The following is a 55954-nucleotide window of genomic DNA, read 5'->3' as shown; positions in this document are numbered from 1 at the left end:
GATATTCGTCAAACGACAAACCACGACGGCTCAATGCTTCAAGGGCCAACTGCTTGGTTTCTTCTGCGGTGTAAGGACGCAATTCAGGCGAAGGATGAGTCGCACATCCGGCAAGGACTGAGCTGACAATCAATAAGGAAACAGCGAGGAATCGGTTCATGGTGGTGGCCCTGCGAAGGAGGTTTCGAGTCAATGAACACAGGCTACTCCGGCCCCTTGATGGTGAAAAATCACCTGCCTTGATAGTTGCTATCAACCGCCAACGCACCTTCGATAGCAGAGCCTTTATATTTCCTTATGATCTATAAATATGGAAATACGTTAATTTACGGAATAAATACAACCCTCTATAAAGGGACTACACCGCCCTGGCACTGTTGCCCACGCAACTGTTGCCCTGGCAACAGCCAATCAACAAATCACCAGGCAGCCAACACCGGCATTTTCATCAGTGAGCCTGCAACCCACGTCGATCAAGGCTTGCACCCGTTGGTACAGCTCTTGCTCAAGCGGTTGCACTCCACCTGCTATGAATCACTGTTGAAAAAGGAACTGTTCATGACCCGTCCCCTGAATGTCGTTGCCCTCTCCGGCGGAACCTGGCGCCCGTCCCGTACCCTGGTGTTGACCCAGGCGGTGCTGGCTGAGCTGGCTACCTTGCTGCCGATCCAGGCCACCCTGATCGAGCTGGGCGATATCGCCCGGCCGCTGGGCGGTGCGCTGTCCCGTGATGAACTGCCCGCAGAAGTCGAAGCGCAACTGTTGGCCATCGAACAGGCCGACTTGCTGATCGTCGCCGCGCCGGTCTATCGCGGTTCCTACCCGGGCCTGCTCAAGCACCTGTTCGACCTGGTCGGCCTCAATGCGCTGATCAACACCCCCGTGCTCCTGGCGGCAACCGGCGGCAGCGAACGCCACGCGCTGGTCCTCGACCACCAACTGCGTCCGCTGTTCAGCTTTTTCCAGGCGCTGACCCTGCCGATCGGTGTGTACGCCACCGAGGCCGACTTCACCGACTACCAAATAACCAGCGAATTACTGAAAGCCCGTATTCAACTGGCGGCAGAACGCGCAGCGCCTTTGTTCGCCGCGCACTCCCCCTCTCTGCTGAAAATCGCTTAAGGATTGGTCATGGATGTTTTCTGGTTTCTGCCAACGCACGGCGACGGTCATTACCTGGGCACCACCCAGGGTGCACGGCCGGTCACCCTCAATTATCTGAAACAAGTCGCCCAGGCAGCTGACAGCCTGGGCTACCACGGCGTGCTGATTCCTACCGGGCGCTCGTGCGAAGACTCCTGGGTCATCGCCTCGGCCTTGGTGCCGCTGACCGAACGCCTGCGTTACCTGGTGGCGATTCGTCCGGGCATCATTTCGCCGACTGTCTCGGCGCGCATGGCGGCGACCCTCGATCGCCTGTCCAATGGCCGCCTGCTGATCAACGTGGTGACCGGCGGCGACCCCGACGAAAACCGTGGCGACGGCAGTTTCCTCGACCACGCCGAACGCTACGAAGTCTCCGACGAATTCCTACGTATCTGGCGCCGTGTGTTGCAGGGCGAATCGGTGGATTTCGAAGGCAAGCACCTGCGCGTGCAAAACGCCAAGGCCCTTTACCCGCCGGTGCAGAAGCCTTACCCGCCGCTGTACTTCGGTGGATCCTCCGACGCCGCCCACGACCTCGCCGCCGAGCAGGTGGACGTGTACCTGACCTGGGGCGAACCACCCGCCGCCGTTGCGGAAAAACTCGCGGATGTGCGTGAGCGCGCCGCACGCCACGGGCGCACCGTGAAGTTCGGCATCCGCCTGCATGTGATCGTGCGCGAGACCGAAGAAGACGCCTGGAAAGCCGCCGACAAGCTGATCGAGCACATCAGCGACGAAACCATCGCCGCCGCGCAAAAATCCTTTTCGCGCTTTGATTCCGAAGGCCAACGCCGCATGGCCGCCCTGCACGACGGGCGCCGTGACAACCTGGAAATCGCCCCCAACCTGTGGGCCGGCGTCGGCCTGGTGCGCGGCGGGGCCGGCACCGCGCTGGTGGGCAACCCGCAACAAGTGGCCGAACGCATCAAGGAATACGCGGACCTGGGGATCGAGAGCTTCATTTTCTCCGGCTACCCGCACCTGGAAGAAGCCTATCGCTTCGCCGAGCTGGTGTTCCCGTTGCTACCGGAACCCTATGCCAGCCTTGCCGGCCACGGCATCACCAACCTCACGGGCCCCTTTGGCGAAATGATTGCCAACGATGTGTTGCCGACCAAAGCTTGAGATCAATGAGGAACACCGTGTGACCGCCAAACCCCACAGCGTCCTGCCGTCCCCCTTGCAGACCGCCAGACTGCTGGCCGCCGACTTCGCCCTCACCGCCGTCGAACGTGACGAACGCGGCGGCACGCCCAAGGCTGAACGCGACGCCCTGCGCCAGAGCGGCCTGCTGGCCCTGAGCATTCCCACCCAGTACGGTGGCCTCGGCGCACGCTGGAGCGACACCCTGGGTATCGTGCGTGAATTCGCCAAGGTCGACAGCTCCATCGCCCATGTCTTCGGTTTTCACCACCTGATGCTCGCCACCGTGCGCCTGTTTTCACGCCCGGACCAATGGCAACCCTGGTTCGAACAGACCGCGCGCAAAAACTGGTTCTGGGGCAACGCCCTCAACCCGCTGGACACGCGCACCGTGGTCAAGGATTTCGGCGGCTGGCGCGAGTTCTCCGGCAAAAAGAGCTTCTGCTCCGGCGCCAGCGACTCGGAAATGCTGATCGCTTCGGCGGTGGACGAATCCGCCGGTGGCAAACTGCTGATCGCAGCGATCCCCAGCGGGCGCAGCGGCATCACCTTGCACAATGATTGGAACAATATCGGCCAGCGCCAGACCGACAGCGGCAGCGCCAGCTTCGAACGGGTGCGCGTCGAAGAATCCGAGCTGCTGCTCGATCCGGGACCGCTGAGCACACCCTTCGCCTGCCTGCGCCCGTTGATCGCCCAACTGACGTTCACCCACATGTTTCTCGGCATTGCCGAAGGCGCCTTCGAGGAAGCGCGCAATTACACCCTCACCGAAACCCGCGCCTGGCATAAATCCTCGGCCGAAGATGTGCGCAGGGACCCTTACGTACTGCATCACTACGGCGAATTCTGGGTCGCACTGGAAGGCGTGCGCCTGCTGGTGGAGCGCGCTGCCGACCTGCTCGACCAGGCCTGGGCCAAAGGCCCGAACCTCAGCGAAACCGAACGCGGCCAGTTGGCCATTGCCATCGCCACCGCCAAGGTCGCCGCCACCCAGCAGGGCCTGGAGCTGTGCAGCCGCCTGTTCGAAGTCACCGGTGCGCGCTCCACCCACGCGTCGCTGCGCCTGGACCGTCACTGGCGCAACCTGCGCACCCAGACCCTGCACGACCCGGTGGACTACAAACTCCACGAACTGGGGGACTGGGCGCTGAACCACTCCCTGCCGATTCCAACGTTCTATTCCTAAGAGAGGTGCCCATGCAGCTGTTGACCCTACCGCGCTCGCCCGCCCTCGCGACCTCGATCCGCGCCACGGCCCAGGTCTTCGAAGACCCCAAATCCCAGGCGTTGCTCGACCACATCCAGCAAGTGGCGCCCAGCGAAGCCAGCGTGCTGATCATCGGCGAGACCGGCACCGGTAAAGAGCTGGTGGCACGCCACATCCACAACCTCAGCGCACGGCGCAACCGGCCATTCGTGGCGGTCAACTGCGGGGCGTTCTCCGAGTCCCTGGTGGAGGCCGAACTGTTCGGCCATGAAAAAGGCGCCTTCACCGGCGCCCTCAGCGCCAAGGCCGGCTGGTTCGAGGAGGCCGACGGCGGCACGTTGTTTCTCGATGAGATCGGCGATTTGCCGATGGCGATCCAGGTCAAACTGCTGCGGGTCCTGCAGGAACGAGAAGTCGTACGCCTGGGTTCGCGCAAGAGCATTCCGATTGATGTGCGCGTCTTGGCCGCAACCAACGTACAGTTGGAAAAAGCCATCAACGCCGGGCATTTCCGCGAAGACCTCTATTACCGCCTCGACGTGGTCAGCCTGGAGCTCAGCCCGCTGCGCGAGCGCCCCGGCGATATCCTGCCGCTGACCCGACACTTTATCGAAGCCTACAGCCAGCGCCTGGGATATGGCCCCATCACCATCAGCCGCGAGGCCGAGCACAAGCTTAAAAGCTACAGTTGGCCGGGCAACATCCGCGAGTTGGAAAACGTGATCCACCACACCCTGCTGATCTGCCGGAACGGCGTGATCGAGCGCGACGACCTGCGCCTGTCTAACATGCGCATCGAGCGCCAGGACGACAGCCAGCACGGCAGCGACAACAGCGCTGAAGCATTGCTGGCGCGGGCCTTCCAGAAACTGTTCGAGGAACAGGCCGGCGCCCTGCATGAAAAGGTCGAAGATGCCCTGCTACGGGCCGCCTACCGTTTCAGCCATTACAACCAGGTCCACACCGCCAACCTGCTCGGCCTGAGCCGCAACGTCACACGTACGCGCCTGATCAAGATCGGCGAGCTGGCGGTGAACAAGCGCCGGCCCGGAGAAAACGTGCAAGGCGAGCGCATGCTGCACCTATCCATTTAGGCGGCAGTGCAACGCGTTGTCGTGGCTGCGCTCGAAACTGCGCAGCACCTGGAACGAACCAAAGGTCACGGCCGTGGCCTGGTGGGCGCGAATCAATGTCCAGAAATCTTCCTCGCCATGCTCAAAACACTGGAAGGCCGCCTCGCCGTCTTCACGCGAGTGCCATTGCAGGTAATTGAGCACCCGCCGTCCGTCATCGCTGACCAGCACACTCGCATTGATAAAGCCGCCATGGCCCTGGGCCAGGCGTTCGCTCTGAAGGGTCAAGGCGGCCACCAGGGCAGATTGTTGCCGGGGTTCGATCTGAAACTCGATCAATTGAGTGAAGCTGCGATTCTTCTCTGATACCTGCATGAACACTCCCCTTCCTCTGTAGGCAGAATCTTGCGATTCGATGCCATGCAGGGTAAAACCTCTAGTTAAGTCAAGGTCAAGCGCTTATCTGGAGTTTTTCATGCTCAACAAGGAACTCACTGTCGGCCAACTGGCCGCCCGCAGTGGTGTGGCGGTCACGGCGCTGCACTTCTACGAAACCAAGGGGCTGATCAAGAGCAATCGCAACGCCGGTAATCAACGGCGTTACCCCCGGGATGTACTGCGGCGCGTGGTGGTGATCAAGATCGCCCAGCGCCTGGGCATTCCGCTGGCAACGATTGGCGAAGCCTTGCAGACATTGCCGGAGGGGCGCACGCCCAACGCCCAGGATTGGGAGCGTTTGTCGGCGCTGTGGCGGCAAGACCTGGATGAGCGCATCAACAAGCTGACGCTGCTGCGCGACAAGCTCAATGGCTGTATTGGCTGCGGATGTTTGTCGATGGAGGCGTGTCCATTGCGCAATCAGGATGACCAGCTTGGTGAGCGCGGGCCGGGGGCACAGTTGCTGGAACCGACACCCCCTGCATGACCTGCGGCCCCAACACTTCGTCGACTGCCCACAGGCCACACGGAACGTGGCCTATAGTGAAGAGGCCGTTTCTCTACAACCACAATCAAGGAGAGCGATATGAGCGTTGAACCTATTCCGGAGGGCTACGCCAGCATCACGCCTTATATGGGCATCGACAAAGCCAGTGAAGCCATCGAGTTCTACAAAAAAGCCTTCGGCGCCACCCAGGTCATGCGTCTGGACATGCCGGATGGCAAAGTCGGCCATGCCGAGCTGCGCATCGGCGATTCGGCCATCATGCTGGGCACGCCCTGCGACGAAATGGCCCTGCGCAACCCGGCCGAACACACCAGTGTCGGCTTGCATCTGTATGTGAGCGATGTCGACGCGCAGTTCAAGCAAGCCGTTGCGGCTGGCGCCAGCGTCGTGTCCGAGCCCAAGGACCAGTTCTATGGCGACCGCTCCGCCAGTGTGAAGGATCCGTTCGGTCATCTGTGGTTCCTGGCGACCCACAAGGAGGACCTGACCGAAGCACAGATCCGCGAACGTGCCGAGGCCCTGTTCAAACAAGGCTGACCCTTTGCAGGAGCGAGCAAGCCCGCTCCTGCATCACACTTCATGAACACCCCCTCCACGTTTTTGCCCTTGCCCCGAATGCCGCGTGATTCCACGATGCAAGCATTCATCACAAGGAGTCATTCCATGTTCGCCGGATTCCAGAAAGACCAGTGCCACGTCAACGGCGTGGACATCAGCTACCGCAAAGGTGGTACAGGTCCCGGTCTGCTCCTGTTGCACGGGCATCCGCAAACCCACGTCATCTGGCACAAAGTCGCCGAGCAACTGGCTGAACACTTCACCGTGGTGGCCGCCGACCTGCGCGGCTATGGCGACAGCAGCAAGCCACCGGCCAATGACCATCACACCCATTATTCGAAACGGGAAATGGCCCGGGACAACGTCGAACTGATGCAGGCGCTGGGCTTCGACAGGTTCTCGGTGCTGGCCCACGACCGTGGTGCCCGCGTGGCCCACCGCCTGGCCCTGGACCACCCGGCGGCCGTGCAACGCATGGTGCTGCTGGACATTGCCCCGACCCTGTCGATGTACGCGCAGACCAACGAAGCCTTCGCCCGCGCCTACTGGCACTGGTTCTTCCTGATCCGTCCGGCGCCCTTGCCGGAAGCCTTGATCGAGGGCAACCCGGAGCTGTACCTGCGTAGCGTGATGGGCAGTCGCAGCGCCGGGCTCAAGCCGTTCACTCAGGAAGCCTTCGCCGAATACTTGCGTTGCCTGAAATTGCCGGGCGCCGCCACGGGCATCTGCGAGGACTACCGGGCTGCCGCCGGCATCGACCTTGAGCACGACCAGGCGGACATCGACGCCGGCCATCACCTGAGCCTGCCGTTACTGGTGATGTGGGGTGCCGAAGGCACTGTCGGGCGCTGCTTCGAGCCGCTCAAGGAATGGCAGAAAGTCGCCACCGACGTGCGTGGCAAGGCCCTGCCGGCCGGCCATTACATCGCCGAAGAAGCCCCTGAGTTGCTGCTGGGCGAAGTCCTGACCTTCCTTCGCTGAGCAGCGCTGTAACCCCGGTTCTTCCGCATCCTCGGCATTATCTGCCGGGAGGGCACCGATCGGCGCCTTCGCTGCTATCGCGTTCACCGCCGGCAAGCAACCGGGCCTGCCGAAAGGTCTGCCCAACCGGTGCTATTCTGGCGGCTCATGCCGCCAGCCCCGTTTGTGATGACTAACAAGAAAGATACCGTGCCCCTACCCGAAGACCTGCGGGTGTTCCTGACCGTGATCCGCAAGGCCGGTTTCGCTGCGGCGGCCGATGAGCTGGGCTTGTCGCCAGCGTATGTCAGCAAGCGCATCCAGATTCTCGAAACCACCTTGGCCACCCGCCTGTTGCACCGCACCAGCCGGCGCATTGCGCTGACCGAAGACGGTGAACGGGTGCAGCGCTGGGCGGTGCGCATCCTCGAAGATTTCCAGCAACTGTCCGATGAACTCTCCGACGCCCATGACCGCCCGCGTGGCCACCTGCATCTGTGCAGCAGCTTCGGTTTCGGTCGCAACCATGTGGCCCCCGCCGTGTCGTTGCTGGCTGAGCAGTACCCGGACCTGGAAATCCGCCTGGACCTGTTCGACCGCGTGGTGGATATCGTCAGCGAAGGCTTCGACCTGGAGATCCGCGTGGGCGACGACATCCCCGGCCAGCACATCGGCCGTCGGCTGGTGAGCAACCGGCGCGTGCTGTGCGCCGCCCCGGCTTACCTGGAGCGGCGCGGCACACCGCAACAGTTGAGTGACCTGGAGCAGCACGACTGCCTGATACTCAAGGAGCGCGATAACGCGTTCGGCATCTGGAACCTGGAGCGCGACGGCACCCAGGAAAGCGTGCGCGTACGCGGGCCGCTGTCGTCGAACAATGGCGAAATTGTGCTGCAGTGGGCATTGGATGGGCGCGGTGTGCTGCTGCGCTCGATGTGGGATGTGAAGCCGCTGTTGGAGCAAGGCAAGCTCGTGCAGCTACTGCACGGTTATACCCAGAGTGCCAACGTGTGGGCGGTATACCCGACACGGTTGGCGTATTCCGGGAAGTTGCGGGCCTGCGTGGAGTTTTTGCAGGAGCATTTCAAGGGATTGTCGATCTAGCTCAGCCAGGGGTTGGCTTGCAGGTGCCGGCGTTCGAAGGCCTTGATCTCCGCACTGCGCTGCAAGGTGCTGCCGATGGCATCCAGGCCCCGCAACAACGCAGTCTTGCGCAGGGTATCGATCTGGAACGGGATCACCTGGCCATCCGCCAAATGGATCTGCTGGGCTTCAAGGTCGACACTGATCTGCGCCTGGTCCGCCTGGCTGACGGTCTTGCCCAGCTGCTGCAACACCGCCTCATCCAAGGTGATCAACAACACCCCGTTGCGCTGGCAATTGTCATAGAAAATCCCCGCGAAGCTGCTGCCGATCAGCGCGCGGATGCCCATCTGCTTCAAGCCCCATACCGCGTGTTCCCGGCTGGAACCGCAGCCGAAGTTCGGCCCGACCACCATGAAACATGCGCCCTGCCAGGCCGGCAGGTTCAGCACGAACTCGGGGTTGGGCTCGCCGGACGGCAAGAAGCGCAGGTCGAAGAACAGCCCGCGGTCCAGGCCGCTGCGGTCAATACCCTTGAGAAACTGTTTGGGCATGATCACATCGGTATCGATGTTGGCCGCCAGCATCGGCGCGGCCTTGCCGGTGACCAGGGTGAAGGGTTGCAGGCTCATGGGTGCGCTCCAAAGTGGCGGATATCAGTGAGGCGGCCGGTAATGGCAGCGGCGGCGACCATCGCCGGGCTCATCAGGTGGGTGCGTGCGCCCGCGCCCTGGCGGCCTTCGAAGTTGCGGTTGGTGCTGGACGCACAGCGGTCGCCGGGGGCGAGCACATCGTCGTTCATCGCCAGGCACATCGAGCAACCCGACTGACGCCATTCAAAGCCGGCGTCGATAAAAATCGCTGCAAGGCCTTCGGCTTCGGCCTGGTCGCGCACTTCGGTGGAGCCCGGCACGATCATCGCCCGCACGTGTTCAGCGACGCGCTTGCCACGCACCACGCTGGCGGCGTCGCGCAGGTCTTCGATGCGGGCGTTGGTGCAGGAGCCGATGAACGCATGGCTGATGACGATCTCGCTCAACGGCATACCGGCTTCCAGGCCCATGTAGTTGAGGGCGCGGCGCATGTCCTGGCGCAGGATCAGGTCGCTGACGTCCTGCGGGTCGGGCACGCGGGCGCCGATGGGGGCGGCCTGGTCGGGGCTGGTGCCCCAGGTGACCATGGGTTCCAGGGTGCTGGCATCGAGGTGCACTTCCTGGTCGAACACCGCATCGGCATCCGAGTGCAGTTGGCGCCAGCCCACCAGCGCCTGGTCCCACAGCTCGCCTTTCGGCGCACGCGGCTTGCCCTTGAGGTAGGCGAAGACTTTTTCGTCCGGCGCCATGAACGCGCCGCGCGCGCCCGCTTCCACCGCCATGTTGCAGATGGTCATGCGCGCCTCGACGCTCAGCGCATCGATGGTGGAACCACGAAACTCAATGGCATAGCCCGTGGCACCGGAAGCGCCGATCTTGCCGATCAACGCCATGATCACATCCTTGGACGTCAGGCCGGGTGCCAGGTCGCCCTCAACCGTGACCCGCAGGGTCTTCAGACGCTTGTAGACCAGCGTCTGAGAGGCCAGCAGGTGTTCGATCTCCGAGGTGCCGATGCCGAAACCGAAGGCACCGAGGGCGCCGTAGGTGGTGGTGTGGCTGTCACCGGCGGCGATCACCATGCCTGGCAGGATAAAGCCCTGCTCCGGGGCGATTACGTGTTCGATGCCCTGGCGCTTGTCGAGGATGTCCAGCAGCTCGATGCCGAAGTCCCGGCAGTTCTCCGCCAGGTAGGACACCTGCCGCGCCCCGCCTGCATCGGGCATCGCCGCGACGCGCTTGGGCGTGGTGGGGTTCACATGGTCGACCACGGCCAGCGCCGTGCCTGGGCGCCACACGTTGCGCCCGGCCTCGCGCAAGCCGCTGAAGGCCTGGGGGCTGGTGTATTCGTTGATCACCTGGCGGTCGATATAAAGCAGCACATGGCCCTGGTCATCCAGGGGGCACACCGTGTGGGAATCGATGTGTTTGTCGTAGAGGGTTCGGGCAGTCATTTTTCTGGGCTCACTTTTGTCGGCGCTCAACGGTATGCGCCCATCCTACGCAGCCGCCTCGCCCCATCAATGGCGCCTGGGTGATGGCTTGGAACATGTTTCGTGTTCGATCAAGGCAATAAAACGCCCCGAATGTGAACCTGAAACATTTTCTTTCATATCCGCCTTAGGGATTTCTCATTCTCATCCGTCTTAACTTAGATACAGCCCGTCGCGTCAGCAAAAGCTACGACTGGCCTTTTCCGGGCCTCCATTGCCCTCCTCCGATCAAGACCCTCATTCACATGTCGAAGAAGTCACGCTCCAAACTCTGGTTTCTCGTACATAGCTGGCTGGCATTGCCTATCTGGTTCTTTGTACTGATCGTCTGCGTCACCGGCACCCTGGCGGTGGTCAGCCAGGAGATCGTCTGGCTGGCCAACCCGGATATCCGTGCGAGCAAGCCCTCGGACGATGCCGAACCGCTGAGCTATGACCAGGTGATCGCCGCCATCAAGCGCGATGAACCCCAGGTATATGTGCAGTCGATCAGCCGGCCCGACGAATCGCATTTTGCATTGAGCGTCGACCTCAGCTACCCCGACGGACGCTCGGTGGAGGTCTACGTCAACCCGTACACCGGGGCGATCCAGGGCATCAGCCCCTCCTTCAACTTCCAGCAGTTCACCCGCGCCCTGCATGGCTGGTGGCTGGTGCCGTTCACCAATGGCTACAGCTGGGGCTGGTACCTGGTGTCGGCACTCGGCATCCCGCTGCTGGCGTCGCTGGTCACCGGGCTGGTGGTGTACAAGCGGTTCTGGAAAGGCTTCCTGCGCCCGACTCTGCGGATCCGCCACGGCGCGCGGATTTTCTGGGGGGACTTCCACCGCTTGAGCGGTATCTGGTCGATCTGGTTCATAGCAGTCATCTCCGTTACCGGCATCTGGTTCCTGATCCGGGCGATTTTGGGCGACAACCAGATTTCGATTTCCACCGAACCGGTCATCCCGGTGATTGCCCGGGAGAAGGTGCCGATGTCGGCGCCCGGCGTGCCGGCCCCCATGATTCCGGTGGACGAGGCGATCAAGATCGCCACCCAGCGCATCCCTGGCCTGGAGGCAAGCTTCATCAGCCTGCCGCTCAATGCCTACAGTCACCTGCAGATCGGCGGGCGGGGCTGGTACCCGTTGATGTTCCAGACCGCGCAGATCAACCCCTATGACGGTGAAGTGGCTGCGGCGCACCTGCTGTCCGACCGTTCGAAGCTGGAGTTCGTCACCGAATCCATGCGCCCCCTGCACACCGGCGACTTCGGCGGCATCTGGATCAAGCTGATCTGGGCCTTCTTCGGCCTGATCATGAGCATGATGGTGTTGAGCGGCCTGCTGATCTGGACCAAGCGCACCGCCCTGGCCACCCTCAATGCCTTCAAGCGTGAAGTCAAGGCACAGCACAAACCGGTTTCCCTCCCCGCCCGGCAGGCGCAAACCTCGGAGGCCAACTCATGAGCAAGGTCGCTGCGGTAAAACCATCGCCTCTGCGGGCGCTCTGGCTGAAATGGCGTTTCCATCTCAATGTGCTGCTGTTGCTGGTGCCGCTGGGCTTCATGCCCAAGTACTTCGCCGATGCAGCGCTGTTTCGCGGCGACACCGGCATCGGCGAACGGGTGGCCGGCGACGTACAGGTCGGACCCTGGAGCCTGAAGCTTGCCGAGTTTCGCAATGAAGGCCCGCGCCCCGACCCGGCCGGCCCGATGAAATTCTTCAACGCCGCCCTGTGCGACAGCTGTGCCAACCAGGTCAAGGCCACCTACCTGCGCATCGGCAAGCCGCGCAGCCTGCGCGCTGCCGGGGTGATCTTCTTCGGTACGCCCTACCGCATGGGCGCCGGCCTGCCGATCCCGGAACGCACGCCCGTCGACGCCGAACTGTGGGTGACCATGGAAGGCTGGGACGGCAGCATGCATCAGGGTTCCATCCCGTTGAGCCAGGCTTCGCCTGCCACGATTGCCTGGCTGAACAAGCAAGGAGTTAAACCATGACTTTGATGCGACTGACCCGCGCCTGCGGCGTCCTGTTGATGGGTGCGGGGTTCAGTACCGTCGCCCTCGCCCACAACCCGATGTGCGAGTGCAAGGAAATCCCCGGTGAGCAGATCCAGTGCAAGGGCGGCTTCTCCGACGGCAGCGGTGCACCCGGCGTGACCCTGGACGTGATCGGCTACGACGAAACCATCCTGGTGCCCGGCAAGCTCGGCCAGGACTCGACCCTGACCTTCAAGAAACCGTCCGCCGAGTTCTACGTGCTGTTTGATGCCGGTCCCGGCCACGTGGTGGAAATCGACCAAGCGGATATCCAGCCGCAATGAGTACCACACAGGTTGTACGCCCGGCCGGTGCCGGTCACGAAACCCTCTACGTGCTGCTGTTGTGCCTGATCATCCTCGCGGTGGCCGGCTCGGTAATAGCACTGCACGGTGAATCCCAGGAAGTCGCGGCGGTGCCCAGCCACCAATTGGACGCGCGCCGCGACTTGAGCGCCGCCGAGCAAGGCGTCTATGCAGACCTGCGGGTGACCCTGGATGAAATCCAGCTGTTGCAGCAGGAACAAAGCGCGCTGCCCAGCCCGGCGCAACTGGCCGAAGAAGGCTTTGCGCCGTTTGCCCAGGACGCCAGTTCGGTCAGCCGTGGCGATCACCGCTGGCAACTGTTGGAACCCTCGGCCTACCTGGGCTTGAGCCAGGCGCCAGCGACCAGCGGTTCATTACTGATGCGCGTGCACGGTGCCGAGCCGGACATCTGGCTCAATCGCCAGGCCAACCTCGCCGCTCCCTCCGACCTCTCCGACCAGGCGCTGATCGCAGCCGGCTGGCGGCAGGTGGTCGCGCAATTCGATGCCGGCGTCACCCGCCAGCACCGTCACTGAACGAGAAGACCGATTGCCCATGTCTATTTCATCGCCCCTGTTGCGCCTGTTGCTGGTTGGCCTGTTCAGCCTGATGCTCGCTCCCCTGGCCAATGCCGAGGCAACCAAGCGCCTGCGTATCGGCATCACCCTGCACCCTTATTACAGCTACGTGGCCAATGTCGTCGGCGACAAGGCCGAGGTGGTGCCGCTGATTCCGGCCGGTTTCAACCCGCATGCCTACGAGCCACGCGCCGAAGACATCAAGCGCATCGGCACCCTGGACGTGATCGTGCTCAACGGCGTCGGCCACGATGATTTCGCCGACCGCATGATCGCTACCAGCGAGCGCCCGGACATCCCGGTGATCGAAGCCAACGCCAATGTGCCATTGCTGGCCGCCACCGGTAACGCCGCACGCGGTGCGGGCAAGGTGGTCAACCCGCATACCTTCCTGTCGATCAGCGCATCGATTGCCCAGGTCAACAACATTGCCCGCGAACTGGGCAAGCTCGACCCGGACAACGCCAAGACCTACACCCAGAACGCCCGCGCCTACGGCAAGCGCCTGCGCCAGATGCGTGCCGATGCCCTGGCCAAATTGACCAGCGCACCCAACCCGGACCTGCGCGTGGCCACCGTGCATGCGGCCTACGACTATCTGCTGCGCGAGTTCGGCCTGGAAGTCACCGCCGTGGTCGAACCGGCCCACGGCATCGAGCCAAGCCCCAGCCAGTTGAAGAAAACCATCGACGAACTGCGCGCCCTGGACGTGAAGGTGATCTTCTCGGAGATGGACTTCCCGTCCACCTACGTCGACACCATCCAGCGTGAATCCGGGGTCAAGCTGTACCCGCTGTCGCATATTTCCTACGGCGAATACAGCGCCGAGAAGTACGAAGTGGAAATGACCGGTAACCTCAACACGGTGGTCCGGGCAATTCAGGAGTCCGGAGCATGACGGCGGCGGAACAGCTGAAGGCGGTCAGCGTCGGCCCGACGCTCGAGTTCGACAAGGTGTCGTTGACCCTGGGTCGCACCGCGATCCTCGATGCGGTGAGTTTCCAGGTACAGCCGGGCAGCATCCATGCGCTGGTCGGCCCCAACGGCGGCGGTAAAAGCTCGCTGATCAAGACCCTGCTCGGGCAAACACCCCATCAGGGTCGGCTGAGCCTGCATTGGCCGGCCGCACCCGGCACCATCGGTTATGTACCCCAGGCCCTGGAGTTTGACCGGGGCTTGCCGATGACCGTGGATGATTTCATGGCTGCCATGTGCCAACGGCGCCCGGCGTTCCTGGGCCTGTCCAGGCACTACGCCGGCGCGATCGGGGATGCACTGGAGCGCGTCGGCATGCAGGACAAACGCAAGCGGCGCATGGGCGCGCTGTCCGGCGGTGAACGCCAGCGTGTGCTGCTGGCCCAGGGGCTGATCCCGGCGCCGCACCTGCTGGTGCTGGATGAGCCGATGTCGGCCCTCGACGAAGCCGGTATCCAGGTGTTCGAGCGCCTGCTCAATGACTGGCGCCTGGCCGGGATCACCGTGCTGTGGATCGAGCATGACCTGGAAGCCGTGGGCCGCCTGGCCGACCGCGTCACCGGCCTGAACCGCCGCGTGCTGTTCGATGCCACGCCCAAGGAGGCGCTGACCCCGGACCGCCTGCTGACCCTGTTCTCCACCCACCCTCGGAGCCCGGCGCAATGAGTTATGAAGCCTTTCGCTTGATGGTCCAGGGCTGGGCCTCTTCCGGCTACCTGCCGGAGGCGCTGGCCTACGGTTTTGTGGTCAACGCCCTGCTCGCCGGTCTGCTGATCGGCCCGGTGCTGGGCGGCCTGGGCACGCTGGTGGTGGTCAAGCGCTTCGCATTTTTCTCCGAAGCGGTTGGCCATGCCGCGTTGACCGGCGTGGCAGTCGGGATCCTGCTGGGTGAACCCTACACCGGGCCGTATGGCGCACTGTTCGGCTACTGCCTGCTGTTCGGCATCCTGCTCAACTACCTGCGCAACCGCACGGGCCTGGCGCCGGACACCTTGATCGGGGTGTTCCTGTCGGTGTCCCTGGCGCTGGGGGCGAGCCTGTTGCTGATCCTGGCCGGCAAGATCAACGTGCATATCCTCGAGAACGTGCTGTTTGGCTCGGTGTTGACGGTCAACGGCAACGATCTGCTGGTGCTGGCGGTTGTCGGTGCGCTGGTAATGGCCCTGGCGCTGCCGCTGTACAACCGCATCATGCTGGCCAGCTTCAATCCGCAGTTGGCCGCTGTGCGCGGCGTCGCCGTGAAAACCCTGGACTACCTGTTCGTGATCCTGGTGACGCTGATCACCGTCGCGGCGGTCAAGGTCATCGGGGCGATCCTGGTGGGGGCGCTGCTGGTGATTCCGGCGGCTGCGGCGCGCCTGCTGAGCCAGTCGCTGAAGGGCTTCTTCTGGGTCTCGGTGGCGATTGCCACAGTCAGCACCCTGTGCGGGATCCTGCTGCCGATCATCTTCGACCTGCCCGTGCCGTCCGGCGCCGCCATCATCCTGGTCGCCGGTATCGCCTTCGCCCTGGCCGCCATCGCGCGCGGCACAGTGCCCAGCCTCAAAGGAAATCTTGGATAATGCGCCCTGTACTTCGTCCATTGGCTCTGGCCATCACGTGTTTCATCAGCACTTCGGCCCTGGCGGTCGACGGGGTAGAGCCCAAACCTCTCAAGATCCATCAGGGATTGGGCCACGTCGCACTGAGCAAGGCCACTTCGGTAAAACAGGTGAAGATCCTCGCTTCGCTGCCGATTACCTACGGCCTGGCCGAGGTGCTGCTCAAAGGCACCAACGTACAGCTTGAGCGCGCCGCGCCGGCCAACTTGCCAGGTTCACGCCAGGTGTCCTACTTCACCGGCCGTGGCGCGCCGGCCCTGAGCAAATTGGCGCTGGACGCCGACGCCGCCATCGGCCTGCGCTCATTGTGGGCCGATGACCCGCTGTACCCGGTGGCGCGGCGTAGCAATATCCGTATCGTCGAAGTCGACGCCGCCCGCCCGGTGGATGGTGGCTTGCCTGGCATCGCCGTACAGCCTGGCGTTGCCGATGGCCTGAACAGCCAGCCATGGCAGTCGAGCAACAATATGGGACGCATGGCCGATGTACTGGCTGCCGACCTGAGCCGCCTGGCCCCGGGCGCCAAGCCGAAGATCGACGCCAACCTCGCCGCCCTCAAGCAGCGCCTGCTCAAACTCACCGCCGACAGCGAAGCGCGCCTGGCCAAGGCGGATAACCTGAGTGTGGTCAGCCTGAGCGATCACTTTGCTTATCTGATCAGCAGTTTGAACCTCGAAGCGCTCAGCACCGATGCACGGCCGGATGCCGACTGGACGCCCGAGGCGCTACAGAAACTCACGGCCGAGCTGAAGGACAACGATGTGGCGGTGGTGCTGCATCATCGCCAGCCGAGTGAGGCGGTGACGGCAGCGGTAACGGCAAGTGGCGCCAGGCTGCTGGTGCTGAACGTGGACGGTGCGGAACCGGTGGCGGAGCTGGAGACCAATGTGGACCAGGTGATCAAGGCGCTGACCCCATGACATCCACACCGACATGAATCGCATCATGCCGCCAGAACTCCAGGTCGCAGTCGATCAACCGCTGGTGCTGGTCATAATTGACCCGGGCGATACGCAAGCCCGGGCTGCCCACCGATACGCGCAACGCCGCAGCAGCCTCCACCGGCAGTGACGTCGGCACGATCTCGAAACGCACCCGCCCGTAGTGCAGGTCGTACTTGCGTGCGTACAGCTCGGTCATCGACTGATTCAAATCACACGCCAGGATCCCCGGGAAATACTGCGGGTTCAGGTAGTGCTCCACATACAATACCAGGCGTCCATCGATGCGCCGACCCCGGCAGATCTGGATCACGCTCGACAGTGCCGGCAGCTGCAACCAGGCGCACACCGCCGCCGACGCCGGTTGCAGCCGCGCGGAGATGACCTCGGTGGACGCCACCCGCCCCTGGTCGCTGACCATCGCGTGAAAGTGGCTGCGTTGCATCAGGTTGTAGGCCAACCGTGGCGGCGAGACAAACCAGCCGCGTCGCTCCTCGCGATAAATCTGACCCTGCGCTTCCAGTTGTAACAAGGCTTCCCGCACGGTAATCCGGGTGGTACCGAACAACTCGCTGAGCTTGCGCTCGGCCGGCAGTTTGCTGGCAGGCGGCAACAGGCCGTGGTCGATCTGCTCTTGCAGCGCCAGGCCGATGGATGTCACCGCCTTGATTGCCTCATCACGCATCAACGTTACCTATCTGGACTAGACCAGCACCGACAAGGTGCACAAACCGCTCCGTAAATGGGCTTGCACGGTTGAGTGCCAGCCTAGGTAGTACAGATGACCGACAGATGACAGTCCGTGTGCAGCCGTCGCAGCACACCCTGCAATACGTCGGCCAAGTCCCTTCCCCACGGGCACTTGAGCATGGTCTACGCTGACTCTGCGACAAGCGACATCAGCATTTTAAAAACGACATCGACATGAAACTGTCATCCATCGAGCCTAGATTGGCTCAGGTATTGCTCTGACCTAGACCAACAACACCGCAGAAACAACCGCCGCGTTGAAAACGCCCAAAGGAGCTTCGGATGAAACAGCTTTTCCTGGCATCACTGTTAGGCTCGACCATTGCCATGTGCACCGCCGCCATGGCCGCTGATACCGATCTAAAAACCCTGGAAGCTGCCGCCAAGGCAGAAGGCGCTGTCAACAGCGTCGGCATGCCCGATGACTGGGCCAACTGGAAAGGCACCTGGGAAGACCTGGCCAAGACCTACGGCCTCAAGCACATCGACACGGACATGAGCTCGGCCCAGGAAATCGCCAAGTTCAAGGCTGAGAAAGACAACGCCAGCGCCGACATCGGCGACGTGGGCGCGGCGTTCGGGCCGATTGCGGTGAAGCAGGACGTGACCCAGCCGTACAAACCGTCCACCTGGGCCCAGGTCCCGGATTGGGCGAAAGACAAGGACGGTCACTGGGCCCTGGCCTACACCGGCACCATCGCGTTTATCGTCAACAAGAAGCTGCTGCACGGCTCTGAAGTGCCCACCCGTTGGGCTGACCTGCAAAACGGCAAATACAAGGTCTCCATCGGTGACGTAAGCACTGCGGCGCAAGCGGCCAACGGCGTACTGGCAGCCGCCATTGCCAATAAAGGCGACGAAAAGAACATCGCCCCCGGCCTGCAATTCTTCACCAAGATCGCCCAGCAAGGCCGCCTCTCACTGTCCAACCCGACTATCGCCACAATGGAAAAAGGTGAAGTCGAAGTGGGTGTGGTCTGGGACTTCAACGGCCTGAGCTACAAGGCCAAGATGGCCAACCCGGATGACTACGTGGTGTTGATCCCATCGGATGGCTCGGTGAAATCCGGCTACACCACCCTCATCAACAAATACGCCAAGCACCCGAACGCCGCCAAGCTGACCCGCGAGTACATTTTCAGCGACGCCGGCCAACTCAACCTGGCCAAAGGCAATGCGCGTCCGATCCGTGCTGAAACCGACCTGAAACTGCCGACCGAGATCGCCAAGAACCTGATCCCGGGCGAGCAGTACACCAAGGCCAACCCGCAGCCGATCAAGGATGCCGATGCCTGGGAAGCCACGTCCAAGAAGCTGCCCCAGCTGTGGAACGAGCAAGTCATCGTAGAGATGAAGTAAGCCTGCCACCCCACATTGGACTCCACTGGAGATCCAATGTGGGAGGGGGCTTGCCCCCGATGGCGGTGGATCAGTGACAGATATTCAAACTGACACACCGCTATCGGGGGCAAGCCCCCTCCCACACTTGAACCCAGATGCATCAGGAATATCGAGCCAAGTCCATCGTTGCGGAGCGCCTCCCCCCATGAAGCACAATGTCATCCTTGTCGTGCTCGACGGCCTCAACTTCGAGGTTGCGCGGCACGCCATGGGGCACTTGCAGGCCTATGTCGGCGCAGGACGCGCAGCCCTGTACAAACTGGAATGTGAACTGCCCGCCCTGTCCCGCCCGTTGTACGAATGCATTCTCACCGGTGTACCGCCGATCGATAGCGGCATCGTGCACAACAACGTCTCGCGCCTGTCCAACCAGCGCAGCATCTTCCATTACGCCACCGACGCCGGCCTCACTACCGCGGCGGCGGCTTATCACTGGGTCAGCGAGTTGTATAACCGCACGCCCTTTCTCGCCGCCCGCGACCGTCATACCGACGACCCGGCGCTGGCGATCCAGCACGGGCATTTCTACTGGAATGACCACTACCCGGATTCCCACCTGTTCGCCGACGCCGAAAGCCTGCGCCTCAAGCACGCGCCGAACGTCCTGCTGGTGCACCCGATGAACATCGACGACGCCGGCCACAAGCACGGCCTCGACACCCCCCAGTACCGCAACAGCGCACGCTCGGCCGACATCATCCTGGCCGATTACCTGCACACCTGGCTCGACGCCGGCTACCAGGTGCTGGTGACCGCCGACCACGGCATGAACAACGACCGTTCCCACAACGGCCTGCTCCCCGAAGAACGCGAAGTGCCGCTGTTTGTGCTGGGGGCTGCGTTCAGCCTGGACAGCCGCGCCGCACCGAAACAGACCGAGCTGTGCGGCACCGTCTGTGAGCTGCTGGGCGTACCCCACGACAAACCTGTATGCCGGGAGCTGTTGAAATGATCCGAGGCAAATGGCTGGCGCTGCTGTGCCTGGTGCCTTTCGCACTGTTCTTTATCGTGTTCGAAATCGCCCCGTTGGTATGGGTGCTGATCAACAGCCTGCAAACCGAAGAAGCTGGCTGGGGCGTGGAAAACTTCACGCGCATCTTCAGCTCGAAGTTCTACCTGCAAGCCATCCAGTTCAGCCTGGAGATCAGCTTCTACTCCAGCGTGTTCGGCATCATCATCGCCACCCTCGGCAGTTACTCCCTGCGTCGGGTGGATTCGCCGCTGCGCAACTTCGTTACCGCCTTTGCCAACATGACCAGCAACTTTGCCGGCGTGCCCCTGGCCTTCGCCTTCATCATCCTGTTGGGCTTCAACGGCAGCATTACGATCATGCTCAAGCAGGCGGGGATCATTCAGGACTTCAACCTGTATTCGAAGACCGGGTTGATCATTCTCTACACCTATTTCCAGATTCCCCTCGGTGTACTGCTGCTGTACCCGGCCTTCGATGCGCTGCGCGAGGACTGGCGTGAGTCGGCGTCGCTGCTGGGTGCCAACGGTTGGCAGTTCTGGCGACACATCGGCTTGCCGGTGCTCACCCCGGCCCTGCTCGGCACCTTCGTGATCCTGCTGGCCAACGCCCTTGGGGCCTATGCCACGGTGTATGCGCTGACCACCGGCAACTTCAACGTGCTGCCGATCCGCATCGCGGGCCTGGTCTCCGGTGACGTGTCCCTCGACCCGAACCTGGCCAGTGCCTTGGCCGTGGTGCTGGTGGCGCTGATGACCGTGGTCACCGTGGTCCATCAACTGCTGCTCAAGAGGAGCTACCATGTCTCGCGCTGAAGCCGGCCCGGCCTCCCTCTACCACCGCGTGGTGGTGTGCCTGTTGTTTGCGATCCTGGTGCTGCCGCTGATCGGCACCTTCGTCTATTCCATCGCCAGCAGTTGGTCGGCAACGATCCTGCCCGCTGGTTTCACGGTGAAATGGTATGTGCAGCTGTGGAGCGACCCGCGCTTCCTGATGGCCTTCGGGCAATCGTTGCTGGTGTGCGTGGGCGCCTTGGTGCTGTCGGTGGTGCTGATTTTGCCGCTGCTGTTCGTGGTGCATTACCACTTTCCCAAACTCGACGCGCTGATGAACATCCTGATCCTGCTGCCCTTCGCGGTGCCGCCCGTGGTGTCGTCGGTGGGCCTGCTGCAATTGTATGGCTCAGGTCCCTTTGCGATGGTGGGCACGCCGTGGATTTTGATCGGCTGCTACTTCACCGTGGCACTGCCGTTCATGTACCGGGCGATCACCAACAACCTGCAGGCGATCAACCTGCGCGACCTGATGGACGCCTCCCAGCTGCTTGGCGCCAGCACCTGGCAGGCGGCGATCCTGGTGGTGCTGCCCAACCTGCGCAAAGGCTTGATGGTGGCACTGTTGCTGTCGTTCTCGTTCCTGTTCGGTGAGTTCGTGTTCGCCAATATCCTCGTGGGTACGCGCTACGAAACCCTGCAGGTCTACCTGAACAACATGCGCAACAGCAGCGGCCACTTCACCAGTGCCGTCGTGATTTCCTACTTCTTCTTTGTGCTGGTGCTGACCTGGGCCGCCAATATCTTGAACAAGGACAAAAGCCAATGAGCTTCGTCAGCGTCCAACACCTGCAAAAAAGCTACGCCGGCACCCCGGTGTTCAGTGACATCAACTGCGAAATCGCCAAGGGCGAGTTCGTCACCCTGCTCGGCCCGTCCGGTTGCGGCAAGTCCACGCTGCTGCGCTGCATCGCCGGGCTGACCTCGGTGGACAGTGGCAAAATCCTGCTGGATGGCCAGGACATCGTCCCGCTGAGCCCGCAGAAACGCCATATCGGCATGGTGTTCCAGAGCTATGCGCTGTTCCCCAACATGACCGTGGAACAGAACGTCGCCTTCGGCCTGCGCATGCAGAAGGTCAACGCCGACGACAGCCACAAGCGCGTGCAGGAAGTCCTGCAACTGGTAGAACTCAAGGACCTCGCCGGTCGCTACCCGCACCAGATGTCCGGCGGCCAGTGCCAGCGCGTGGCCCTCGCCCGCTCATTGGTCACGCGCCCGCGCCTGTTGCTGCTGGATGAGCCGCTGTCGGCACTGGATGCGCGGATTCGCAAGCACCTGCGCGAGCAGATCCGCCAGATCCAGCGCGAGCTGGGGCTGACCACGATCTTTGTGACCCATGACCAGGAAGAAGCCCTGACCATGTCCGACCGGATCTTCCTGATGAACCAGGGCAAGATCGTGCAGAGCGGTGATGCCGAGACCCTCTACACCGCGCCAGTGGACGTATTCGCCGCCGGTTTCATCGGCAACTACAATCTGCTGGATGCCGACAAGGCCACCCAATTGCTGCAACGCCCGATCAACAGCCGTATCGCCATCCGCCCGGAAGCCATCGAGCTGAGCCGCAATGGCGAGTTGGACGCCTTGGTTCGCAGCCACAGCCTGCTGGGCAACGTGATTCGCTACCGCATCGAAGCGCGCGGCGTGGAACTGGTGGTGGACGTGCTCAACCGCTCGGCCGACGACTTGCACCCGGATGGGCAACGCCTGGCACTTTCCATCGACCCCAGCGCCCTGTGTGAAGTAGCCTGAGCAGCGACGATTATTGAGAGAGCGTGACGGATGGCATTGGTAATTTTTGATCTGGACGACACCCTGATCCATGGCGACTGCGCCACCCTGTGGAGCGAGCAGATGGGCCGCCTGGGCTGGGTCGACCCTGAGTCGTTCATGCGCAGGAACAACGAATTGATGGCCGCCTACAGCCAGGGCCAGCTGAAGATGGAAGACTTCATGGACTTCAGCCTGGAGCCGATGATCGGCCGCACGCCGGAGGAAATCGAGCACTTGGTGGAGCCGTGGGTCGAGGATGTGATCGAGCCGCTGATCTACAGCGACGCCACCAAGACCATCGCCCGCCACCGTGCGAATGGCGACCGGATCCTGGTGATCTCCGCCTCGGGCACGCACCTGGTTACGCCGATTGCGGCGCGGATCGGCATTGATGAAGTGCTGGGGATTGAACTGGACGTCAGCCATGGCGTGTACAGCGGGCGTACCGCGGGTGTACTGACGTACCGTGAAGGCAAGATCACGCGTCTGCTGGCGTGGTTGGAACAGGAAGGTGAAACGCTGGAAGGCGCGTATTTCTATTCGGACTCACGCAATGATTTGCCGTTGCTGCTGAAGGTGGATCATCCGCAGGTGGTGAACCCGGACCCGGTACTGCGCGAACACGCCGAAAAAGCTGGCTGGCCAATCCACCACTGGATCTGATTGAACCGAGATCAAAATGTGGGAGGGGGCTTGCCCCCGATGGCAGTGTGTCAGATGAAGAATTCTTCACTGTCCCACCGCCATCGGGGGCAAGCCCCCTCCCACATTGACCGCATTCAGCTCAAATTTTCGTCGATCACCAACACCAACTTCCCGGAAATCTGGTTGGTCGCCAGCTCGGCAAACGCCGCCTCGGCATCCTTGATCGGGAAGGTCTTGGCCAGTTGCGGGCTCAGCCGCCCTTCAACAAACAGCGGCCATACATGCTGGCTCAAGTCGCTGAGCAGGTCGGCCTTGAACTGATCACTGCGGCTGCGCAAGGTCGAGCCCAGCAACTGAATGCGCTTGCCCAGTACCTGGGCCAGGTCCAGTTGCGCGTCACGCCCGCCCATCAAGCCGATCAACACCCAACGACCATCGAGGGCCAGCAGCTTGAGGTCCAGCGCCGCATAGTTGCCACCGACCGGGTCGAGGATCACATCGAACGGCCCGAAATCCCGCAACCCCTCGATGCCGTCGGTACGCACCACGCCGCCCTGTGCACCGAGCTCCTCGCAATAGGTCAGGCGCTCTGCCGAGCCGACGCTGACCCAGCACGGACTGCCAAACGCCTTGCACAACTGGATCGCCGCCGAGCCCACGCCGCTGGCGCCGGCATGCAGCAGTACCTTTTCACCGGGCTTGAGGCCCGCCAACTGGAACAGATTCAGCCACGCCGTGCTGTACACCTCGGGCAGCGCCGCCGCTTCGACCAGCGACAGGCCTTCCGGAACCGGCAGCACGTGGCGCGCATCCACCACCACTTCCTCGGCCATGCCGCCACCGGCGAGCAGTGCGCAAACCCGGTCACCGACTTGCCAGGACGAGCCGGCGCCCACTTCGCTGATCACCCCGGAACACTCCAGGCCCAGCACGTGGCTGGCACCCGGCGGCGGCGGATAGAGCCCCGCCCGCTGTAATAAATCGGCGCGATTGAGGCCCGCTGCCGCCACACGAATACGAACTTGCCCTACATCGCAAGTAGGACCGGGTTCTTCCAACCACTCCACATGACCGTCAACGCCTTGCAATGCTTTCACAGTGCCTCCATAGTGAGTCTGGACTGAGCCCGTAGCTGTATCGCCGGGCTTTTTGCATTATGCGACCGGACCATATGGAACCGGCTCCCTCAAAGACGGCCTAATATGCGTTATCAATTGCCCCCGCGTCGAATCAGCATGAAGCATCTGTTCCCCAGCACCGCCCTCGCTCTATTCATTGGTCTCGGCTTCGCGTCGATGTCGACCAATACGTTCGCAGCCAACAGCTGGGACAATCTTCAACCTGATCGCGATGAGGTGATTGCCAGCCTTAACGTCGTCGAGTTGCTCAAGCGCCATCACTACAGCAAGCCGCCGCTGGACGACGCTCGCTCAGTGATCATCTACGACAGCTACCTCAAGCTGCTGGACCCGTCGCGCAGCTACTTCCTAGCCAGCGATATCGCTGAGTTCGACAAGTGGAAGCCCCAGTTCGACGACTTCCTCAAGAGCGGCGACCTGCAGCCCGCGTTCACCATCTACAAGCGTTACCTGGACCGCGTCAAAGCGCGTCTGGACTTCGCCCTGGGTGAGCTGGACAAAGGCGTCGACAAGCTCGACTTCACCCAGAAGGAAAACCTTCTGGTGGACCGCAAGGACGCACCTTGGCTGACCAGCACCGCCGCGCTTGACGACCTGTGGCGCAAACGCGTCAAGGACGAAGTGCTGCGCCTGAAGATCGCCGGCAAAGAGCCCAAGGCCATCCAGGAGCTGTTGACCAAGCGCTACAAGAATCAGTTGGCGCGCCTGGACCAGACCCGTGCCGAAGATATCTTCCAGGCCTACATCAACACCTTCGCGATGTCCTACGACCCGCACACCAATTATCTGTCGCCAGATAACGCGGAAAATTTTGATATCAACATGAGTCTATCGCTGGAAGGCATCGGTGCCGTCCTGCAAAGCGACAATGATCAGGTCAAGATCGTGCGCCTGGTACCGGCAGGCCCGGCCGACAAGACCAAGCAGGTCGCTCCGGCCGACAAGATCATCGGCGTGGCCCAGGGCGACAAAGAGATGGTCGACGTGGTCGGTTGGCGCCTGGACGAAGTGGTCAAGCTGATCCGTGGGCCGAAAGGCAGCGTGGTGCGCCTGGAAGTGATTCCGCACACCAATGCACCGAACGACCAGACCAGCAAGATCGTGTCCATCACCCGTGAAGCGGTGAAGCTCGAAGACCAGGCTGTGCAAAAGAAAATCCTCAACCTCAAGCAGGATGGCAAGGACTACAAGCTGGGCGTGATTGAGATCCCGGCCTTCTACCTGGACTTCAAGGCCTTCCGTGCCGGCGATCCGGACTACAAATCCACCACCCGCGACGTGAAGAAAATCCTCACCGAACTGCAGAAGGAAAAAGTCGACGGCGTGGTCATCGACCTGCGCAACAACGGCGGCGGCTCCCTGCAGGAAGCCACCGAGCTGACCAGCTTGTTTATCGACAAGGGCCCGACCGTGTTGGTACGCAACGCGGATGGCCGTGTCGACGTGCTGGAAGACGAGAACCCGGGCGCCTTCTACAAAGGCCCGATGGCCTTGCTGGTCAACCGCCTCTCGGCCTCGGCCTCGGAGATTTTCGCCGGCGCCATGCAGGACTACCACCGCGCCTTGATCATCGGCGGCCAGACCTTCGGCAAAGGCACCGTGCAGACCATCCAGCCGCTGAACCATGGCGAGCTGAAACTGACGCTGGCCAAGTTCTACCGGGTTTCCGGGCAGAGCACCCAGCACCAGGGCGTACTGCCGGACATCGATTTCCCGTCGATCATCGACACCAAGGAAATCGGCGAAAGCGCCCTGCCGGAAGCCATGCCGTGGGACACCATCCGCCCGGCGATCAAGCCGGCGTCGGATCCGTTCAAGCCGTTCCTGACGCAGTTGAAGGCTGACCACGACACCCGCTCCGCCAAGGATGCCGAGTTCGTGTTCATCCGCGACAAGCTGGCCCTGGCCAAGAAGTTGATGGAAGAAAAAACCGTCAGCCTCAACGAAGTGGACCGTCGCGCGCAGCATGCCGACATCGAAAACAAGCAACTCGTACTGGAAAACATCCGCCGCAAGGCCAAGGGTGAGGATCCACTCAAGGAGCTGAAGAAAGAAGACGAAGATGCGCTGCCGACCGAAGCGGAAAAAACCAAGCCGGAAGACGACGCCTACCTGGCCGAGACCGGCCGGATCCTGCTGGACTACCTGAAGATCAGCAAGCAGGTGGCCAAGCAGTAAATGATGGCGATTTAATGTGATCGCTCCTTGGAGTGTCATCATATAGACATCATTCTGTCGTGAAATGAAGGACCGCAGGTTTCAAGCCTGCGGTCCTTTTTTTTCGATCGAGATCGCCATGACCATGACCGAACAGCTGAATGCATTGGGCTCTATCTTGGCTCAAGGCAGTTTGCACAGCCTGTTCCAACCGATCATCTGCCTGTCTGAACGGCGCATTCTCGGCTACGAAGCCCTCAGCCGCGGCCCGTCCAACAGCCCGCTGCACTCCCCCGTCGCCCTGTTCTCCGTGGCCAGCCAGGCCGGACGCCTGAGTGAACTGGAGATCGCCTGCCGCGAAAGCGCGTGCCGGCGCTTCAGCGAGCAGAAGCTACCGGGCAAGCTGTTCCTCAACGTCTCGCCTCAATCCCTGATGGAAACCGCGCACCAACCGGGACGCACCCTGCAACTGCTGCATGACTACGGCATTCCACCCAGCCAGGTGGTGATCGAACTCACCGAACAAACCCCCACCAACGATATCGACCTGTTGCAAACCGCCCTGCATCACTACCGCAACATGGGCTTCTCGATTGCCCTGGATGACCTGGGCGCCGGTTATTCCAGCCTGCGCTTGTGGTCGGAGCTGCGTCCGGATTACGTGAAGATTGACCGGCACTTTATCGACGGTATCCATCAGGATGCGCTCAAGCGCGAGTTTGTCGGCTCCATCCTGCAGATCGCCAAGGCGTCGCGCGCCCAGGTGATTGCCGAAGGCATTGAGTTGCACGAGGAGTTGGCGGTGCTGACGGAAATGGGTGTGGACCTGGTCCAGGGCTACCTGCTGTGCCGACCGCAGGAGCAACCGCCGCAGGAAGCCCGCCTCATGCTGCCCAAGCCCGACAGTTCCAATGTGGCACTGAACGATGAAGGCAGCGACCTCAGCGCCCTGCTGAGCGAACAGCCGGCGGTGGACCAGGACACCGCCACCGCCCAGGTACTCGAAGCGTTCCGCCGCCAGGCCAACCTCAATTCCCTGGCGGTGCTGGACGGGCGTGGGCACCCGATCGGTATCGTGCACCGGCATTCGCTGTCGGATGCACTGCTCAAGCCGTTCGCCACCGACCTGTTTGCACGCAAGCCCATCAGCCGCTTGATGAGCACCGACTTCCTGGCGGTGGAGTTGAGCCAGTCGCTGCAACAGGTCAGCCGCCTGCTCACCAGCCGTGCGCGGCAACGTATCGAAGAAGACTTCATCATCACCCTCAATGGCGATTACCTGGGTCTGGGCCGGGTGATCGATGTGCTCAAGCTGATCACCGAACGGAAAATCCAGCAGGCGCGCTACGCCAATCCACTGACCCTGCTACCCGGCAACGTGCCGATCCAGCAGTGCCTCACACGTCTTCTGCAACAGCAGCGCGAGTCGGTGATCTGCTACGTGGATATCGACAGTTTCAAGCCGTTCAACGACATCTACGGCTATGGGCGTGGGGATGAGGTGTTGCTGTGCCTGGCGCAGTGCCTGAACGACCGCGTCGATCCCAGCCGCGACTTTGTCGGGCATATCGGCGGTGATGACTTTTTGCTGGTGCTCGGCCCGCAGGACTGGCGCAAGCGGCTCAACCAGCTGCTGGATGACTTCCACACCCAATGCCGGCGCTTCTACCGCGCCGAGCATCTGGAGGCCGGCTGTTTCGTGGCGTTGAACCGCCAGGGCGTGCGCCAGGAGTTTGCACTGCTGTCGCTGTCCATCGGGGTGGTGCATTTGTATCCACAGGCCTGTGGACAACTCGATGCCAGCCAGTTGGCGGAGTTGGCGTCGCAAGCCAAACACCATGCCAAGGATATGGCCGGCTACAGCATCCATGTGATCGACAGCATGGACGCACTGCCCCAGGCGCTTTAAGCCTCGGCGGACTCGGGATACTCGTATTCAAACACGCGCACCACTTCCGAAGCGTGCCAGGAGGCGGCGGCCACGCCATCGGACGGCCCGCTGAAACGCCCCAGGCGCTCCACGCACTCAAAGAAACCGGTACGCGGCAAACGGCTGGCACCCTGGCTGATCACCAGCGAGCTGCGCAATGGCTGCTCGGCCTTGGCGTCCAGCGCTGCCAGGTGTTCCAGGGCAGCGGCCAGGGTTTGCATGGCCGGAGTGGGAAATTGCAGGCGCTCCAACAGCGCGCGGTAGGTCAGCAAATGGCGCTGGCGGCGCGCCTGGTCCAGTTCGTTGAGTAACCCATCCCAGTGTTGACGGCTGATACGTAGGCTCAAGATTCATCCCTCCAACCTGCAACGCCCAATTCCCAGGCCAGGCTGCGGCGGATCGCGGCATCCGGCTGGCGTTCACCACTTTCAATCAATCCAAGATATGACGGGCTGATGCCCACGGTGCGGGCCAGGGTCTCGATCGCCAGGCCTTTGGCTTCGCGCAAGCCGCGCAGGTCGGCGAGCAGGCGCAGATCCTGCGCAGGGGCGGCTTGGGCAGTCGATACGGAAGGAGGTGGCGTAGGCTGTTGCTGACCGGCCGCTTTTAGCAACGCCTGGTACTGATCCCATGGCAACACCGCGTATTCGGGTTCGCCATTGCGTGAAATTATCTGAATATCCATGACTGCCCCGTAGGATAACTGCACTTACTAAGTAAGCTCTTTCCTTAGGAGTGTAATCCTAACAGCCACAAAGGTCGCAGGGGATAGCCAGGTCATGGGTTTTTTTGCGGGTTTTCCTGGGCCAGCAGCGCGGGCGTCGCAGGCAGCCGCTCAACCACGGCGAGCTTTTCCGGACGCTGAGCGTCGCGCCAGGCGCGAAACGCGCTCAGTTCGCCGTCCAGGGTTTTCATGACCCATGCCAGCACGGCAATGTCGTCGAGCATGCCGAACATGGGGATAAAGTCGGGGATCGCATCAATCGGGCTGAGGAAATACATCAGCCCCGCCACCACCGAGATCAGCGCCTTGGGGCTGATGGCCCGGTACTCACCGCGCCAGTAAGCCAGGCACAGGGCCTGGAGCAACCTGAGATCATCCTTGAGCTTGCCCAGGCGATTGCCTTGGTTCGAGCCCTTGGCAGCGACCGCGAACAATAGCGTAGGCAAGCGCCCGCGACCCAGAAGGCGTGCGGCCATGGGCAGGAAACGGGTGAAATTGAACGGTGGTTTCATTCGTCACTCCAGTTCCATATGACATAAAAGGTTATCCACACAAATTGTGGATAACCTTGTGAACAGAGCCTGTTTTCCGGGCTGAAAGCCACGTAGTACAAGGCTTGCAGTCAGATCGGGCGTTTTTTGCGCACTGAAAAAAAACCCAAGATTTCATTGACTTGGCGTTGATGTGCGGCTACCCGTACTCGAGTCTTATATCAGACTGTTGGAGGTTGCAGACGTTCGTTTGAATTCGCCAGGCTCTGATGTGGGAGAGGGCTTGCTGACCACAGAAACAACAACGCCCCGTCGAGACGGGGCGTTGTATGTTCAGGCGCCGATTACTTCTTGGCGGCTGGTGCAGCAGGCGCGTCAGCCTTGGCTGGGTCCTTGATGGCCAGCAGTTCCAGGTCGAAGACCAGCACGGAGTTGGCTGGAATCGCCGGGCTCGGGCTCTGTGCGCCGTAGGCCAGGTCGGAAGGAATGTACAACTCGACCTTCTCGCCCACGTGCATCAGTTGCAGGCCTTCGACCCAACCCGGGATCACACCGCTGACCGGCAGGTCAATCGGGCTGCCGCGATCCACGGAGCTGTCAAAGGTGGTGCCGTTGGTGAGCTTGCCGGTGTAATGAACAGTCACCACGTCGGTCGGCTTGGGCTGGGCGCCATCGCCCTTCTTCACGATCTTGTACTGCAGACCGGAAGCGGTGGTGACGACGCCGTCTTTCTTGGCGTTATCTTCGAGGAATTTCTTGCCGGCGGCTGCCGACTCTTCGCTCATCTTGGTCATGCGTTCTTCGGCACGCTTCTGCAGTGCGGCAAACGCTTCAACCAGTTCGTCGTCTTTGAGCTTCTGCTCTTTTTTGCCGACCGCATCTTCGATGCCCTGGGCTACCGCTTTGGAATCCAGGTCATCCATGCCTTCTTGGGCAAGGCTCTTGCCCATGTTCAGGCCGATACCGTAGGAAGCTTTCTGCGCCGGGGTTTTCAGCTCTACGCTGGTCTGCGAATCACAACCCGCAAGTACCAGGCTAACCAGGGCCACCGCCGCCGCCAACCGATGCTGTTTCATGCTATTTCCTTGTTCATGCGCCAAAAGGGCATTCGAATAAAGTCGCGAGCTTATCAGGCGGCCACGACCAATGGCTACCGGCATGTGAGCAGGAAACTTCCGATAAGTTCACGTGTTTAAAAGCATTTTCATTCATGATGCAGGGCCGCGACGCATCGTGGAGCCACCTACTACCAGGCTCATGGCCACTTGCCGCCCTTGTGGCGTAGTGGCATAACAACGCGACCACTCGACAAGGCCGAGACAAGGATAGCCATCTTGCGCATTTTTTCCCGTGTTTTACTCCTGATATTCGCCATGTTGGCCCTGGTGCTGGCCGTGGTGCTCTATTACACCATCAACCCCAAGCTGCCGGACTACGTGCCTGTGGAGCAGGTCCACTACCAGGACCAATGGAGTGCCGCCGACCGCCAGACCTATTACTTCACGCCCCAGGGCACACAAGTGAAAGGCCTGCACTACGACTGGTTCACCGCCCTCGAACTGCCGTTTTCCGAGCGACGTTTTGCCACGCCCGACTACCTGGCGCGCTTCGGTTTCCTGGTCGACCCCAGGCAGGTGCCCACCGTGCAAAACCCCGGCAACTTGCCCGTGGGTTTCGCCCGGCATAAAAACGCCGGCAGCAACGTTGAATACCTGGATATCACCTGCGCCGCCTGCCATACCGGCGAGCTGCACTTCAAAGGCCAGGCCCTGCGCATCGACGGCGGCTCGGCCCAGCATGTACTGCCCTCCAGCGTTCCGACCCTGCGCGGCGGCAGTTTCGGCCAGGCGTTGGTCGCCAGCCTCGCCGCCACCTACTACAACCCGTGGAAGTTCGAGCGTTTTGCCCGCCAAGTGCTCGGCGATCGCTACGACGCCGAACACAAACAACTGCGCCAGGACTTCAAGCAATCGCTGAACCAGTTCCTCAAGGTGGCCTGGAATGACACCCATCGCGGCCTCTACCCCACCGAGGAAGGCCCGGGCCGCACCGACGCGTTTGGCCGTATCGCCAACGCCAGCTTTGGCGATGCGATTTCCCCCGACAATTATCGCGTCGCCAACGCGCCGGTGGACTACCCGCAGTTGTGGGACATCTGGACTTTCGATTGGGTGCAATGGAACGGTTCGGCCCAGCAACCCATGGCGCGCAATATCGGTGAGGCCCTGGGTGTCGGCGCCACGCTGAGCTTTTTCGACGCCGCCGGCCAGCCACTCCAGGGCGATGCGCGTTACCCGTCCAGCGTCCGCGTGCGTGACCTCAACCTCATCGAAGAAACCCTGCAACGCCTCAAGCCGCCGACCTGGCCCGAGGAGCTGTTCGGCGCCATCGACAAGCCCCTCGCCGCCCAGGGCCGTGCACTGTTCGCGGAAAACTGCGCCGGCTGCCATGTGCCCAGCGTCACCCAGGAACACGGCCGCCCGGTGCAGGCGCTTAAAATGCTGCCGGTGGACTACATCGGCACCGACCCCGGTACTGCCAGCAACATTGCCGACCAACGCTACGACCTCAGCGCCCTGCAATGGGACCCGGCGGAACTGGCCACACTCAACGTCGAGCTGCACCCGACGCCGACCGAACCGCTGGACCTGAAAAAGATGTCCGTGGCCAAGGGCCTCGCCTACGTCACCGCGTTTGTCGAAGAGCATGCCTACCGTGCCGCCGGCGTGACCCCGGCCGAGCGTCCGCGCCTGGATGGCTACGGCTTGCCCATCGGCGTGCGCGAGCTGCGGGCCTATAAGGCGCGGCCATTGGCTGGCGTATGGGCTACGCCGCCGTTCCTGCACAACGGTTCGGTGCCGACGATCTACCAATTACTCTCGCCTCAGGACGAGCGCAGCACCACCTTCTATAAAGGCACCTTCAACTACGATCCGCGTCATCTGGGCTTCGAAACCGGTGCGTTCAAGAACGCCTTCCTGTTCGATACCAAAATCACCGGCAACCACAACAGCGGCCACGAATTCCGTGCCGGGCAACGTGGCAATGGCGTGATCGGCCGTTACCTGCAACCGCAGGAACGCTGGGCGCTGCTGGAATACCTCAAAGTGCTGGGCGGCCCGCTGGAGCAACAACTGCCATGATGATTCGATCCCCCTACGACCGACCTTCCCTGCTTGCCCGCCTGTGGCTGCGCATGGGTGCGTTTCTCGGCAAGACCTTAGTCTGGCTGGTGGGCCTCGGCCTGCTCGGCTGGCTGGCCGCTACCGCCTGGTATGCCTGGCAGCACAGCGGGCCGGTGTCGCCGAATGAGCAGGTTCCGCCCGGCGAAGCGGCGATGACCCAGGGCATCATCCAGACGGCGGTGCGCATCGTCGACCAGCACCGCGAAGGGACGCGCTATCTGCGCGACGCCCACGCCAAGGCCCATGGCTGCGTGAAGGCCGAAGTCAGCGTAATGGCCGACCTCGATCCGGCGCTGCGCCAGGGCGTGTTTGCCGAGCCGGGCAAGACCTGGCAGGCGCTGATGCGGCTGTCCAACGGCAACGCCTACCCGCAGTTCGACAGCATCCGCGATGCACGGGGCATGGCGCTCAAGCTGTTGGACGTGCCGGGCAAGCAACTGCTGGCCGACCAGCAGACCCGCACCGAACAGGACTTCGTGATGTTCAGCCACCCGAACTTCTTTGTCAGTGATGTCGCGGAGTACGCACAGAACATCGGCGCCCAGGCGGATGGCAAGAAAGTCCTGGCGTTCTTCCCCAAGGTCGACCCGCGTACCTGGCAGGTCCGTCACCTGTTCATCGCCCTCGCCACCCTGGCGCCGGCACCGGCGAGCCCGACACAGACCACGTACTTTTCGGTCTCGCCCTACAAGTTCGGCGCGGCCAACGCCAAGTTCCGCGCGGCCCCCGACCCACAGAGTTGCCCGGAATACGCACTGCCCAAACAGAATCAGGACCTGCCGAATTTCCTGCGCAGTGCCTTGAGCCAGCAGTTGTCTACCGATCGCGTGCCGGCGTGTTTCGTGCTGCAGATCCAGCGGCAGAACCCGCAGAAATTCATGCCCATCGAAGACACCAGCATCGAGTGGAAGGAAAGCGACGCGCCGTATGAGACGGTGGCCAAGGTGCGGATCCCGGCGCAGGACTTCGATACCCCCGAGCAGAACCTGGCGTGCGACAACCAGTCGTTCAACCCCTGGTTCGGCGTAGCAGAGCATCGCCCCATCGGCGGCATCAACCGCTTGCGCAAGGCGGTGTATGAAGCGGTCAGCGATTACCGCCACAGCCGCAACGCCCCGTAAAAAGTGCGTAACAATAGGCCCGCCCGCATAAGGATTGCGTCGGGTCTATTGAGCCGCTTTCGCCCCGCCTCTACCGTGAAGACCTACTCCATCACCTGTAGGAAACCACCGTGGAAAGCTCAACCCTCGGCATGCTCGTACTCACCCTGATTGCAGTGTTCGGCACCGCGTCTTTTTGTTTCGAGCACTTGGCGACGCGTCAGACCCGCAAGAAAAAAACCGGCCAACGTTGACCTTCAGCCAGATCACTCGACCTCGGCAGCCTTGGCCAGTAACCATTGACGAAAACTGCGCGCAGCCGACGGCGGGTTGCGGTGGTGGGGTTGCATCAGATGCAGGCGGCCCCGGCTGTGCATGGTATGAGGCAAGGCCATTTGCAGGCGCCCGGACGCCAGATCGTCTTCCAGCAGACTCTTCCAGCCCAGTGCGACGCCGTGGCCCATCACCGCCGACTGCATCAGCAGTTGATAGCTGTTGGTCCGCAACGCGTGGCGCGGGGTGTAATAGTCGGCACCGGCATCGGTGAACCAATCGGCCCAGGTCAGCCAATCGTGGTAGTGGTCCTCCACGATCAGCAAGGTGTGGGCATGCAGCAAATGGTGTATATCGCGAATCGGGCCGTGGTGTTCGAGGTAGACCGGGCTGCACACGGTGATGACCTGCTCGCTGTCGAACACCGGCGAGAGCTCGAGGCCATGGGGCGCGGCCAGTTCATCCAGGTGATAGAACAGGCCCAGGTCATATTCACTGACGTCCAGATGGCTGGGGCTTTCGCTGCACAGGATGCGAATGTCCAGGTCCGGGTGTTCGCGCTGGAATTGCGGTAACAGGCCGGCGAGCCAGATCGTACTGATGGTGGGGGTGCTGGCCAGGGTCAACTGGCGGTCGGCGCCACGCCGACGCAACTCGGCGGACTCGCGATCGAGCTCGCGCAACAGACGCTGGATGGTACGGAAGTAACGCACACCGGCGGGCGTCAGGCTCAGGCCCTGGGCCAGTCGATAAAACAGCGGGCGGGCCAGGTCCTCTTCAAGGCGCTTGACCTGACGGCTGACCGCGCTCTGGGTCAGGTTCAGTTCATGGGCGGCCTGGGTAAAGCTCAAATGGCGGGCAGCCGCTTCGAACGTCTGCAAGCAGTTGAGCGGTGGAAGATCGACGTTTCGGCGCGACATGAACAGTTCCATTGGCAATGGCGAGCCCGAGTTGCCCCAGGCCCGCAGCGATCACGATGGCAAGCATCCTGCCAGTTGCCCGCTTACAGCGCGACCCTCGCCACGCGCTTGCTCCATTGCCGACGATGTTCCAACTGGCCCTGTTCCCAGGCGGTCTGCTCCGCTTCGATGTAGAACCACTCGGCATCGGCGTGCACGCTCAAATGGCTTTCCACCTCCACGGCCCACTGGTCACGGCCGACGCGGTAGTGCCATTCGATATCCGCCCGCGTCGACAGCGGGTCCCAAGGCAAGGTGCGATATTGCTCGGTGCAACGCTGGTCCACCGACAAGCCGTGATCGGTAAACCGTACCGCGCCCAGGTCGTCTTCGATCTTCACGCAGACTTCGCCACTGCCCACATCTTCGATCAGGGTGCGTTTCGGCGCAGCGGCGCGTAGGACTTCCATCGCCACCGGCGTCGCCGATTGCGGCGCCTCGAACGGGCAGTCCACCGCCGCACCGATGAACACCGGCAGTTGCAGGCTTTGCAGGGCCGGCAGCAAGGTCAACGTCGTGAGCTCGCGACTCGGCCACAGCAAGGGGAAGCTCGCAGTGCTCAGGGCCAGGCGCAGACGGTAACCGGCCGGCAGGCGCATGCCGATGTGATCGAGGTTTAGATGCACATCCATCGGTTCACCCGGGACTACAGGTGTTACGCGGGAGAAGTCTTCACGCAGCGTGAGATTAAGCACGCCATAACTGATCTGCGTCACCTGCCCGTCCGGTGCCACGGCATTCAGCCGGGCGACCAATTGGCCGCAGGCCGTGTCACTCGCCAGGCGCAGCTTGAGGCGAGCATCGCCCAGCAACGCCAATGGCTCGGTCAGCGGTTGGGAATCGAAGCACAGCGAGTGGGCGTCATCACGGCGCTGATCCGTCGGGCCGTCCGGGCCAAACCAGATGGCGCAGTATTCGCCCTGGTGCAGGCCCGTGGTCAGCGGCGAGCAAATGCTGCGCGTCGTGACCAAAGGCTGTGCTCCAGGATTCAGGCCATGTTCGCCCAGGCTGAAATCGGTCCATTGCACCTGAGGGTCCGGCCAGCCGGCGGTCTGTACCCAGACGCCCGGCCGTTCGGCATAACTGCCCTTCGGCGGCAGAATATCCTGTAGGTAAAAGGTGCACGCCGCGTCATCCATCACGCCGTTATCCACACCTTTGAGCCAGTGATCCCACCAACGCTTGGCCTCCTGCAGAAAGCCGATGGCCGGATTGGGCACCGCGAAATGCGGGTATTTATGAATCCACGGGCCGAGCATGGCCTTCTTCGGCCCCGGCAGGTTTTCCATCAGGCGCGATACGGTATTGCGGTAGGCATCGCCCCAGCCGCCCACCGCATACACCGCAGCCTTGATTTGCGCATAGTCCTCACACACCGAGCCATGGCGCCAGTAGTCATCGCGGGTCTGGTGCTGCAGCCAGGTTTCGGCGAGCAACGGCATGGCGTCCAGGCGTTGGTGCCAGAGGCTTTTCCAGTCCTCGACCAACAGCGGATCGGGCACCGCCGCGCTGAAGTTGAGCATGGTGGCGGCCCAACCGAAGTTCTCCATCAGCAGGTTGCCGCCCTTGTAGTGGATGTCGTCGGCAAAACGGTCATCGGTGGAACACAGCGTGATGATCGCCTTCAGCGCCTCGGGTTGGCGTGCCGCGACTTGCAGGCCGTTGAAGCCGCCCCAGGAGATGCCCATCATGCCGACGTTGCCATCGCACCAAGGCTGCCGGCACAGCCAATCGATCACTTCAAGGGCGTCTTCCTGTTCCTGCAACAGATATTCATCGGCCATCAGGCCCTGGGACTCACCATTGCCGCGCATATCGACGCGTACACACACATAGCCCTGCCCCGCCATCCACGGGTGGGTCAACGCATCACGCACGGCGGTGCCATCGCGCTTGCGATATGGCAGGTATTCCAGGATCGCCGGGAAGGTCTGCGGGTCGGCGACTTCCGGCAGCCAGATGCGTGCGGCCAGTTGGGTGCCGTCCCTCAAGGGGATCAGGCAGTGCTCGATTTCGCGCACGGTGTAAGCAAATTCAGTAACGATTTCCATCAGTAACTCCAACAGCAGTTCAGTCGATCAGCGGGCGAAATCGGGCACAGGGCTGGCGCCACGCAGTTCCGTTTCAGGTGTCCGCTGAAGGCGTTTCACGTCCAGCAAGATGGGGTTTTTCAACCAGAAGATCAGCGAGGTACTGGCCAGCAACACCAGGATCATGCCCGGCAAACCGCCGAGGTTAGAGAGCATCTTCACCCCGTCGATGCCGACAAACGCGACCATCACCCACGAGACCGAGCCGATGATCAGGCCCCAGACAATCTTCAGCAGCGGGTTGCCGTCCAAGTCGGAATCGGCGGTCACGCCTTTGCTGCACAGGTTGGCGATCACGTCGGTGCTGGAGTCGGCCGCGGTGACGAAAGAGATGAATGCGACAAACAGCAGGAACGCGATCATCAGGCCACTGGCCGGCAATTGCTGGAACATCTGGTACAGCACATGCTCCACGCCCTGCTCGTTCAACACCCGGTTGAGGCTGCCGTCGCCCAGCGCATCGAAGTACAGGCTGGTGCCGGAGAAGATGCAGATCCACACCGCCGTGAACAACGCCGGGTAGAGCATGTTGATATGGATGAATTCACGCACGGTATAGCCACGGCCGATCTTGCCGAGGAACAGCGCGCTCACCGGCGCCCAGGCAAACCACACCGACCAGTAGAACACCGTCCAACTGTGCGGCCAGGTGTCGCCACTGGCAGCACCGGTGAACAGGCTGCGGCTGAAGAAGGTGTCGAGGTAGACGCCGAGGGATTCGACGCCGAGGCTGAACATGTACAAGGTCGGCCCGCACAACAGCACGAACAGTCCCAGGGCCAGCATGATCCAGGTATTGAACGAAGACAGCATCACAATGCCTTTTTGCAAGCCACTGGCGGCCGAGGCGACAAAGGTGATGACGATGATTGCAATGATGATGGCCAGGCGGAACGGCGTGGTTTCACCGCCGATGTATTGGGCCAGGCCACCGGCCAGGGTCAGCGCGCCTGTGCCCAGGGACGAGGCCATACCGGCGACCAGGGCGAACATCGCCAGGGTGTCGATCAGCCCGGCATAGCGCCGAACACGCACTTCGCCGAGCAACGGCTCAAGCATGGCGCCGATGGAGAAACGGCTGCGGCGGTTGTAGAACACCAGGGCAAACACCAGCGAGGGCACCAGGTAGATCGCGTAGGGCGTAATGGTCCAGTGCAGGAACATCGTCGACATGGCAAAGCTCTTCGCCGCCGCGCTGCCGGGCTCAATCGGCAGGCTGGTGGGTGGGCCGTACAAGTGGTAGAGCGGTTCGGCGGTGGTCCAGAACAGCACACCCACCGCCAGCGTGGTGCACAACGCCACCATGAACCAGCGCCATTTGCTCAGCAAAGGCTGCGCATCTTCACCGCCGATACGCACCTTGCCCAGCGCGGAGAAGTAGACGATGGCGGTCAGCACCACCATGGCAAACGAGCCGGCGCTGAACAGCCAGGAAAAGTTTTTGAGGATCAGGTTGTTGAGCTGTTTGCTGATCGCCAGGAACGCATTCAGATCAATGTAGCTGGCGATCACCGCCGCCAGCAGGATCAGGAAAGTTGGCCAGAACACCAACGGACGCAGTGGATATTTCATCTAGAGTCATTCCCCTTGCAGACTATTTTTATGTTGGAGAGCGGGCACCGCAGCCTCCTGCTGCCGATGACTCGCCTGGAAGTCTTCGCGTGGCTATAGATAAACGTTTAAGCCGCAAGGGGCGCAATCGACCAATGTGCATGGGGGTATTCCCTCACGTCATGACGCACCAGCACAGTTCAGGGCGAATAGGCAGTGCACAACGTCAAGGCAAGGGAGGTCAAATCGCGGACGAAAAAAAGCCCGCTCAATGAGCGGGCTTCCTGGGGTGACCTGGCGTTCAGTGTTCCAGGTGACCGAATATGGCGCAGCGGACGGGACTCGAACCCGCGACCCCCGGCGTGACAGGCCGGTATTCTAACCGACTGAACTACCGCTGCGCGTAACACTTGAAGCGAATGGTGGGTGATGACGGGATCGAACCGCCGACATTCTGCTTGTAAGGCAGACGCTCTCCCAGCTGAGCTAATCACCCTTCGTTTCGGTGTGGGCGCATCATACACCAAAAAATCGTAATGTCTTGATTTAAATGCAATTTATTTAAAAAAAGTTCTGCTTGCGATTTTTTGCCATATTCCGGGCAAAGAAAAGCCCGCAATTAAGCGGGCTTCCTGTGGTGACCTGGCGTTCAGCGTTCCAGGTGACCGAATATGGCGCAGCGGACGGGACTCGAACCCGCGACCCCCGGCGTGACAGGCCGGTATTCTAACCGACTGAACTACCGCTGCGCGTAACACTTGAAGCGAATGGTGGGTGATGACGGGATCGAACCGCCGACATTCTGCTTGTAAGGCAGACGCTCTCCCAGCTGAGCTAATCACCCTTCGTTTCGGTGTGGCGCGCATTCTACGGAGCGACCTTAAGTCTGGCAAGCACTTTCTTAAATCTTTTTTTTGATAGCTTCCAATGGCTTAGGCAGGGTTGGCCTGGGACGTTATCAAGAGAATAATGCCCCCCTTTGTATAAAGGAGAGACTCACCCCATGTGGTTCAAGAACCTGCTTATCTATCGCCTGACCCAAGATCTGCCTGTTGATGCCGAGGCGTTGGAAGCGGCCATGGCCACCAAGCTGGCGCGCCCTTGTGCCAGCCAGGAGTTGACCACTTACGGTTTCGTCGCGCCGTTTGGTAAAGGTGAAGACGCTCCCCTGGTTCACGTCAGCGGCGACTTCCTGCTGATCGCCGCGCGCAAGGAAGAACGTATCCTGCCGGGCAGCGTGGTGCGTGACGCACTTAAAGAGAAAGTCGAAGAGATCGAGGCCGAGCAAATGCGCAAGGTCTACAAGAAGGAACGCGACCAGATCAAGGATGAAATCATCCAGGCCTTCCTGCCCCGCGCCTTCATCCGTCGTTCGTCGACCTTCGCCGCCATCGCGCCAAAGCAGGGCCTGATCCTGGTCAACTCCGCCAGCCCGAAACGCGCCGAAGACCTGCTGTCGACCCTGCGTGAAGTGATCGGCACCCTGCCGGTTCGCCCGTTGACCGTGAAAACGGCACCGACTGCGATCATGACCGACTGGGTCACCACTCAGAAGCCGGCCGATGACTTCTTCATCCTCGACGAGTGCGAACTGCGCGACACCCACGAAGACGGCGGCATCGTGCGCTGCAAGCGCCAGGACCTGACCGGCGAAGAGATCCAGCTGCACCTGACCACCGGCAAAGTCGTGACCCAACTGTCCCTGGCCTGGCAGGACAAGCTGTCCTTCATGCTCGACGACAAGATGACTGTCAAGCGCCTGAAGTTCGAAGACCTGCTGCAAGACCAGGCGGAACAGGACGGCGGTGAAGAAGCCCTGGGCCAGCTGGACGCAAGCTTTACCCTGATGATGCTGACGTTCGGCGACTTCCTGCCGGCGCTGGTTGAAGCACTGGGTGGTGAAGAGACCCCGCAGGGTATCTAAACCGTGTGAAATTCAAAATGTGAGAGGGGGCTTGCTCCCGATAGCATTCTGTCAGTTAAAACACCTATGACTGACAGACTGCAATCGGGAGCAAGCCCCCTCCCACATTTGATCGAAACCAACAAAAAAGGACATCCCATGCGCGCTCTCGCCGCCTTGAGCCGCTTCGTCGGCAATACCTTCGCCTATTGGGTGTTGATTTTCGCCGTCGTCGCTTTCCTCGAACCTGGTTGGTTCATCGGCCTGAAAAGCGCCATCGTCCCTCTGCTGGGCCTGGTGATGTTCGGCATGGGGCTGACCCTCAAACTCGATGACTTCGCCGAGGTCGCCCGCCATCCCTGGCGCGTCGCCCTGGGCGTGGTCGCGCACTTTGTGATCATGCCGGGTGTGGCATGGCTGCTGTGCCAGGCCTTCCACCTGCCACCGGAAATTGCCGTCGGCGTGATCCTCGTCGGTTGCTGCCCAAGCGGCACATCGTCCAACGTAATGACCTGGCTGGCCCGTGGCGACCTGGCGTTGTCGGTGGCCATCGCCGCCGTCACCACCCTCCTCGCCCCACTGCTGACGCCAGCATTGATCTGGCTGCTGGCGTCGGCCTGGCTGCCGGTGTCGTTCATGGAGTTGTTCTGGTCGATCCTGCAAGTGGTGCTGCTGCCGATCGTGCTCGGCGTACTGGCGCAACGCGTGCTCGGTGAGAGGGTCCGCCATGCGGTCGACGTGCTGCCACTGGTGTCGGTGGTGAGCATCGTGATCATCGTCGCGGCGGTGGTTGCCGCCAGCCAGGCGAAGATCGCCGAGTCGGGCCTGCTGATCATGGCGGTGGTGATGCTGCACAACAGCTTCGGTTACCTGCTGGGTTACTTCACCGGCCGTGTGTTCAAGTTGCCGTTGGCACAGCGCAAGTCGCTGGCGCTGGAAGTGGGCATGCAGAACTCCGGGCTGGGCGCCGCGCTGGCCAGTGCGCATTTTTCGCCGTTGGCGGCCGTGCCCAGTGCACTGTTCAGCGTCTGGCACAATATTTCCGGGGCGTTGCTGTCGACCTACTTCCGCCGCATGAGCGAAAAGGAAGACCGTCGCGTGCTGGAGAACACGCCGCAAACTTGATCAGCCGGGCACTTTTCGGCACTCTACCGAGCTTCGCGGGGACGACCCTGCGACGCTCCATAGCGCAGAATCCGGGGACGACCCCATCTATAGAAGGGGAATCACCATGTCCTGGATCATTCTGTTCTTTGCCGGGTTGTTCGAAGTCGGCTGGGCCGTCGGCCTGAAGTACACCGACGGTTTCAGCAAGCCGTTGCCCACCGCCCTGACGATTGCCGCCATGGCCATCAGCCTCGGTCTGCTGGGGCTGGCCATGAAGGAACTGCCGCTGGGCACCGCCTATGCGATCTGGACCGGTGTGGGTGCCGTGGGCACTGTGATTGCGGGGATTATCCTGTTTGGCGAGTCCATGGCGTTGTTCCGCTTGGCCAGTGTGGCGTTGATCATCTGCGGGCTTATCGGCCTCAAGCTCAGCACCTGAGCCACTACCGCAATCGGGGGCAAGCCCCCTCCCACATGTTGACTGTGTTCACACATCAAAGGTGGGAGGGGGCTTGCCCCCGATAGGGCCGGTACAGCCAAAACCAAAACTACCTGACACTCCCCCGCAACCCGCCTACCACCTCCTGCAACCTCGCAGGCGTCGGTCCCTCCACCGGCTCGCCCGCCACCAACACCACCCGCGACCAGATCCGATGAAAGAAGCCCTTGTTCGGATCGCGGCTGAAAAAACTCCCCCACAACCCCTGCAACGCCATCGGAATCACCGGCACCACCGTCTCTTCCAGGATGCGCGTCACGCCACCGCGGAATTCGTTCATCTCGCCATCGGCGGTCAACTTGCCCTCCGGGAAGATGCACACCAATTCCCCTTCCTTCAGGTACTGCGCAATCCGCGTGAAGGCCTTTTCGTAGATCTGGATATCTTCGTGACGCCCCGCAATCGGAATCGCCCCGGCGGTACGAAAGATAAAGTTGAGCACCGGCAAGCGGTAGATCTTGTAGTACATGACAAAGCGAATCGGCCGACGCACCGCGCCGCCAATCAACAGCGCATCGACGAACGACACATGGTTGCACACCAGCAACGCCGCGCCTTCATCCGGAATCGCCTCCAGGTTGCGATGCTCCACACGGTACATGGAATGACTGAGCAGCCAGATCATGAAACGCATGGTGAACTCGGGGACGATCTTGAAGATGTAGGCGTTGACCGCGATGTTGAGCAACGACACCACCAGGAACAGCTCGGGAATCGACAGCTTGGCCACGCTGAGCAGCAGGATCGACACGATTGCCGAAACCACCATGAACAGCGCATTGAGAATGTTGTTGGCCGCGATGACGCGCGCGCGTTCGTTCTCGGCGGTGCGCGACTGGATCAGCGCATACAGCGGCACGATATAGAAGCCGCCGAACACGCCCAAACCGAGGATATCGAACAACACCCACCAGGCCTGGCCGTAGCTGAGCACGGCGAGCCAGTCGTTGGCCTGCACGTTCTGCGGGAAGCCGCCGGAGTGCCACCACAGCAACAGGCCGAACACCGTCAGGCCGAATGAACCGAACGGCACCAGGCCGATTTCCACCTTGCGCCCGGAAAGCTTTTCGCAAAGCATCGAGCCCAGTGCGATGCCGACAGAGAACACCGTCAGGATCAGCGTCACCACGGTCTCGTCGCCGTACAACCATTCCTTGGCGTAGGCCGGGATCTGCGTCAGGTAGATCGCACCGACAAACCAGAACCACGAGTTGCCGACAATGGAACGCGAAACGGCCGGCGTCTGCCCCAGGCCCAGGCGCAGGGTGGCCCAGGATTCGCTGAAAATGTTCCAGTTCAGGCGCAACCCCGGGGTCGACGCCGCCGCCCGGGGAATACTGCGACTGGCCAGGTAACCCAACACCGCCACGCCGACAATCGCCGCTGCCACCACCGGCGCATAATGGGTGGACGACATCATGATCCCGGCGCCAATGGTGCCGGCCAGGATCGCCAGGAACGTGCCCATTTCCACCAGGCCGTTGCCGCCCACCAGCTCATCTTCATGCAGGGCTTGGGGCATGATCGAGTACTTCACCGGCCCGAACAGCGCCGAGTGGGTCCCCATGGCAAACAGTGCCAGCAGCATCAATTCCAGGTGATTGAACAGGAAACCGGTGGCGCCCACGGCCATGATCACGATCTCGCCGATCTTGATCGCGCGGATCAACGCATCCTTGTTGAATTTCTCGCCAAACTGCCCGGCCAGCGCCGAGAACAGGAAGAACGGCAGGATAAACAGCAAGGCGCAAAGGTTGACCCAGATGGAACGGTCGCCGTCGATGGTGAGCTTGTAGAGAATGGCGAGGATCAGCGATTGCTTGAAGATGTTGTCGTTGAACGCGCCCAGCAACTGGGTGATGAAAAACGGCAGGAAACGCCGTGTGCGCAGCAAGGTGAATTGCGAGGGGTGGCTCATCGTCCGTGTTCCTGCGTGGCCTAATAGTTATCAGGCCACGACTTTACCTAACTCCGCTTACTTATTCCCTAGTCCCGCAATGCACGGCGAAACAAAAAGCTCACCTTTATAGGCACCCTGCACCGTGCGCTTGGCGACGATCAGCCACATCAGCGCCAGCGCCATCACCAGCACACTGCCGAAGACGCTGAAGAAACCCAGGTGCAACAGGCTCGCCAACTTCAACGTGGCCAGCGCGTACACCCCCAACGGAAAGGTGAAGCCCCACCAGCCCAGGTTGAACGGGATGCCTGCGCGCAGATAACGCAGGGTGATCAACACTGCGATCAGCATCCACCACAGGCCGAAGCCCCACAGGGTAATACCGGCCACCAGCCCCAGGCCGTTGGCCATTTCACCCACGCCCGGCAAACCGTTGGCCGCGAAGATCGCCGGCGCATCGCCGCCCAGCAGCAACATGCCAAGGGCACCGGTGCCGATGGGCCCCAGGGCCAGCCAGCTCGACGCGGCCATATTGGCGTGGGGCAGTTTATGCAAGGCCATGCGCAGCATCAGGATGGTCAGGATGCTGAACGCCACCGGCAGCGAAAACGCCCACAGCACGTAGCTGGTCACCAGCATCACCAGTTGCGAATGCGCATCTGCCAAGTGCGGCGCCAGCAGGCCACCGCTGGCGGCAGCGACTTCGGCGGCAACCACGGGCAGCAGCCACACGGCGGTCATCTGGTCGATGCTGTGTTCCTGGCGGGTAAACATCATGAACGGGATGAGTACGCCAAAGGCCATGGCCATGGCCACGTCCAGCCACCACAAGGCCTCGGCCAGCGGTATCACGTCGCTGCCCCAACGCGGCAAGCCGAACAGCAGCAAACCATTGAGAATCGTCGCAAGGCCCATGGGAATCGTGCCGAAGAACATCGACACCGTGGAGTGCCCGAAAATCCGCCGCGCCTCGTGGAAGAACATTACCCAACGGGCCGCATACAGCACGCTGAACAACACGAACAGGCCGATGGTGAACAACCACAGCGCTTCGGCGATGGCGTGCAAACCTGGCAGGTTGACCGGCAGTTGCGCCAGGGCCAGCGCCAGTACGCCGGTGCCCATGGTCGCGGCGAACCAGTTGGGGGTGAACTGGCGAACCACTTCCCGTGGACGGGCCAGGTGACTGAAGGGTTTGTAGCTGAGGGTATTCGTGCAGGGCATGATGGCGTGCCTCTTTCTCGTATGAGGTTGAGGCCATCATAGAACCTGATCGAATATCTATATAACGGGTAATATCTCTAACTGTTATCTGTTTTACCAATATATGCGCAGTAACCATTACCGTCAGCTGTCCGTGGTCACCCGCACCCGCGCTGAATCCTGCCACAACAATGCGACGAGTGCGCCGAGCGCCAGCAGGATGAGGACCGCGCCGTAGCCGTCGGTGGTGGCGATCAGGCCAAAGCTGCGAATCAGGTTGCCTGCCAGCAATGAAGGCAAACAGAACGCCAGGTAGCTGAGCACATAAAACGCCGACATCAGCCCCGCACGTTCATGGGGCAAGGCCAGTGGCACCACACTGCGCAAGGCGCCGAGAAAACCCGCACCAAAGCCGCTGCCGGCGATCAGGGTAGCGATGAAGAACAGTGCCAGGCTGGCGCTGTGCACGGCGGTGAGGATCAGCGTCACGCCGATGGCGAGCAAGCCGGCGCCCAGACGCAGCACCTTGTCGGCCGCACGATTGCGCAGGGTAAAGATCATCAGTGCGCCGCTCAGGGTCAGCACGGCCACCAGGCCGCCACCGATCAGGTTTGAAGTGGAGCCGGTGGCCGCACGCACCAGCGATGGCGCAAGGGACAGGTAGAACCCGCCCATTGCCCAGACGGCGATATCCACCGGCAACGACAGCCACAATGCCCGGCGCGCCTGGGGCGGTACGTGCAACGTCGGGCGCAGCGACGCCAGTGCGCCGGGGATACGGCTCACGGTCTCCGGCAAACGCCATACGTAGAGGGCCTGCAACAGCATCAAGGCCAGCAGCGCCCAGTAGATCAACTGGGTCGGCAACGGCGCGTACTCCACCAGCAGACTGCTACCCATCGCCCCGCAGGCCATGCCCAGAAGCGGCGCCACGCTGTTGACCAGCGGGCCCTGCTGGCGGTCGGTGTCGAGCAATGCCGCGCCCAGCACGGCGGTGGCCATGCCGGTGGCAAACCCTTGCAGGGTACGGGCGGCAATCAACCAGGCCACGCTGCCTTCATTGATAAACAGCAACATCGCCAACATATTCAGAAGCAGCGCAGCAAAAATCACCGGCTTGCGCCCCAGGTGGTCCGACAATGAGCCAACGGTCAGCAGTGCCGCCAACAGGCTCAGGGCGTAGACCCCGAAGATCAGCGTGAGCATGCCTGCCGAAAAATGCAGGCCCTCCTGATACAGGTGGTACAACGGCGTCGGCGCACTCGAAGCGGCCAGGAAGGTCAGCAAGGTGATCGCGAGGAACACCAGGCTGGAACGATGGGAAACAGGACTGGACATACGCACGCTCCGCTAAAGCTAATATTTTGCTTTTGCAGAGTGTGCTACCGGCCAGCGCTTAAAGCAAATTCTTTGTGTTAAGGTCACCAGCATGGCGATTAAAGAAGGCCTTCGCCCGGGGGGCCGCAGTGCCCGGGTCCAAGAATCAGTGCACAACGCGGTGCGCGAACTGCTGGAAACCCATGAGCGCTCCAGCGTCACCGTGCCGATGATTGCGGCGCGCGCGGGGGTTACGCCCTCCACCATCTACCGACGCTGGGGCGATCTGTCCGTGCTGTTGGCGGACGTGGCACTGGCACGCATGCGCCCCGACAGCGAGCCGGCCAACACCGGCAGCCTGCGCGGCGACCTGCAGGCCTGGGCCGAGCAGTACCTGGATGAAATGAGTTCGGAACCGGGTCGCAACATGATGCGCGACTTGCAGTGCTTGATCACGCCGGGGTACTGCGTGAGCATTCTGAGCGGGCAGTTTCAGGCGATTATCGAGCGCTATCCGGACGAGATGCCACCGAACGTGGACCATCTGATCAACCTGATCGCAGCGCCGACGGTGTTTCGCATTCTGTTCTCAAACGCGCCGCTGACGGTTGAAGAGCTGCACGGGCTGATCGAACTGGCACTGAAAGCCTGACATTACTCAAATACAAATGTGGGAGGGGGCAAACCCCCTCCCACATTTTTGACCGCGTTTACGTACGCATCCCGCGCCCACTCACCAGCAACCGTGCACAACCGATATACAGCACCACGGTGGCAATCAACATGAACGTGATCGCCACGCTGATCTTGATATCCGACACACCCAAAATGCCGTAGCGGAAGGCGTTGACCATGTGCAGCACCGGGTTGGCCAGCGACACGGTCTGCCAGAACGGCGGCAGCAAGGTGATGGAGTAGAACACCCCGCCCAGGTAGGTCAGCGGCGTGAGCACGAAGGTCGGGATGATCGAGATATCATCGAAGTTGCGCGCAAACACCGCGTTGATGAAGCCCAGCAGCGAGAAGATCGTCGCCGTCAGTACCACCACCAGGATGGTGACCCCAAGGTGATGCACCTGCAGGTGGGTGAAGAACAGCGACAGCAAAGTCACGATCACGCCGACCATCAGGCCCCGCAGCACACCGCCCAGGGTGTAGCCGATCAGGATGGTATGGGGCGACACCGGCGACACCATCAGTTCCTCGATGGAACGCTGGAACTTGCTGCCGAAGAAACTCGAGACCACGTTGCCGTAGGAGTTGGTGATCACCGACATCATGATCAGGCCCGGCACGATGTACTCCATGTAGGTGAAGCCACCCATGTCGCCGATCTGCCGGCCGATCAGGTTCCCGAAGATCACGAAGTACAGGACCATAGTGATCGCCGGCGGCAGCAGGGTCTGCGGCCAGATCCGGGTAAAGCGCTTCACTTCGCGGTAGACGATGGTTTGCAGTGCGACAAGGTTGGGTTGCAGTTCGGAACTCATACCGCCACCTTCGTCAGATTTTTCTCCACCAGGGACACGAACAGCTCCTCAAGGCGATTGGTTTTATTCCGCAGGCTCAGTACTTCGATGTTCTGGGTCGCCAACTGCGTGAACAACGCGGTGATGCCCACGGCCTTGTCCACCTGCACTTCCAGGGTGTGGCTGTCCACCAGGCGGCTCGGGTAGCCGAGCAACTGTGGCGCCACCGACAGGTTGTTCTTCAGGTCAAGCAAGAAGGTCTCCACATGCAACTGGCCCAGCAGGTTGCGCATGCTGGTGTTCTCGACGATGGTGCCGTGGTCGATGATGCCAATGTTGCGGCACAGTTGCTCAGCCTCTTCCAGGTAATGGGTGGTGAGGATGATGGTGATGCCCTTCTCGTTCAGCTCGGTGAGGAAGGTCCACATCGAGCGGCGCAGCTCGATGTCCACGCCCGCGGTGGGCTCATCGAGGATCAGCAGGCGCGGTTCATGCACCAGTGCGCGGGCGATCATCAGGCGACGCTTCATGCCACCGGAGAGTGAACGCGAAGGCACATCGCGCTTGTCCCACAGGCCCAGTTGGGTCAGGTACTGCTCGGCGCGTTCCTTGGCGATTTTCGCCGGGATGCCGTAGTAGCCCGCCTGGGTCACCACGATATCGAAGGTCTTTTCGAACTGGTTGAAGTTGAATTCCTGGGGCACCACGCCGATGGAGCGCTTGAGCGCCGCCGGGGATTTGTCCAGGTCGTGGCCGAAGATATTCACCGTGCCGCTGGTCTTGTTGACCAGGGTGGAGAGGATACCGATGGTGGTGGATTTGCCGGCACCGTTGGGGCCGAGCAAGGCGAAGAAGTCACCTTCGGCAACGTCCAGATCGATACCACTCAGGGCCTGGAAACCGTTGCCGTAGGTTTTGGTTAGCTGCCGGATGGACAGAGCGGAACTCATATCGGAATACGCACCAAAGAAGGGAATAGAAAGAGTAGATGGGGGCGCAGCCCAGGTAGTTCAACGGCGGCGCATGACAAGCATGGTGCTTGCCCGCGCCGCACAAGTACAGTCACCCGTATTAATAGTGGGTATTAAGTCAACGCGGTCATGACCGCTTTGCGGTAGGCCGGGCGTTGCTGCAGGCGCTGGTACCATGCCTCGAGATGGGGCATCGCAGGCCGTTCGATAGGCATTTCAAACCAGGCGTAAATAAAGCTGCCCAACGGAATATCGCCCATGCCTATCTCGTTGCCCGACAGATACGGCTGTGTGGCCAGGGCTTGATCAACGGTTTGGAGTACATCGATGCAGGCCTGGCGACCGGCGTGGATGTTGTCCCAGTTCTGTTTTTCCGCCGGGGTGCGCAACACGCCCCAGAACACGATCTTGAACGGTTCGGCGAAGGTGGAGGTGGTCCAGTCCATCCACTTTTCCGCATTGGCGCGAGCCTTCAGGTCGCTCGGGTACCAGCTGGAGGCCTGCCTGGCGCAGAGGTAGCGCACGATGGTGTTGGACTCCCACAGCACAAAGTCGCCGTCCTCGATCATCGGCACCCGACCGTTGGGGTTCAGCGCGCGGTACTGCGGCGTGTCGACCACGCCAAAAGCCCCGCCCGCATCAATTGCTTCATAGTCCAGGCCGAGTTCCTCGGCGCACCACAGTGCCTTCCTGACGTTTGATGAATTTTTACGACCCCAGATCTTCAGCATGACCGCGCCTTTATTGTTGATGAACATGGCTTGATGAAGGCAGCAGCATACGCCGGTTCACGCGCGGCTCAAATCGCTCTGCATATCACCCAGCAGGGGCGGCATTTCCTCGGCAAACAGGTGGGGGTAACACTGCTGGATATGCGCGAAGAAAAACGCCTCGGGCACGTCGGGAAATTGCCCATGGTCGACCACATACTCCATCGAGCGCAGGCCCTGGCGGTTGAACGCATGGAAGACGCTGTCGTGAATTCCATCGAAGTCCAGCGGCGGCACATCGAAGAGATCGCATAGCTGCTGGTTGAATGCGGGCGTGGCCTTGACCCAGCGATGGTTCAGGTAAAGCTCGGTGTAACCGTGCATGGCGAACACATCACTCTTGAGCAAGGCGATCAGGCGCGGTGTCGACAGGTGATTGCGTACATCCGCCAGGCCGATGCGCGCCGGGATGCCGCAGTGTCGGGCGCAAGCTGCGAGCAAGGTGGCCTTGGGCACGCAATAGCTTTCGCCGGTGCTCAACGCGAAGCTGGCACTCAAGGTGTCTGGATCACGGCTGAAGGTGTAGGGGTTGTAGCGAATCGCCTCACGCACGGCGTAGTAAAGGCTGACTGCCTGGTCACTTGGAGCCGCGTGGGTTCCGCGATGTTTTTCGGCGAACTCCACCACCGCAGGGTGGTCACTATCGATGAAGCGGCTGGGACTCAGGTACGTATCCATGAGCTTTATCTCCGAAGGAAGCCTGGAGTCTAACCACAGGTCTGCCGGGGAGATAACGACGAATCGGCCAAATCTCGTTACACCCTGATCACCCCGCTTGTTCGGATGCCGACTAAGCTCCCTGGTGGTTTCGCCCCTGGTTTCACGGAGGATTGAATATGCTGTTGTTGTGGATACTGGTGCTGGTGGTCGGCATTGCCTACCTCGCACACCGCCGCGTCGCCCCCCTGCCCGCCCTGGGCGTGGTCGCCGTCTACCTGCTGGCGATGGGCGCCTGGGGCCACGCACCGGGTTGGCTGCTGCTGGTCTTCTGGGTGCTGATCGCCGTGGTGGCCGCGCCCCTGCTGTTGCCTGACCTGCGCCGCCAATACTTCACCAAGCCACTGTTCAATTGGTTCCAGAAAGTCCTGCCGCCGATGTCCGAGACCGAGCGCGACGCCATCGACGCCGGCACTGTGTGGTGGGACGGCGAGCTGTTCAGCGGTCGCCCCGACTGGGACAAGTTGCTGGCCTATCCCAAGGCCCGACTGACCGAAGAAGAACAGGCCTTCATCGACGGCCCCACCGAAGAACTGTGCGCCATGGTCAGCGACTGGGAAATCGGCCAGGCAATGGACCTGCCGCCCGCCGCCTGGGAACACATCAAGACCCACGGTTTCTTCGCCTTGATCATTCCCAAGGAATACGGTGGCAAGGGATTCTCCGCCTATGCCCACTCCCAGGTCGCAATGAAGCTCGCCACGCGCAGCGGCGACCTGGCCTCCACCGTGATGGTGCCCAACTCCCTCGGCCCGGCCGAGCTGCTGTTGCACTATGGCACCGAAGAACAACGCAACTACTACCTGCCGCGCCTGGCGCGTGGCGATGATATCCCGTGCTTCGCGTTGACTGGCCCGCTGGCCGGCTCCGATGCTGGCGCGATGCCCGACACCGGCGTGATCTGCAAAGGTGAATGGGAAGGCAAGGAAACCCTCGGCCTGCGCCTGAACTGGGAAAAACGCTACATCACCCTTGGCCCGGTTGCGACCTTGCTCGGGCTGGCCTTCAAGGCCCATGACCCGGATCACCTGCTGGGTGACGAGGAAGACCTGGGCATCAGCCTGGCGCTGATCCCCACTGACACCCCAGGCGTGGAAATCGGCCGGCGCCACCTGCCCCTGGGCGCCGCGTTCATGAACGGTCCCAACTCCGGCAAGGACGTGTTCATACCCCTGGAGTTCCTGATCGGCGGCCAGGAAATGCTCGGCAAGGGCTGGATGATGTTGATGAACTGCCTCTCCGTGGGTCGTTCGATTTCCCTGCCGGCGGTCGGCACCGGCGCGGCCAAGTTCACCAGCCTGGTGACCGGCCAGTACGCCCAGGTGCGCGAACAATTCAACGTGCCACTGTCGGCCTTCGAAGGTATCCAGGAAGCCCTCGCCCGCATCGGCGGCAACGCCTGGCTGATGGACAGCGCGCGCATGCTGACCGCCAATGCGGTGGACCTGGGGGAAAAACCGTCGGTACTGTCGGCGATCCTCAAGTACCACCTCACCGAGCGCGGCCGCGAGTGCATCAGCCACGCCATGGACGTGCACGGCGGCAAGGGCATCATCATGGGCCCGAACAACTACCTGGGCCGCAACTGGCAAGGCGCGCCGATCTTCATCACCGTGGAAGGCGCGAATATTCTGTCGCGCAACCTGATGATCTTCGGCCAGGGCGCGATCCGCTGCCACCCATTCGTGCTCAAGGAAATGGCCCTGGCCGGTCGCGAAGACCATGACCAGGCGCTGAAGGAATTCGACGGCCTGCTGATGCAACACATCGGTTTTGCCGTGAGCAACGCCGCCAGCACCCTGGTGCTCAACCTCGGCGTCGGCCATTTCGAAAAAGCGCCAGGCAACCGTTTGAGCCAGGGTTATTTCCGCGCACTCAACCGCCAGGCCGCCGCGTTCGCACTGCTGGCCGACCTGAGCATGATGCTGCTGGGTGGCGAGTTGAAGCGTCGTGAACGCCTGTCGGCGCGCCTGGGTGATGTGTTGAGTCATATGTACCTGGCGTCGGCCGCACTGAAGCGTTACCACGACCTGGATTCGCCGGATCACCTGGAACCGCTGTTCGCTTGGGCCATGGAAGAAAGCCTGGGCGAATCGGAGCGCGCACTGGATGAGCTGCTGAGCAACTTCCCGAACAAGGTGCTGGGCTGCCTGCTGCGGGTGATCGTGTTCCCGTTCGGGCGTCGCCATACCGGCCCGTCCGATGCGCTGGACGCCGAAGTCGCCGCCGTGATCGGCCGCGCCAAAGGCGACCCGACCCTGGAAGAGTTGCTGGCCGGCTGCTACCGCCCGCAATCGGCGGAAGACCCGGTGGGTGCCCTGCAACATGCCTACGACCTGCTGGGCGCCAGCCATCCGCTGCAAAAGAAACTGCACACCGCGCTCAAGAGCGGCCAGGTCAAACCTGCTGCCGGCGAGCATGCCATTGATGCGGCATTGCACGCCGGCGTGCTGCAACCCGCCGAAGCGCAGACCCTGCGTGACGCTGAAGCAGCGCGGCGCAAGGTGATCGACGTGGATGACTTCAGCAAGGAAGAGTTGACCCAGGCTGAGGGTAAAGTCCGCTGAGTCGAGTGGTCATATAAAAACGGGCGCGAGGGGCATATACTCTCGCGCCCGTTTTTGCTTTAGAGGACTTATCTCGTGTCCAACGTCGTTGCCGATCATCTCGTCTTGCTCGACCACTTGCGCAGCATCCTGGTTGCCGTCGGCGAAGCCGAACAGGTGCCCGAGGAAAGCCATTCCCTGTTCCTGGAGCGCTTCGACGAACTGCGCGCCCTGCTGCCAATCGACCCGATCGAAAGCCAGTACCTGGGCCAGGACCTGATGAGCCAGGTCATCCTGCGCTACCCACAGATCGCCCACCTGGTGCCACGCGACCTGCTGTGGTTCTTTGGCGGTGACTGCCTGCACTTCATGCCCGATGAAGAACTGGACCTGTACCAGGCCCTGGAAGAGCGCCGCTTCGAAGCCGAACAGAACGACGAACCGTTCGACTGGAACCAGGAAAAACAGCTGCTGGCCATGCCCGACGACCAAAGCAAGCACTGATCAGCGATCCGGAATGGGCCGTCGCAATGTCGGCTCCTTCGCCATGCACTCCACTAGATAATCAATAAACACCCGCAACTTCGGCGGAAGATAGCGCGTGGGCGAATGCAGCAACCACGCCTCGCCATGATAGGACGCGATAAAGTCCCACGCCGGCAACACCTGCACCAAACGCCCCTCCTCCAGCGCATGGCGCGCAGTAAAGTACGGCAGGCTGCCAATCCCCACATGCTGCAACACCGCATCCAACCGCACCCCGGTGTGGTTCGCCGCATACCGCCCGCGCACCACCACCGTCACCGCCTTGCCCGCCTGGCGGAATTTCCAGCGCGAGTCCCCTGGCGTTTCCCCCAGGTAGATACAGCTGTGTTCCAACAGATCATGGGGATGGCCCGGCACTCCATGCTCGGCCAGGTACTGCGGCGTCGCGCACAACAAATGCTCGATGGGCAGTAACTGCCGGCCAACCAACCCCGGCGGCGGGCTGTCGGTGATGCGGATGCTCAGGTCGACATTGTCATCAATCATGTCCACCTGCCGATCCTCCAGGAGCAACTGCACGTCGACCTTGGGATAGCGCCGCAGGAACTCCGGCATATGCGGGTGCACCACAAACCGCCCCACCGCCTTGGGCACGCTGACCCGCACCAGCCCTTCAGCTTCGTGGGTGAACTGGCCGCTGATCTCCATCACCGAACGCGCCGCGTTGACCATCTCCTGGCAACGCTTGAACACCTCTTCCCCGCCCTCGCTCAGGCGCAATTTGCGCGTGGTGCGTTGCAACAAACGCGTGGCCAGGGCCTTTTCCAGGCGCGAGATGCTGCGGCTCACCGAGGACGGCGAAGCGCCCAGTTGCCGGGCGGCTTCGGAGAAGCTGCCGGTTTCCACCACTTTGACGAAGATCGCCATCTCGCCCAGCAGTGGCAACGGTAGATTGATGCTCATGGTGCACAGGTCCATTGATAATTGAGCGGATTATCACCCATCTGCGCACTATTTATACTGCCCGCAGAACCCTGATGCGGATGTAGATCATGACCGAACGCCTGTTTTTCACCCACGACCACCTGACTGCCGAACTGGAGGTGCTGAGTTGCACGCCCCACGAAGACCAGTTCGCGGTGATCCTGCAGTCGACGATTTTTCATCCACAGGGCGGCGGGCAACCTTTCGATACCGGTTGGCTCGGTGAAAGCAGCGTGCTGCGCGTGACCCAGGAAGCCGATCATGTGGTGCATTACGTCGACCGCCCGCTGGCGCCGGGCCCCGCCACCGCACGGGTCGATGAACAGCGCCGGGCGTTGCACACCCGTCTGCATTCCGCCGGGCACTTGATCGGCAACGTGGGCGAGACCCTGGGCTGGATGCCCATCAAGGCTCATCACTGGCCAGGCGAAGGCAAGATCACCTTTATCCGTGGTGAAGCCGCGCAGAGCATGGACGCCGAGACGATCCAGCAACAGGTCAACCAATGGATCGCCGCGGACTACCCGCGCCATATGAACCTGGAAGACGGTACCCGCCAGGTCGGCTTTGGCCAGTTGCCTGCGTATGCCTGTGGGGGTACTCATGTGCAGACCTTGGGTGAACTGGGTCGGGTCACCATCCTGGCGTTATCGGAGAAAAAGGGCGCGTTGTCGGTACGCTACGAAATCACCTGAACCAGCCGCATTCACCCTTGTGGCGAGCGGGCCTGTTGTGGCAAGCCCGCTCACCACAGAAAATCGGCTTGTCAGAACAAACTTCCCTACACCTCAACCGCCCCCGCCCGCCCCGACTCCACCACAAACGACTTCAGCGTCGACACCCTGGCCGCCGGATCACGCGGGTCGGTAATCACGCGCAAGTGCGTGAGCATCCTGCCCGCCTCCACCTCCACCGACACATACCCTCGCTGACGACTGTCAAAGAATTTCACATGGGGGTTAAGCGGCAGGATCTTGCTGAACGCCTCAAACGGCGGCCCGTCGGACGTCACCGAGGTACCGACGAACTCCGTGGCGACCACAGGCGAATCCGGGTTGTTGCCATCGGCATGCAAGTCCGTCACCCAGAACGAATGGATATCACCGCCCCAGAACACCGGATTGTTGACCCGGTTGCGCTCGAGGGAAGCCAGCATCCGTGAACGGTTGGCCATGTAGCCATCCCAACCATCGGTCCAGCGCCCCGGCTTGTGGTTGGTCAGGTCGCGCTGGGTCAACGGCGCCACCAACAAGTCCTGGGCGATGATGTTCCACTGTGCCTTCGATTGGGCAAAGCCCCGGTCCAGCCAGGCCTCCTGCTGCCAGCCGAGCAGGGTGCGACCGGGGTCGCGCAAGTCATGACAGAGGTTATCGGCGATATGCCCCTGATGACTGCCATTGGCCAGAATGCACGGTTGTTCCGAGCGGTACTGCCGGCCGTCCAGCACATGGAAACGCGCCAATCGACCGTAGTCCATACG

56 protein-coding genes and 4 tRNA genes (2 of these 60 running past the window's edge) are annotated in these 55954 nt (G+C 61.7%); 34 read left to right on the top strand and 26 right to left on the bottom strand.

Annotated elements, in window-relative coordinates; translation table 11 throughout:
* A protein-coding gene (locus BM026_RS23005) for a hypothetical protein (protein ID WP_092248061.1) crosses the window boundary here: on the bottom strand, positions 1 to 160 show its 5' portion. It extends 110 nt beyond the left edge of the window; 160 of the gene's 270 nt are visible here — the first part of the coding sequence; it begins with the start codon at positions 158 to 160; the stop codon falls past the left edge of the window.
* 398 nt (positions 161 to 558) lie between these two features.
* On the opposite strand from BM026_RS23005, the gene msuE reads away from it, so the two are divergent.
* The 4 genes from msuE to BM026_RS22985 are packed head-to-tail and all read left to right on the top strand — an operon-like array spanning position 559 to position 4593.
* Positions 559 to 1122, top strand: a complete 564-nt coding sequence (gene msuE / locus BM026_RS23000; protein ID WP_058426944.1) for an FMN reductase — start codon at positions 559 to 561, stop codon at positions 1120 to 1122.
* Positions 1123 to 1131: 9 nt separating this feature from the next.
* Positions 1132 to 2271, top strand: coding sequence for an FMNH2-dependent alkanesulfonate monooxygenase (gene ssuD / locus BM026_RS22995; protein ID WP_071492284.1), 1140 nt, complete (start codon positions 1132 to 1134; stop codon positions 2269 to 2271).
* Positions 2272 to 2290: 19 nt separating this feature from the next.
* On the top strand, positions 2291 to 3478 hold the full coding sequence (locus tag BM026_RS22990; RefSeq protein ID WP_093514461.1) for an acyl-CoA dehydrogenase family protein: 1188 nt from the start codon (positions 2291 to 2293) through the stop codon (positions 3476 to 3478).
* 11 nt (positions 3479 to 3489) lie between these two features.
* Entirely contained in the window at positions 3490 to 4593 is a 1104-nt protein-coding gene (locus tag BM026_RS22985; protein ID WP_175507965.1) for a sigma-54 interaction domain-containing protein, read from the top strand.
* Here the strand turns inward: BM026_RS22985 and BM026_RS22980 are convergent.
* Complete coding sequence (locus BM026_RS22980; RefSeq protein ID WP_071492281.1) at positions 4582 to 4947, bottom strand: antibiotic biosynthesis monooxygenase; 366 nt, start codon at positions 4945 to 4947, stop codon at positions 4582 to 4584. The genes BM026_RS22985 and BM026_RS22980 overlap by 12 nt on opposite strands.
* A 100-nt stretch (positions 4948 to 5047) precedes the next feature.
* Here BM026_RS22980 and soxR point away from each other — a divergent pair, with 100 nt between their 5' ends.
* From soxR to BM026_RS22960, 4 genes are all read left to right on the top strand, one after another.
* On the top strand, positions 5048 to 5497 hold the full coding sequence (gene soxR / locus BM026_RS22975; RefSeq protein WP_071492280.1) for a redox-sensitive transcriptional activator SoxR: 450 nt from the start codon (positions 5048 to 5050) through the stop codon (positions 5495 to 5497).
* 99 nt (positions 5498 to 5596) lie between these two features.
* On the top strand, positions 5597 to 6055 hold the full coding sequence (locus BM026_RS22970; RefSeq protein ID WP_092248052.1) for a VOC family protein: 459 nt from the start codon (positions 5597 to 5599) through the stop codon (positions 6053 to 6055).
* A gap of 126 nt (positions 6056 to 6181) precedes the next feature.
* Positions 6182 to 7057: an alpha/beta fold hydrolase gene (locus BM026_RS22965; RefSeq protein WP_093530176.1), complete on the top strand. Its 876-nt coding sequence runs from the start codon at positions 6182 to 6184 to the stop codon at positions 7055 to 7057.
* Between the two features lie 168 nt (positions 7058 to 7225).
* Positions 7226 to 8140 carry a LysR substrate-binding domain-containing protein gene (locus tag BM026_RS22960; RefSeq protein WP_207240106.1) on the top strand — a complete coding sequence of 305 codons (915 nt, stop codon included), beginning with the start codon at positions 7226 to 7228 and terminating at the stop codon, positions 8138 to 8140.
* Here the strand turns inward: BM026_RS22960 and leuD are convergent.
* Both leuD and leuC read right to left on the bottom strand, forming a co-directional pair.
* Positions 8137 to 8751, bottom strand: coding sequence for a 3-isopropylmalate dehydratase small subunit (gene leuD / locus BM026_RS22955; protein WP_093530174.1), 615 nt, complete (start codon positions 8749 to 8751; stop codon positions 8137 to 8139). The two genes, BM026_RS22960 and leuD, sit on opposite strands and share 4 nt — an antisense overlap.
* Positions 8748 to 10166, bottom strand: coding sequence for a 3-isopropylmalate dehydratase large subunit (leuC, locus tag BM026_RS22950; RefSeq protein WP_093530172.1), 1419 nt, complete (start codon positions 10164 to 10166; stop codon positions 8748 to 8750). Before leuC ends, leuD begins: the two co-directional genes overlap by 4 nt.
* 284 nt (positions 10167 to 10450) lie before the next feature.
* Here leuC and BM026_RS22945 point away from each other — a divergent pair, with 284 nt between their 5' ends.
* The 8 genes from BM026_RS22945 to BM026_RS22910 are packed head-to-tail and all read left to right on the top strand — an operon-like array spanning position 10451 to position 16607.
* A complete protein-coding gene (locus BM026_RS22945) occupies positions 10451 to 11653 on the top strand; it encodes a PepSY-associated TM helix domain-containing protein (RefSeq protein WP_092248037.1) in 1203 nt (400 codons plus the stop codon).
* A complete protein-coding gene (locus BM026_RS22940; protein ID WP_092248034.1) occupies positions 11650 to 12186 on the top strand; it encodes a thiamine pyrophosphate-binding protein in 537 nt (178 codons plus the stop codon). The genes BM026_RS22945 and BM026_RS22940 overlap by 4 nt, the downstream gene beginning before the upstream one ends.
* The gene (locus BM026_RS22935) at positions 12183 to 12512 is read left to right on the top strand and encodes a hypothetical protein (RefSeq protein WP_071492272.1); all 330 of its coding nucleotides are present in this window, start codon (positions 12183 to 12185) and stop codon (positions 12510 to 12512) included. Before BM026_RS22940 ends, BM026_RS22935 begins: the two co-directional genes overlap by 4 nt.
* Complete coding sequence (locus tag BM026_RS22930) at positions 12509 to 13069, top strand: DUF6162 family protein (RefSeq protein WP_093530170.1); 561 nt, start codon at positions 12509 to 12511, stop codon at positions 13067 to 13069. Before BM026_RS22935 ends, BM026_RS22930 begins: the two co-directional genes overlap by 4 nt.
* Before the next feature lie 19 nt (positions 13070 to 13088).
* Positions 13089 to 14009: a metal ABC transporter substrate-binding protein gene (locus BM026_RS22925; protein ID WP_092248031.1), complete on the top strand. Its 921-nt coding sequence runs from the start codon at positions 13089 to 13091 to the stop codon at positions 14007 to 14009.
* Positions 14006 to 14752, top strand: a complete 747-nt coding sequence (locus tag BM026_RS22920) for a metal ABC transporter ATP-binding protein (protein WP_071492269.1) — start codon at positions 14006 to 14008, stop codon at positions 14750 to 14752. Before BM026_RS22925 ends, BM026_RS22920 begins: the two co-directional genes overlap by 4 nt.
* Positions 14749 to 15648 (top strand): metal ABC transporter permease, encoded by a 900-nt coding sequence (locus BM026_RS22915; protein ID WP_071492268.1) that lies wholly within the window; start codon positions 14749 to 14751, stop codon positions 15646 to 15648. The genes BM026_RS22920 and BM026_RS22915 overlap by 4 nt, the downstream gene beginning before the upstream one ends.
* Positions 15648 to 16607, top strand: coding sequence for a metal ABC transporter substrate-binding protein (locus tag BM026_RS22910; RefSeq protein WP_092248023.1), 960 nt, complete (start codon positions 15648 to 15650; stop codon positions 16605 to 16607). Before BM026_RS22915 ends, BM026_RS22910 begins: the two co-directional genes overlap by 1 nt.
* Here BM026_RS22910 and BM026_RS22905 read toward each other — a convergent pair.
* Positions 16588 to 17313 (bottom strand): UTRA domain-containing protein, encoded by a 726-nt coding sequence (locus tag BM026_RS22905; RefSeq protein WP_033900319.1) that lies wholly within the window; start codon positions 17311 to 17313, stop codon positions 16588 to 16590. The two genes, BM026_RS22910 and BM026_RS22905, sit on opposite strands and share 20 nt — an antisense overlap.
* 347 nt (positions 17314 to 17660) lie before the next feature.
* Between BM026_RS22905 and BM026_RS22900 the strand changes: the two genes are divergently transcribed.
* From BM026_RS22900 to BM026_RS22875, 6 genes are all read left to right on the top strand, one after another.
* A complete protein-coding gene (locus BM026_RS22900) occupies positions 17661 to 18737 on the top strand; it encodes an ABC transporter substrate-binding protein (RefSeq protein WP_093530168.1) in 1077 nt (358 codons plus the stop codon).
* A gap of 187 nt (positions 18738 to 18924) precedes the next feature.
* Positions 18925 to 19731, top strand: a complete 807-nt coding sequence (locus tag BM026_RS22895; protein WP_093122638.1) for an alkaline phosphatase family protein — start codon at positions 18925 to 18927, stop codon at positions 19729 to 19731.
* Entirely contained in the window at positions 19728 to 20564 is an 837-nt protein-coding gene (locus BM026_RS22890; RefSeq protein WP_092248014.1) for an ABC transporter permease, read from the top strand. The genes BM026_RS22895 and BM026_RS22890 overlap by 4 nt, the downstream gene beginning before the upstream one ends.
* The gene (locus BM026_RS22885) at positions 20551 to 21351 is read left to right on the top strand and encodes an ABC transporter permease (protein WP_092248011.1); all 801 of its coding nucleotides are present in this window, start codon (positions 20551 to 20553) and stop codon (positions 21349 to 21351) included. The genes BM026_RS22890 and BM026_RS22885 overlap by 14 nt, the downstream gene beginning before the upstream one ends.
* Positions 21348 to 22337 (top strand): ABC transporter ATP-binding protein, encoded by a 990-nt coding sequence (locus tag BM026_RS22880; protein ID WP_092248008.1) that lies wholly within the window; start codon positions 21348 to 21350, stop codon positions 22335 to 22337. The genes BM026_RS22885 and BM026_RS22880 overlap by 4 nt, the downstream gene beginning before the upstream one ends.
* A gap of 30 nt (positions 22338 to 22367) precedes the next feature.
* Entirely contained in the window at positions 22368 to 23021 is a 654-nt protein-coding gene (locus tag BM026_RS22875; protein WP_093530166.1) for an HAD family hydrolase, read from the top strand.
* A 116-nt stretch (positions 23022 to 23137) separates the two neighbouring features.
* On the opposite strand, the gene BM026_RS22870 is transcribed toward BM026_RS22875, so the two are convergent.
* Complete coding sequence (locus tag BM026_RS22870) at positions 23138 to 24100, bottom strand: zinc-binding dehydrogenase (protein WP_093530164.1); 963 nt, start codon at positions 24098 to 24100, stop codon at positions 23138 to 23140.
* A gap of 138 nt (positions 24101 to 24238) precedes the next feature.
* On the opposite strand from BM026_RS22870, the gene BM026_RS22865 reads away from it, so the two are divergent.
* Together BM026_RS22865 and BM026_RS22860 are read left to right on the top strand one after the other, a co-directional pair.
* A complete protein-coding gene (locus BM026_RS22865; protein ID WP_175507964.1) occupies positions 24239 to 26320 on the top strand; it encodes a carboxy terminal-processing peptidase in 2082 nt (693 codons plus the stop codon).
* Positions 26321 to 26438: 118 nt separating this feature from the next.
* A complete protein-coding gene (locus BM026_RS22860) occupies positions 26439 to 28208 on the top strand; it encodes a bifunctional diguanylate cyclase/phosphodiesterase (protein WP_071492291.1) in 1770 nt (589 codons plus the stop codon).
* Here the strand turns inward: BM026_RS22860 and BM026_RS22855 are convergent.
* The 4 genes from BM026_RS22855 to BM026_RS22840 all read right to left on the bottom strand — a co-directional run bounded on the left by BM026_RS22855 (position 28205) and on the right by BM026_RS22840 (position 30520).
* Positions 28205 to 28576, bottom strand: coding sequence for a hypothetical protein (locus BM026_RS22855; protein WP_005786715.1), 372 nt, complete (start codon positions 28574 to 28576; stop codon positions 28205 to 28207). The genes BM026_RS22860 and BM026_RS22855 overlap by 4 nt on opposite strands.
* Positions 28573 to 28914 carry a helix-turn-helix domain-containing protein gene (locus BM026_RS22850; protein WP_093514451.1) on the bottom strand — a complete coding sequence of 114 codons (342 nt, stop codon included), beginning with the start codon at positions 28912 to 28914 and terminating at the stop codon, positions 28573 to 28575. The genes BM026_RS22855 and BM026_RS22850 overlap by 4 nt, the downstream gene beginning before the upstream one ends.
* A gap of 92 nt (positions 28915 to 29006) precedes the next feature.
* A complete protein-coding gene (locus tag BM026_RS22845; protein WP_093514450.1) occupies positions 29007 to 29465 on the bottom strand; it encodes a YkvA family protein in 459 nt (152 codons plus the stop codon).
* A 323-nt stretch (positions 29466 to 29788) separates the two neighbouring features.
* On the bottom strand, positions 29789 to 30520 hold the full coding sequence (locus tag BM026_RS22840; RefSeq protein WP_071492256.1) for a BamJ family beta-barrel-assembly machinery protein: 732 nt from the start codon (positions 30518 to 30520) through the stop codon (positions 29789 to 29791).
* A gap of 258 nt (positions 30521 to 30778) precedes the next feature.
* On the opposite strand from BM026_RS22840, the gene BM026_RS22835 reads away from it, so the two are divergent.
* From BM026_RS22835 to BM026_RS29425, 3 genes are all read left to right on the top strand, one after another.
* Entirely contained in the window at positions 30779 to 32587 is a 1809-nt protein-coding gene (locus tag BM026_RS22835) for a di-heme-cytochrome C peroxidase (protein ID WP_093530160.1), read from the top strand.
* Positions 32584 to 33750 (top strand): catalase family protein, encoded by a 1167-nt coding sequence (locus BM026_RS22830; protein ID WP_093530158.1) that lies wholly within the window; start codon positions 32584 to 32586, stop codon positions 33748 to 33750. Before BM026_RS22835 ends, BM026_RS22830 begins: the two co-directional genes overlap by 4 nt.
* A gap of 110 nt (positions 33751 to 33860) precedes the next feature.
* Positions 33861 to 33983, top strand: coding sequence for a hypothetical protein (locus tag BM026_RS29425; RefSeq protein WP_256572963.1), 123 nt, complete (start codon positions 33861 to 33863; stop codon positions 33981 to 33983).
* Between the two features lie 12 nt (positions 33984 to 33995).
* On the opposite strand, the gene BM026_RS22825 is transcribed toward BM026_RS29425, so the two are convergent.
* The 7 genes from BM026_RS22825 to BM026_RS22795 form a co-directional block, all read right to left on the bottom strand.
* Positions 33996 to 34922, bottom strand: a complete 927-nt coding sequence (locus tag BM026_RS22825) for a LysR substrate-binding domain-containing protein (RefSeq protein ID WP_058427309.1) — start codon at positions 34920 to 34922, stop codon at positions 33996 to 33998.
* 83 nt (positions 34923 to 35005) lie between these two features.
* The gene (locus tag BM026_RS22820; protein ID WP_093530156.1) at positions 35006 to 37012 is read right to left on the bottom strand and encodes a CocE/NonD family hydrolase; all 2007 of its coding nucleotides are present in this window, start codon (positions 37010 to 37012) and stop codon (positions 35006 to 35008) included.
* Positions 37013 to 37039: 27 nt separating this feature from the next.
* Entirely contained in the window at positions 37040 to 38623 is a 1584-nt protein-coding gene (locus tag BM026_RS22815; protein WP_093530154.1) for a BCCT family transporter, read from the bottom strand.
* Between the two features lie 303 nt (positions 38624 to 38926).
* Positions 38927 to 39003: transfer RNA gene (locus BM026_RS22810), tRNA-Asp, on the bottom strand.
* A gap of 19 nt (positions 39004 to 39022) precedes the next feature.
* A tRNA-Val gene (locus BM026_RS22805) sits at positions 39023 to 39098 on the bottom strand.
* A gap of 176 nt (positions 39099 to 39274) precedes the next feature.
* A tRNA-Asp gene (locus BM026_RS22800) sits at positions 39275 to 39351 on the bottom strand.
* Between the two features lie 19 nt (positions 39352 to 39370).
* Positions 39371 to 39446: transfer RNA gene (locus tag BM026_RS22795), tRNA-Val, on the bottom strand.
* 159 nt (positions 39447 to 39605) lie between these two features.
* Here BM026_RS22795 and rdgC point away from each other — a divergent pair.
* From rdgC to sugE, 3 genes are all read left to right on the top strand, one after another.
* On the top strand, positions 39606 to 40526 hold the full coding sequence (rdgC, locus tag BM026_RS22790; protein WP_093530152.1) for a recombination-associated protein RdgC: 921 nt from the start codon (positions 39606 to 39608) through the stop codon (positions 40524 to 40526).
* A gap of 138 nt (positions 40527 to 40664) precedes the next feature.
* Positions 40665 to 41630: a bile acid:sodium symporter family protein gene (locus BM026_RS22785; RefSeq protein ID WP_071492251.1), complete on the top strand. Its 966-nt coding sequence runs from the start codon at positions 40665 to 40667 to the stop codon at positions 41628 to 41630.
* A 106-nt stretch (positions 41631 to 41736) separates the two neighbouring features.
* Positions 41737 to 42051, top strand: a complete 315-nt coding sequence (gene sugE / locus BM026_RS22780) for a quaternary ammonium compound efflux SMR transporter SugE (protein ID WP_071492250.1) — start codon at positions 41737 to 41739, stop codon at positions 42049 to 42051.
* A 109-nt stretch (positions 42052 to 42160) separates the two neighbouring features.
* Here the strand turns inward: sugE and BM026_RS22775 are convergent, their stop codons facing one another.
* The 3 genes from BM026_RS22775 to BM026_RS22765 form a co-directional block, all read right to left on the bottom strand.
* Entirely contained in the window at positions 42161 to 44029 is a 1869-nt protein-coding gene (locus BM026_RS22775; RefSeq protein ID WP_093530150.1) for an MFS transporter, read from the bottom strand.
* A 57-nt stretch (positions 44030 to 44086) separates the two neighbouring features.
* A complete protein-coding gene (locus BM026_RS22770) occupies positions 44087 to 45235 on the bottom strand; it encodes a TDT family transporter (protein WP_093530148.1) in 1149 nt (382 codons plus the stop codon).
* A gap of 123 nt (positions 45236 to 45358) precedes the next feature.
* Positions 45359 to 46552: an MFS transporter gene (locus BM026_RS22765; protein WP_093123046.1), complete on the bottom strand. Its 1194-nt coding sequence runs from the start codon at positions 46550 to 46552 to the stop codon at positions 45359 to 45361.
* Between the two features lie 91 nt (positions 46553 to 46643).
* Here BM026_RS22765 and BM026_RS22760 point away from each other — a divergent pair, with 91 nt between their 5' ends.
* Positions 46644 to 47183, top strand: coding sequence for a TetR/AcrR family transcriptional regulator (locus BM026_RS22760; RefSeq protein ID WP_092247969.1), 540 nt, complete (start codon positions 46644 to 46646; stop codon positions 47181 to 47183).
* Positions 47184 to 47241: 58 nt separating this feature from the next.
* Here the strand turns inward: BM026_RS22760 and BM026_RS22755 are convergent, their stop codons facing one another.
* From BM026_RS22755 to BM026_RS22740, 4 genes are all read right to left on the bottom strand, one after another.
* On the bottom strand, positions 47242 to 48021 hold the full coding sequence (locus BM026_RS22755; RefSeq protein ID WP_025858807.1) for an ABC transporter permease: 780 nt from the start codon (positions 48019 to 48021) through the stop codon (positions 47242 to 47244).
* A complete protein-coding gene (locus BM026_RS22750; protein WP_058427204.1) occupies positions 48018 to 48950 on the bottom strand; it encodes an ABC transporter ATP-binding protein in 933 nt (310 codons plus the stop codon). The genes BM026_RS22755 and BM026_RS22750 overlap by 4 nt, the downstream gene beginning before the upstream one ends.
* A 134-nt stretch (positions 48951 to 49084) precedes the next feature.
* Complete coding sequence (locus BM026_RS22745; protein ID WP_058427209.1) at positions 49085 to 49702, bottom strand: glutathione S-transferase family protein; 618 nt, start codon at positions 49700 to 49702, stop codon at positions 49085 to 49087.
* 57 nt (positions 49703 to 49759) lie between these two features.
* Positions 49760 to 50419 carry a transglutaminase-like domain-containing protein gene (locus BM026_RS22740; protein ID WP_093514444.1) on the bottom strand — a complete coding sequence of 220 codons (660 nt, stop codon included), beginning with the start codon at positions 50417 to 50419 and terminating at the stop codon, positions 49760 to 49762.
* 158 nt (positions 50420 to 50577) lie between these two features.
* Here BM026_RS22740 and BM026_RS22735 point away from each other — a divergent pair, with 158 nt between their 5' ends.
* Positions 50578 to 53025, top strand: coding sequence for an acyl-CoA dehydrogenase (locus BM026_RS22735; protein WP_093530146.1), 2448 nt, complete (start codon positions 50578 to 50580; stop codon positions 53023 to 53025).
* A gap of 75 nt (positions 53026 to 53100) precedes the next feature.
* Positions 53101 to 53508, top strand: coding sequence for a PA2817 family protein (locus BM026_RS22730; RefSeq protein ID WP_010211653.1), 408 nt, complete (start codon positions 53101 to 53103; stop codon positions 53506 to 53508).
* On the opposite strand, the gene BM026_RS22725 is transcribed toward BM026_RS22730, so the two are convergent.
* The gene (locus BM026_RS22725) at positions 53509 to 54453 is read right to left on the bottom strand and encodes a LysR family transcriptional regulator (RefSeq protein ID WP_092247960.1); all 945 of its coding nucleotides are present in this window, start codon (positions 54451 to 54453) and stop codon (positions 53509 to 53511) included. It abuts the gene before it with no gap.
* 89 nt (positions 54454 to 54542) lie between these two features.
* On the opposite strand from BM026_RS22725, the gene BM026_RS22720 reads away from it, so the two are divergent.
* Positions 54543 to 55169: an alanyl-tRNA editing protein gene (locus BM026_RS22720; RefSeq protein WP_093123064.1), complete on the top strand. Its 627-nt coding sequence runs from the start codon at positions 54543 to 54545 to the stop codon at positions 55167 to 55169.
* Between the two features lie 86 nt (positions 55170 to 55255).
* On the opposite strand, the gene BM026_RS22715 is transcribed toward BM026_RS22720, so the two are convergent.
* Positions 55256 to 55954, bottom strand: the final stretch of a protein-coding gene (locus tag BM026_RS22715; protein ID WP_093530144.1) for an alkaline phosphatase D family protein. 876 nt of this gene lie beyond the right edge of the window; the window shows 699 of its 1575 coding nt (coding positions 877–1575); its start codon lies beyond the right edge, outside the window — the gene reads right to left on this strand; it ends in the stop codon at positions 55256 to 55258.

The organism is Pseudomonas sp. NFPP24 (assembly GCF_900112095.1).
Classification (GTDB): domain Bacteria; phylum Pseudomonadota; class Gammaproteobacteria; order Pseudomonadales; family Pseudomonadaceae; genus Aquipseudomonas; species Aquipseudomonas extremorientalis.
This window is presented reverse-complemented; position numbering and strand designations above follow the sequence as displayed.

Bases quoted from the DNA above. Each gene is read 5' to 3' on its own strand.
- msuE (WP_058426944.1), top strand. From the start codon at position 559: ATGACCCGTCCCCTGAATGTCGTTGCCCTCTCCGGCGGAACCTGGCGC.
- ssuD (WP_071492284.1), top strand. From the start codon at position 1,132: ATGGATGTTTTCTGGTTTCTGCCAACGCACGGCGACGGTCATTACCTG.
- BM026_RS22985 (WP_175507965.1), top strand. From the start codon at position 3,490: ATGCAGCTGTTGACCCTACCGCGCTCGCCCGCCCTCGCGACCTCGATC.
- BM026_RS22980 (WP_071492281.1), bottom strand. From the start codon at position 4,947: ATGCAGGTATCAGAGAAGAATCGCAGCTTCACTCAATTGATCGAGTTT.
- soxR (WP_071492280.1), top strand. From the start codon at position 5,048: ATGCTCAACAAGGAACTCACTGTCGGCCAACTGGCCGCCCGCAGTGGT.
- BM026_RS22970 (WP_092248052.1), top strand. From the start codon at position 5,597: ATGAGCGTTGAACCTATTCCGGAGGGCTACGCCAGCATCACGCCTTAT.
- BM026_RS22965 (WP_093530176.1), top strand. From the start codon at position 6,182: ATGTTCGCCGGATTCCAGAAAGACCAGTGCCACGTCAACGGCGTGGAC.
- BM026_RS22960 (WP_207240106.1), top strand. From the start codon at position 7,226: ATGACTAACAAGAAAGATACCGTGCCCCTACCCGAAGACCTGCGGGTG.
- leuD (WP_093530174.1), bottom strand. From the start codon at position 8,751: ATGAGCCTGCAACCCTTCACCCTGGTCACCGGCAAGGCCGCGCCGATG.
- leuC (WP_093530172.1), bottom strand. From the start codon at position 10,166: ATGACTGCCCGAACCCTCTACGACAAACACATCGATTCCCACACGGTG.
- BM026_RS22945 (WP_092248037.1), top strand. From the start codon at position 10,451: ATGTCGAAGAAGTCACGCTCCAAACTCTGGTTTCTCGTACATAGCTGG.
- BM026_RS22940 (WP_092248034.1), top strand. From the start codon at position 11,650: ATGAGCAAGGTCGCTGCGGTAAAACCATCGCCTCTGCGGGCGCTCTGG.
- BM026_RS22935 (WP_071492272.1), top strand. From the start codon at position 12,183: ATGACTTTGATGCGACTGACCCGCGCCTGCGGCGTCCTGTTGATGGGT.
- BM026_RS22930 (WP_093530170.1), top strand. From the start codon at position 12,509: ATGAGTACCACACAGGTTGTACGCCCGGCCGGTGCCGGTCACGAAACC.
- BM026_RS22925 (WP_092248031.1), top strand. From the start codon at position 13,089: ATGTCTATTTCATCGCCCCTGTTGCGCCTGTTGCTGGTTGGCCTGTTC.
- BM026_RS22920 (WP_071492269.1), top strand. From the start codon at position 14,006: ATGACGGCGGCGGAACAGCTGAAGGCGGTCAGCGTCGGCCCGACGCTC.
- BM026_RS22915 (WP_071492268.1), top strand. From the start codon at position 14,749: ATGAGTTATGAAGCCTTTCGCTTGATGGTCCAGGGCTGGGCCTCTTCC.
- BM026_RS22910 (WP_092248023.1), top strand. From the start codon at position 15,648: ATGCGCCCTGTACTTCGTCCATTGGCTCTGGCCATCACGTGTTTCATC.
- BM026_RS22905 (WP_033900319.1), bottom strand. From the start codon at position 17,313: ATGCGTGATGAGGCAATCAAGGCGGTGACATCCATCGGCCTGGCGCTG.
- BM026_RS22900 (WP_093530168.1), top strand. From the start codon at position 17,661: ATGAAACAGCTTTTCCTGGCATCACTGTTAGGCTCGACCATTGCCATG.
- BM026_RS22895 (WP_093122638.1), top strand. From the start codon at position 18,925: ATGAAGCACAATGTCATCCTTGTCGTGCTCGACGGCCTCAACTTCGAG.
- BM026_RS22890 (WP_092248014.1), top strand. From the start codon at position 19,728: ATGATCCGAGGCAAATGGCTGGCGCTGCTGTGCCTGGTGCCTTTCGCA.
- BM026_RS22885 (WP_092248011.1), top strand. From the start codon at position 20,551: ATGTCTCGCGCTGAAGCCGGCCCGGCCTCCCTCTACCACCGCGTGGTG.
- BM026_RS22880 (WP_092248008.1), top strand. From the start codon at position 21,348: ATGAGCTTCGTCAGCGTCCAACACCTGCAAAAAAGCTACGCCGGCACC.
- BM026_RS22875 (WP_093530166.1), top strand. From the start codon at position 22,368: ATGGCATTGGTAATTTTTGATCTGGACGACACCCTGATCCATGGCGAC.
- BM026_RS22865 (WP_175507964.1), top strand. From the start codon at position 24,239: ATGAAGCATCTGTTCCCCAGCACCGCCCTCGCTCTATTCATTGGTCTC.
- BM026_RS22860 (WP_071492291.1), top strand. From the start codon at position 26,439: ATGACCATGACCGAACAGCTGAATGCATTGGGCTCTATCTTGGCTCAA.
- BM026_RS22850 (WP_093514451.1), bottom strand. From the start codon at position 28,914: ATGGATATTCAGATAATTTCACGCAATGGCGAACCCGAATACGCGGTG.
- BM026_RS22845 (WP_093514450.1), bottom strand. From the start codon at position 29,465: ATGAAACCACCGTTCAATTTCACCCGTTTCCTGCCCATGGCCGCACGC.
- BM026_RS22840 (WP_071492256.1), bottom strand. From the start codon at position 30,520: ATGAAACAGCATCGGTTGGCGGCGGCGGTGGCCCTGGTTAGCCTGGTA.
- BM026_RS22830 (WP_093530158.1), top strand. From the start codon at position 32,584: ATGATGATTCGATCCCCCTACGACCGACCTTCCCTGCTTGCCCGCCTG.
- BM026_RS22825 (WP_058427309.1), bottom strand. From the start codon at position 34,922: ATGTCGCGCCGAAACGTCGATCTTCCACCGCTCAACTGCTTGCAGACG.
- BM026_RS22820 (WP_093530156.1), bottom strand. From the start codon at position 37,012: ATGGAAATCGTTACTGAATTTGCTTACACCGTGCGCGAAATCGAGCAC.
- BM026_RS22815 (WP_093530154.1), bottom strand. From the start codon at position 38,623: ATGAAATATCCACTGCGTCCGTTGGTGTTCTGGCCAACTTTCCTGATC.
- rdgC (WP_093530152.1), top strand. From the start codon at position 39,606: ATGTGGTTCAAGAACCTGCTTATCTATCGCCTGACCCAAGATCTGCCT.
- BM026_RS22785 (WP_071492251.1), top strand. From the start codon at position 40,665: ATGCGCGCTCTCGCCGCCTTGAGCCGCTTCGTCGGCAATACCTTCGCC.
- sugE (WP_071492250.1), top strand. From the start codon at position 41,737: ATGTCCTGGATCATTCTGTTCTTTGCCGGGTTGTTCGAAGTCGGCTGG.
- BM026_RS22775 (WP_093530150.1), bottom strand. From the start codon at position 44,029: ATGAGCCACCCCTCGCAATTCACCTTGCTGCGCACACGGCGTTTCCTG.
- BM026_RS22770 (WP_093530148.1), bottom strand. From the start codon at position 45,235: ATGCCCTGCACGAATACCCTCAGCTACAAACCCTTCAGTCACCTGGCC.
- BM026_RS22765 (WP_093123046.1), bottom strand. From the start codon at position 46,552: ATGTCCAGTCCTGTTTCCCATCGTTCCAGCCTGGTGTTCCTCGCGATC.
- BM026_RS22760 (WP_092247969.1), top strand. From the start codon at position 46,644: ATGGCGATTAAAGAAGGCCTTCGCCCGGGGGGCCGCAGTGCCCGGGTC.
- BM026_RS22755 (WP_025858807.1), bottom strand. From the start codon at position 48,021: ATGAGTTCCGAACTGCAACCCAACCTTGTCGCACTGCAAACCATCGTC.
- BM026_RS22750 (WP_058427204.1), bottom strand. From the start codon at position 48,950: ATGAGTTCCGCTCTGTCCATCCGGCAGCTAACCAAAACCTACGGCAAC.
- BM026_RS22745 (WP_058427209.1), bottom strand. From the start codon at position 49,702: ATGCTGAAGATCTGGGGTCGTAAAAATTCATCAAACGTCAGGAAGGCA.
- BM026_RS22740 (WP_093514444.1), bottom strand. From the start codon at position 50,419: ATGGATACGTACCTGAGTCCCAGCCGCTTCATCGATAGTGACCACCCT.
- BM026_RS22735 (WP_093530146.1), top strand. From the start codon at position 50,578: ATGCTGTTGTTGTGGATACTGGTGCTGGTGGTCGGCATTGCCTACCTC.
- BM026_RS22725 (WP_092247960.1), bottom strand. From the start codon at position 54,453: ATGAGCATCAATCTACCGTTGCCACTGCTGGGCGAGATGGCGATCTTC.
- BM026_RS22720 (WP_093123064.1), top strand. From the start codon at position 54,543: ATGACCGAACGCCTGTTTTTCACCCACGACCACCTGACTGCCGAACTG.